Annotated in this window: 56 protein-coding genes and 1 pseudogene (1 of these 57 running past the window's edge); 17 read left to right on the top strand and 40 right to left on the bottom strand. The window is 55.0% G+C overall.

Going from position 1 to position 57671, the window contains the following annotated elements:
* The 3 genes and pseudogenes from fliQ to rcsA form a co-directional block, all read left to right on the top strand.
* Window positions 1-19, top strand: the final stretch of a protein-coding gene (gene fliQ / locus MX657_RS14155; protein WP_008500315.1) for a flagellar biosynthesis protein FliQ. Its footprint begins 251 nt before the window's first position; 19 of the gene's 270 nt are visible here — the last part of the coding sequence; the start codon falls outside the window, past its left edge; the stop codon is at window positions 17-19.
* A 7-nt stretch (window positions 20-26) separates the two neighbouring features.
* Window positions 27-828: pseudogene (gene fliR, locus MX657_RS14160) on the top strand (flagellar biosynthetic protein FliR).
* Between the two features lie 278 nt (window positions 829-1106).
* Entirely contained in the window at window positions 1107-1730 is a 624-nt protein-coding gene (gene rcsA / locus MX657_RS14165) for a transcriptional regulator RcsA (RefSeq protein WP_013097740.1), read from the top strand.
* Between the two features lie 101 nt (window positions 1731-1831).
* Here the strand turns inward: rcsA and dsrB are convergent, their stop codons facing one another.
* Window positions 1832-2020 (bottom strand): protein DsrB, encoded by a 189-nt coding sequence (dsrB, locus tag MX657_RS14170; RefSeq protein ID WP_013097741.1) that lies wholly within the window; start codon window positions 2018-2020, stop codon window positions 1832-1834.
* Window positions 2021-2156: 136 nt separating this feature from the next.
* On the opposite strand from dsrB, the gene yodD reads away from it, so the two are divergent.
* Both yodD and MX657_RS14180 read left to right on the top strand, forming a co-directional pair.
* Window positions 2157-2384 carry a YodD family peroxide/acid resistance protein gene (gene yodD / locus MX657_RS14175; protein ID WP_346805998.1) on the top strand — a complete coding sequence of 76 codons (228 nt, stop codon included), beginning with the start codon at window positions 2157-2159 and terminating at the stop codon, window positions 2382-2384.
* Window positions 2385-2684: 300 nt separating this feature from the next.
* Window positions 2685-3485 carry a mannosyl-3-phosphoglycerate phosphatase-related protein gene (locus MX657_RS14180; RefSeq protein WP_080329535.1) on the top strand — a complete coding sequence of 267 codons (801 nt, stop codon included), beginning with the start codon at window positions 2685-2687 and terminating at the stop codon, window positions 3483-3485.
* Here the strand turns inward: MX657_RS14180 and dgcQ are convergent.
* The 3 genes from dgcQ to MX657_RS14195 form a co-directional block, all read right to left on the bottom strand.
* Window positions 3470-5170: a cellulose biosynthesis regulator diguanylate cyclase DgcQ gene (gene dgcQ, locus MX657_RS14185; RefSeq protein ID WP_346805999.1), complete on the bottom strand. Its 1701-nt coding sequence runs from the start codon at window positions 5168-5170 to the stop codon at window positions 3470-3472. The genes MX657_RS14180 and dgcQ overlap by 16 nt on opposite strands.
* Window positions 5171-5243: 73 nt before the next feature.
* A complete protein-coding gene (locus MX657_RS14190) occupies window positions 5244-5426 on the bottom strand; it encodes a YodC family protein (RefSeq protein WP_061097751.1) in 183 nt (60 codons plus the stop codon).
* 78 nt (window positions 5427-5504) lie between these two features.
* On the bottom strand, window positions 5505-6419 hold the full coding sequence (locus tag MX657_RS14195; RefSeq protein WP_176212964.1) for a DUF808 domain-containing protein: 915 nt from the start codon (window positions 6417-6419) through the stop codon (window positions 5505-5507).
* Between the two features lie 175 nt (window positions 6420-6594).
* On the opposite strand from MX657_RS14195, the gene yedA reads away from it, so the two are divergent.
* Complete coding sequence (yedA, locus tag MX657_RS14200; protein ID WP_080329538.1) at window positions 6595-7509, top strand: drug/metabolite exporter YedA; 915 nt, start codon at window positions 6595-6597, stop codon at window positions 7507-7509.
* Here yedA and MX657_RS14205 read toward each other — a convergent pair.
* From MX657_RS14205 to MX657_RS14215, 3 genes are all read right to left on the bottom strand, one after another.
* Complete coding sequence (locus MX657_RS14205; RefSeq protein WP_346806000.1) at window positions 7481-7972, bottom strand: very short patch repair endonuclease; 492 nt, start codon at window positions 7970-7972, stop codon at window positions 7481-7483. The two genes, yedA and MX657_RS14205, sit on opposite strands and share 29 nt — an antisense overlap.
* Window positions 7953-9368 carry a DNA cytosine methyltransferase gene (locus MX657_RS14210; protein WP_346806001.1) on the bottom strand — a complete coding sequence of 472 codons (1416 nt, stop codon included), beginning with the start codon at window positions 9366-9368 and terminating at the stop codon, window positions 7953-7955. Before MX657_RS14210 ends, MX657_RS14205 begins: the two co-directional genes overlap by 20 nt.
* A 61-nt stretch (window positions 9369-9429) precedes the next feature.
* Window positions 9430-10131 carry a phosphohydrolase gene (locus tag MX657_RS14215; protein WP_080329541.1) on the bottom strand — a complete coding sequence of 234 codons (702 nt, stop codon included), beginning with the start codon at window positions 10129-10131 and terminating at the stop codon, window positions 9430-9432.
* A gap of 284 nt (window positions 10132-10415) precedes the next feature.
* On the opposite strand from MX657_RS14215, the gene ompC reads away from it, so the two are divergent.
* Window positions 10416-11579, top strand: a complete 1164-nt coding sequence (ompC, locus tag MX657_RS14220; protein ID WP_119915957.1) for a porin OmpC — start codon at window positions 10416-10418, stop codon at window positions 11577-11579.
* Between the two features lie 55 nt (window positions 11580-11634).
* On the opposite strand, the gene MX657_RS14225 is transcribed toward ompC, so the two are convergent.
* A complete protein-coding gene (locus MX657_RS14225) occupies window positions 11635-12498 on the bottom strand; it encodes an N-acetylmuramic acid 6-phosphate etherase (protein WP_346806002.1) in 864 nt (287 codons plus the stop codon).
* Window positions 12499-12663: 165 nt separating this feature from the next.
* Between MX657_RS14225 and MX657_RS14230 the strand changes: the two genes are divergently transcribed.
* Both MX657_RS14230 and dcuR read left to right on the top strand, forming a co-directional pair.
* Window positions 12664-14280 (top strand): sensor histidine kinase, encoded by a 1617-nt coding sequence (locus tag MX657_RS14230; protein WP_346806003.1) that lies wholly within the window; start codon window positions 12664-12666, stop codon window positions 14278-14280.
* Window positions 14277-14996 (top strand): two-component system response regulator DcuR, encoded by a 720-nt coding sequence (gene dcuR / locus MX657_RS14235; RefSeq protein WP_080329545.1) that lies wholly within the window; start codon window positions 14277-14279, stop codon window positions 14994-14996. The genes MX657_RS14230 and dcuR overlap by 4 nt, the downstream gene beginning before the upstream one ends.
* Here the strand turns inward: dcuR and MX657_RS14240 are convergent.
* A complete protein-coding gene (locus MX657_RS14240) occupies window positions 14977-15939 on the bottom strand; it encodes an FAD:protein FMN transferase (protein WP_346806004.1) in 963 nt (320 codons plus the stop codon). The two genes, dcuR and MX657_RS14240, sit on opposite strands and share 20 nt — an antisense overlap.
* A gap of 58 nt (window positions 15940-15997) precedes the next feature.
* A complete protein-coding gene (locus MX657_RS14245) occupies window positions 15998-18778 on the bottom strand; it encodes a flavocytochrome c (protein WP_346806005.1) in 2781 nt (926 codons plus the stop codon).
* Window positions 18779-19388: 610 nt separating this feature from the next.
* Between MX657_RS14245 and MX657_RS14250 the strand changes: the two genes are divergently transcribed.
* Together MX657_RS14250 and fumA are read left to right on the top strand one after the other, a co-directional pair.
* On the top strand, window positions 19389-20897 hold the full coding sequence (locus MX657_RS14250) for an anion permease (protein ID WP_014884418.1): 1509 nt from the start codon (window positions 19389-19391) through the stop codon (window positions 20895-20897).
* A gap of 52 nt (window positions 20898-20949) precedes the next feature.
* Window positions 20950-22599, top strand: a complete 1650-nt coding sequence (fumA, locus tag MX657_RS14255) for a class I fumarate hydratase FumA (protein ID WP_346806006.1) — start codon at window positions 20950-20952, stop codon at window positions 22597-22599.
* Between the two features lie 82 nt (window positions 22600-22681).
* On the opposite strand, the gene MX657_RS14260 is transcribed toward fumA, so the two are convergent.
* From MX657_RS14260 to MX657_RS14290, 7 genes are all read right to left on the bottom strand, one after another.
* Window positions 22682-23281: a LuxR C-terminal-related transcriptional regulator gene (locus MX657_RS14260; protein WP_346806007.1), complete on the bottom strand. Its 600-nt coding sequence runs from the start codon at window positions 23279-23281 to the stop codon at window positions 22682-22684.
* Window positions 23282-23299: 18 nt separating this feature from the next.
* Window positions 23300-23968: a fimbria/pilus periplasmic chaperone gene (locus MX657_RS14265; RefSeq protein ID WP_346806008.1), complete on the bottom strand. Its 669-nt coding sequence runs from the start codon at window positions 23966-23968 to the stop codon at window positions 23300-23302.
* Between the two features lie 22 nt (window positions 23969-23990).
* Window positions 23991-25322, bottom strand: coding sequence for a fimbrial usher protein StbD (stbD, locus tag MX657_RS14270; RefSeq protein ID WP_080329551.1), 1332 nt, complete (start codon window positions 25320-25322; stop codon window positions 23991-23993).
* 1 nt (window position 25323) lies between these two features.
* Window positions 25324-27879, bottom strand: a complete 2556-nt coding sequence (locus MX657_RS14275) for a fimbrial outer membrane usher protein (protein ID WP_429844938.1) — start codon at window positions 27877-27879, stop codon at window positions 25324-25326.
* Entirely contained in the window at window positions 27863-28624 is a 762-nt protein-coding gene (locus MX657_RS14280) for a fimbria/pilus periplasmic chaperone (RefSeq protein ID WP_346806010.1), read from the bottom strand. The genes MX657_RS14275 and MX657_RS14280 overlap by 17 nt, the downstream gene beginning before the upstream one ends.
* Before the next feature lie 120 nt (window positions 28625-28744).
* Complete coding sequence (locus tag MX657_RS14285) at window positions 28745-29281, bottom strand: fimbrial protein (RefSeq protein ID WP_025760222.1); 537 nt, start codon at window positions 29279-29281, stop codon at window positions 28745-28747.
* 418 nt (window positions 29282-29699) lie between these two features.
* Window positions 29700-30512 (bottom strand): winged helix-turn-helix domain-containing protein, encoded by an 813-nt coding sequence (locus tag MX657_RS14290; RefSeq protein ID WP_346806011.1) that lies wholly within the window; start codon window positions 30510-30512, stop codon window positions 29700-29702.
* A 987-nt stretch (window positions 30513-31499) separates the two neighbouring features.
* On the opposite strand from MX657_RS14290, the gene MX657_RS14295 reads away from it, so the two are divergent.
* From MX657_RS14295 to MX657_RS14305, 3 genes are all read left to right on the top strand, one after another.
* Window positions 31500-32147, top strand: coding sequence for an EAL domain-containing protein (locus tag MX657_RS14295; protein WP_346806012.1), 648 nt, complete (start codon window positions 31500-31502; stop codon window positions 32145-32147).
* 209 nt (window positions 32148-32356) lie between these two features.
* Window positions 32357-33652, top strand: coding sequence for an MFS transporter (locus tag MX657_RS14300; RefSeq protein ID WP_080329556.1), 1296 nt, complete (start codon window positions 32357-32359; stop codon window positions 33650-33652).
* Between the two features lie 15 nt (window positions 33653-33667).
* A complete protein-coding gene (locus tag MX657_RS14305; RefSeq protein ID WP_346806013.1) occupies window positions 33668-34459 on the top strand; it encodes a substrate-binding domain-containing protein in 792 nt (263 codons plus the stop codon).
* On the opposite strand, the gene MX657_RS14310 is transcribed toward MX657_RS14305, so the two are convergent.
* From MX657_RS14310 to flgB, 20 genes are all read right to left on the bottom strand, one after another.
* Window positions 34434-35333, bottom strand: a complete 900-nt coding sequence (locus MX657_RS14310; protein ID WP_346806014.1) for a LysR family transcriptional regulator — start codon at window positions 35331-35333, stop codon at window positions 34434-34436. The genes MX657_RS14305 and MX657_RS14310 overlap by 26 nt on opposite strands.
* A 101-nt stretch (window positions 35334-35434) precedes the next feature.
* Entirely contained in the window at window positions 35435-35956 is a 522-nt protein-coding gene (locus MX657_RS14315) for a chemotaxis protein CheW (protein WP_346806015.1), read from the bottom strand.
* Window positions 35953-37890 (bottom strand): chemotaxis protein CheA, encoded by a 1938-nt coding sequence (gene cheA / locus MX657_RS14320; RefSeq protein ID WP_346806016.1) that lies wholly within the window; start codon window positions 37888-37890, stop codon window positions 35953-35955. The genes MX657_RS14315 and cheA overlap by 4 nt, the downstream gene beginning before the upstream one ends.
* The gene (gene motB / locus MX657_RS14325) at window positions 37877-38767 is read right to left on the bottom strand and encodes a flagellar motor protein MotB (RefSeq protein ID WP_252002147.1); all 891 of its coding nucleotides are present in this window, start codon (window positions 38765-38767) and stop codon (window positions 37877-37879) included. Before motB ends, cheA begins: the two co-directional genes overlap by 14 nt.
* A complete protein-coding gene (gene motA, locus MX657_RS14330) occupies window positions 38764-39660 on the bottom strand; it encodes a flagellar motor stator protein MotA (RefSeq protein ID WP_346806017.1) in 897 nt (298 codons plus the stop codon). Before motA ends, motB begins: the two co-directional genes overlap by 4 nt.
* Window positions 39661-39740: 80 nt before the next feature.
* Window positions 39741-40316: a flagellar transcriptional regulator FlhC gene (flhC, locus tag MX657_RS14335; protein ID WP_217478899.1), complete on the bottom strand. Its 576-nt coding sequence runs from the start codon at window positions 40314-40316 to the stop codon at window positions 39741-39743.
* Between the two features lie 2 nt (window positions 40317-40318).
* Window positions 40319-40669, bottom strand: a complete 351-nt coding sequence (flhD, locus tag MX657_RS14340) for a flagellar transcriptional regulator FlhD (protein ID WP_047346019.1) — start codon at window positions 40667-40669, stop codon at window positions 40319-40321.
* 367 nt (window positions 40670-41036) lie between these two features.
* Entirely contained in the window at window positions 41037-41756 is a 720-nt protein-coding gene (fliA, locus tag MX657_RS14345; RefSeq protein WP_346806018.1) for an RNA polymerase sigma factor FliA, read from the bottom strand.
* A 158-nt stretch (window positions 41757-41914) separates the two neighbouring features.
* Window positions 41915-43540: a methyl-accepting chemotaxis protein gene (locus MX657_RS14350; protein ID WP_346806019.1), complete on the bottom strand. Its 1626-nt coding sequence runs from the start codon at window positions 43538-43540 to the stop codon at window positions 41915-41917.
* Window positions 43541-43615: 75 nt separating this feature from the next.
* The gene (gene flgL, locus MX657_RS14355; RefSeq protein WP_346806020.1) at window positions 43616-44509 is read right to left on the bottom strand and encodes a flagellar hook-associated protein FlgL; all 894 of its coding nucleotides are present in this window, start codon (window positions 44507-44509) and stop codon (window positions 43616-43618) included.
* 10 nt (window positions 44510-44519) lie between these two features.
* On the bottom strand, window positions 44520-46157 hold the full coding sequence (gene flgK, locus MX657_RS14360; protein WP_346806021.1) for a flagellar hook-associated protein FlgK: 1638 nt from the start codon (window positions 46155-46157) through the stop codon (window positions 44520-44522).
* Window positions 46158-46265: 108 nt separating this feature from the next.
* Window positions 46266-47186: a flagellar assembly peptidoglycan hydrolase FlgJ gene (flgJ, locus tag MX657_RS14365; protein WP_346806022.1), complete on the bottom strand. Its 921-nt coding sequence runs from the start codon at window positions 47184-47186 to the stop codon at window positions 46266-46268.
* The gene (locus tag MX657_RS14370; RefSeq protein ID WP_346806023.1) at window positions 47186-48313 is read right to left on the bottom strand and encodes a flagellar basal body P-ring protein FlgI; all 1128 of its coding nucleotides are present in this window, start codon (window positions 48311-48313) and stop codon (window positions 47186-47188) included. Before MX657_RS14370 ends, flgJ begins: the two co-directional genes overlap by 1 nt.
* Window position 48314: 1 nt before the next feature.
* Window positions 48315-49001, bottom strand: coding sequence for a flagellar basal body L-ring protein FlgH (locus MX657_RS14375; protein ID WP_320387233.1), 687 nt, complete (start codon window positions 48999-49001; stop codon window positions 48315-48317).
* Between the two features lie 60 nt (window positions 49002-49061).
* Window positions 49062-49844, bottom strand: a complete 783-nt coding sequence (gene flgG / locus MX657_RS14380) for a flagellar basal-body rod protein FlgG (protein ID WP_013097778.1) — start codon at window positions 49842-49844, stop codon at window positions 49062-49064.
* Between the two features lie 19 nt (window positions 49845-49863).
* Window positions 49864-50601: a flagellar basal body rod protein FlgF gene (locus MX657_RS14385; RefSeq protein ID WP_346806024.1), complete on the bottom strand. Its 738-nt coding sequence runs from the start codon at window positions 50599-50601 to the stop codon at window positions 49864-49866.
* A gap of 9 nt (window positions 50602-50610) precedes the next feature.
* Window positions 50611-51801, bottom strand: a complete 1191-nt coding sequence (gene flgE / locus MX657_RS14390; RefSeq protein WP_346806025.1) for a flagellar hook protein FlgE — start codon at window positions 51799-51801, stop codon at window positions 50611-50613.
* A gap of 23 nt (window positions 51802-51824) precedes the next feature.
* On the bottom strand, window positions 51825-52529 hold the full coding sequence (locus MX657_RS14395; RefSeq protein ID WP_346806026.1) for a flagellar hook assembly protein FlgD: 705 nt from the start codon (window positions 52527-52529) through the stop codon (window positions 51825-51827).
* Between the two features lie 8 nt (window positions 52530-52537).
* Window positions 52538-52942: a flagellar basal body rod protein FlgC gene (gene flgC / locus MX657_RS14400; RefSeq protein WP_346806027.1), complete on the bottom strand. Its 405-nt coding sequence runs from the start codon at window positions 52940-52942 to the stop codon at window positions 52538-52540.
* 6 nt (window positions 52943-52948) lie between these two features.
* Entirely contained in the window at window positions 52949-53359 is a 411-nt protein-coding gene (flgB, locus tag MX657_RS14405; RefSeq protein WP_346806028.1) for a flagellar basal body rod protein FlgB, read from the bottom strand.
* A 248-nt stretch (window positions 53360-53607) separates the two neighbouring features.
* Here flgB and flgA point away from each other — a divergent pair, with 248 nt between their 5' ends.
* The 3 genes from flgA (at window position 53608) to MX657_RS14420 (ending at window position 55133) form a co-directional block, all read left to right on the top strand.
* Entirely contained in the window at window positions 53608-54306 is a 699-nt protein-coding gene (gene flgA / locus MX657_RS14410) for a flagellar basal body P-ring formation chaperone FlgA (RefSeq protein ID WP_346806029.1), read from the top strand.
* Between the two features lie 72 nt (window positions 54307-54378).
* Entirely contained in the window at window positions 54379-54672 is a 294-nt protein-coding gene (gene flgM, locus MX657_RS14415; RefSeq protein WP_346806030.1) for a flagellar biosynthesis anti-sigma factor FlgM, read from the top strand.
* 17 nt (window positions 54673-54689) lie between these two features.
* Window positions 54690-55133, top strand: coding sequence for a flagella synthesis protein FlgN (locus tag MX657_RS14420; protein ID WP_013097786.1), 444 nt, complete (start codon window positions 54690-54692; stop codon window positions 55131-55133).
* Window positions 55134-55322: 189 nt separating this feature from the next.
* Here MX657_RS14420 and fliT read toward each other — a convergent pair whose 3' ends face one another.
* From fliT to fliD, 3 genes are read right to left on the bottom strand one after another with little or no spacing between them, the layout of a single operon-like run.
* Window positions 55323-55643, bottom strand: a complete 321-nt coding sequence (gene fliT, locus MX657_RS14425; protein ID WP_346806031.1) for a flagellar protein FliT — start codon at window positions 55641-55643, stop codon at window positions 55323-55325.
* Entirely contained in the window at window positions 55636-56043 is a 408-nt protein-coding gene (gene fliS / locus MX657_RS14430) for a flagellar export chaperone FliS (RefSeq protein WP_346806032.1), read from the bottom strand. The genes fliT and fliS overlap by 8 nt, the downstream gene beginning before the upstream one ends.
* Window positions 56044-56086: 43 nt before the next feature.
* Window positions 56087-57568 (bottom strand): flagellar filament capping protein FliD, encoded by a 1482-nt coding sequence (gene fliD / locus MX657_RS14435; RefSeq protein WP_346806033.1) that lies wholly within the window; start codon window positions 57566-57568, stop codon window positions 56087-56089.
* Between the last annotated feature and the right edge of the window lie 103 nt (window positions 57569-57671).

Raw genomic sequence — 57671 nt, forward strand, 5'->3', positions numbered from 1 at the left:
GCCGTACATTATCGGCTGACCTGACGATGCTGCACTTCACCAGCGACCAGTGGGTTCAGTGGCTCGGCGTCTATTTCTGGCCGATGTTGCGCATCCTGGCGCTGATCTCCACCGCCCCCATTCTCAGCGAGAAATCGATCCCCAAGCGTGTCAAAGTGGGGCTGGGCATTATCATCACCATTATCGTCGCCCCTTCCCTGCCTCCCGTGGATATTCCGATCTTCTCGGCGACTGCGGTGTGGGTGGCATTGCAGCAGGTACTGATCGGCATTGCCGTGGGCTTTACCATGCAGCTCGCCTTCGCTGCCGTGCGTACGGCCGGGGAGCTGATTGGCCTGCAGATGGGGCTATCGTTCGCCACGTTTGTCGATCCCGGCAGCCATCTCAACATGCCGGTGCTGGCGCGCATCATCGATCTGCTCGCCATGCTGCTGTTTCTGTCGCTTAACGGTCATCTGTGGCTCATCTCCATGCTGGTGGACACCTTCCATACGCTGCCGATTGGTGAGAACCCGGTCAACAGCAATGCCTTCCTCGCGCTGACCCGCGCGGCGGGGCTGATCTTCCTGAACGGCCTGATGCTGGCTCTGCCGATCATCACGCTGCTGCTCACCGTCAACCTGGCATTAGGTTTACTGAACAGAATGGCGCCGCAGCTCTCCGTGTTTGTGATTGGTTTTCCGCTGACATTGACGGTCGGAATTTTATTAATGTCATTACTGATGCCCCTTATCGCCCCCTTCTGTGAACATTTATTCGGCGAGATATTCAATCTGTTAGCGGATATTGTCAGCGAGTTACCCCGTAAATAATAGCCCTCACGGTTGATATTGTCTTTCTGAGGATATTCCTAAAATAAAACGTGAAAAACATCTTCCAGGATATATCTGACGCGGTTTAAATGTTTCTAACCACCTCACAATACTTAATATTTACTTTACTTTAAGAAGATTCCTGGCAAATTATACGTAACTTTACGGGATAGTGAGTCCGCCTGAAAGTCTTTGTCATGCTCACAGGTTTATTATTTTTTTCCATCCCGTATGGCTGTTTTGAGCTCTCAGGCAGATGGTGAATTATCGTTACGCATTGAGTGAGGGTATGCCATGTCAACGATCATTATGGATTTATGCAGCTACACCCGGCTAGGGTTAACCGGGTACCTGGCAAGCAGAGGGGTAAGAAAGAGAGACATCAACGATGCACACACCGTTGAAGAACTCGCAGCCGCTTGTGACGAACTAAAACCAGGCGTGGTGTTTATTAATGAGGACTGTTTCATTCACGATCCAGCCAACAGTCAGCACATTAAGCAAATCATTAATCAGCATCCAAAAACCCTGTTTATTGTTTTTATGGCGATCGCGAATATCCATTTCGATGAGTATTTGTTGGTCCGTAAAAATTTATTGATCAGTTCTAAGTCGATTAAACCTGAGTCACTGGATGACATCCTGGGTGATTATTTGAATAAAGAAGTTAAAAATGTAGGAGCGGTTAACTTACCCACCCTTTCATTAAGCAGGACTGAATCAAGTATGCTGCGAATGTGGATGGCGGGACAAGGAACTATTCAGATCTCTGATCAGATGAATATTAAAGCGAAAACCGTTTCGTCACACAAAGGAAATATTAAAAGGAAAATTAAAACGCATAATAAGCAAGTGATCTATCACGTGGTACGTCTGACCGATAATGTGACGAACGGGATTTTCGTCAACATGCGTTAGTGGCTTAACCCCTCTGCCCCCTACCTTTGATCTCTGGCCTGGCCAGAGATTTTTGCTTCTCACTGCGTTGTCGGGCATGCGCAACGCCACCCGACGCCGTGCTACTCCGCTTTCTCGACGAAAATACCGTCCGGATGCCCCAGTTCGTTAAAAAACCAGATGCCGAGCGGGTAATCCTCCAGTGATACCAGGTACATTGTGCCTTCGCTAAACTCTTCAATTGCCAGTACCACACCCGGGCGGCGCGGCCCGCCGTCCGTTTTAACGGTTACCCGATCGTTGACCTTCATACATTCCTCCTCTGGTTTTGAGCCAGTGTAGAACAAAACGCAAAAACACACATCGCCGCGCGGCGTGAATGGCGTTTTTATGCACAGGCTATACTTAGCCTTGAACACGTTTGTAGGTTGAATGAGGAACCCCGTAATGAAGACCGATAAAGAGTACAGCGACACCATCAAACGCGAGGTCGAGGTGGATGTCGATGCCCTGCTGGCCGCCATCAATGAGATCAGTGAGTCAGAAGTCCGCCGTTCGAACGATAATTCAGACCACGTCATTGTCAACGGAAGGGACTATCACACCTATCGCGAACTGGCGGAGGCCTTCGAGCTCGATATTCATGACTTTAGCGTGTCTGAAGCAAATCGTTAGCACGAAAAAAATCCCGGTCATGGGGATGACCGGGATCAAAACTTGCTTATGCAAGAAGCACTTGAAAATTCGTTACACCAGGAAATCTGATGTACAAGCAACACTATCCCCAACGATTTTGCATGACAAGCATATATTCTCATGGTGAATATAATATTTTTAACATAATCATTTTGGTTATGAGCAATAACACACGCCGAATGCGGGTTTGGCTGGATCGGTTCTCTGAAACGCGGTTTCACCCGTAGTGATTTTTTAAGATTATTCTTAGTCTGACACACCTTCGTTTTGGGAGTCATTATGCTTTCACTCCAGGGTTCCCTGCTGATTTTTTCCGATCTGGATGGTTCGTTGCTGGATATTCATACCTATGACTGGCAGCCAGCAATGCCGTGGCTGGACAAACTGCAGGATAACCAGGTGCCGGTTATTCTTTGCAGCAGCAAGAGCGCGGCGGAGATGCTGGATATCCAGCAGGATCTCGGTCTGGAAGGGTTACCGTTTATCGCTGAGAATGGCGCGGTGATTCAGCCGGACGTGCGCTGGGAGAGGGAACAACGCCACATCAGAGGCATGACGCACGAGCAGATTCGTCCGCGTATCGAGCGCCTCCGCCTGCAGGAGGGATTTAAATTTACCACCTTTGACGACGTGGACGAACGCATCATCAGCGAATGGACGGGACTGACGCGCTACCGTGCGGCACTTGCACGCAAGCATGAGGCTTCCGTCACGCTCATCTGGCGCGATACCGATGAAGCAATGGCCCGATTTGAAGAGGCACTGTCGCAAAGTGGCCTGAAATGCCTGCAGGGTGCCCGCTTCTGGCATATTCTCGATGCCCGCTGCGGCAAGGACGTGGCGGTTAACTGGCTGACTGAACAATACCGTGAGCAGGAAAATATCGAACCGACCACCCTGGGACTCGGCGACGGCCCGAACGATGCGCCGCTGCTGGACAGCGTGGACTTTGCGGTGGTGATCAAAGGGCTAAACCGCCAGGGCATCACATTACGGGACGATAACCCCGACCGGGTCTATCACACCCAACGGCCCGGACCGGTCGGCTGGCAGGAGGGTTTGGATCACTTTTTGTCCTGATCGTTCCAGACAACCCGGTTACGCCCGCCCTGCTTCGCTTTGTACAACCGGGCATCCGCAACAGACTGCTGCTGTTCAAAATCGTAGTTTTCTTTTTCCTGCGCGCTGCTGACGCCGAGTGACGCGCTGATGCGCAGGGTCGTGCTCTTCTTCACCAGTATTTCCTTACTGTTGATTCGGCATCGAATACTGTCCGCAATCACTCTTGCCTCCTCAAGACCGATTCCCGGCAGGACGACGCAAAACTCTTCGCCCCCCACGCGACCGGCCACGTCGTTTTTACGCAACGCGCTGGCAATCAGCCCTGCCGTGTGGGAAAGCACCTTATCACCGGCCTGATGGCCGTACTGGTCATTGACGCTTTTAAAATGGTCGAGGTCCAACTGAATGACCGAGAACGGCAGCGACTGCTGATGGCACTTCTCCGCCAGAATTTTCGCGCGTTCAAACAGCGCGCCGCGATTATTCAGGCGGGTTAGCGGGTCGTGCCAGGCCTGCCACTGGAGCGAATGCTGCAGCGTATACATATTGCTGACCATCCGGCGGATCACCAGCCACGAAATCAGCAGCATCGCGGTAAAGAGCGCCCACAGTAATGCCAGTACGATACTGATGCTGCCGAAGTCGCCCTGAACCCCTTCCTGCAGCGTATGGACACGCAAAACCAGGCCATCAAAATGATCGAGCCGCTGCCAGCTGATAAACCGGCTGCCGAGGCGGATGCCACCGCCGGTATCGTGCTCGATCGCCTGCGCAATCTGCGCGATTTCGCGTTCATCGAAATGGTTCACCTGTTTATCTGTCTTTTCAGAGGAGGCAATCATATTGAGCCGGGAGTCGTAAAGCTGATACTCGCCCTCCGTCCGGTCGTCCGTCGCCTCTGTCAGCAGGCGTTGCATCGTATTCAGCGAAAAGTCCATCGCCACCACGCCATACCAGTAGCGATTGAAATAAATAGGAACGCTGGCGGTGATCATCCGCTCGTCACCGGTCCAGGATGACGGCGTGGAGATAAACCAGCGCACCGCGCGGGCGCGATTGTTACGTTCCGACTGCTGGGTAAACCAGGACTGCGTGACCAGGTGATAATAGCGGGGGATAATATCGCTCGCCTCTGATAGCGTGTCCGTCGAAAGATAAAACCCGGCGCGTGAAACGTAGATCACCCGCGCTTCGCTATGCCTGTTCGATGCCGCCAGCCTGAGCAGATAGCCCACCTCAAGCGCGGCGGAAATTTCATTGCTGATGTGCTCAGTGTCCCGGTTCAGAAGCGAGGTTTTTTCGACAAACGCATCCGAGACACCGTTAATGGGAAGGGTTCGTTTTTTATCAACGAAAAGTTGCCAGGTGGGGCGCATGCGGACTGCGTTAAAGTGCGACACCGTATCGTGCATAACATCAAACGCCAGCGGCGTCTGTAGCGCATCACGCATGCTCTGGCGAAATAACAGCATTTTATCCACGCTGTACTGCAGCTGCCTGTCCAGCGAGCTGGCCACGGTTTCCAGGTGGTTGCGCTGGCTGGAGATATACGCCTCTTCGAGGACAACCACTTCACGCCAGGTCAGGAGGGTGGAAAACACCAGAACAACGATAAAACAGAGGTTAACAATCAAACCCGGATTGCTACGCTTATGCAGCCATTGCAGAAAAGATCGTCTTACAACAAAGGTATCGCGCTGCACACACACTCCCTGATTACTGCCTTACACCCGGTATTTCAGGTAAAAACGCCCGGCAAAGCCGGGCGTTATGTGATTAAGCCTGATCGTGCTTGCGCTGGCCGTCACCCGGCTGAAGCTCATCTTCACGAAAGGCTTCCCGCTTAATGCTATAACCGTCATGCCACCGACATTCCACCATTCCGCTGGAATACCCGGTGACAATCATCCGCGGGCCGCCCTTCTTAGGCTTAACTTCATCACTGACCAAAAAGACCATACCTGCATCCTGTATCAGGGTGAAACTGTTTCAATTTAGACGAGGAATGGTCTTTTTGCACCCTGAGACGGGTAACAATTAGTGCGCTGTGCCGCGCATTTTTTCGATCAGTTTCACCGCCGCCACCACGATAGCGCCAACGATAAAGCCCAGCACCAGATTAAGCAGCGTGGGCAGAATGGCTGCCACCACGCTCCCCTGCGCCGAGGCGAAATGTTCGATGGCATGATGCAGCGGAGCAATGCCGTGGACCACAATGCCGCCGCCCACGAGGAACATCGCCAGGGTACCCACCACGGACAAGCTCTTCATCAGCCACGGTGCCAGCGTCAGTAAGCCTTTGCCGATGCCTTTAGCCACCGCGCTGGATTTCTCCTCCAGCCAGTAGCCAATATCATCCAGCTTCACGATCAGCCCGACCAGGCCGTAAACGCCCACCGTGACCAGAATGGCGATCCCGGAGAGGATCAGCACCTGATTCAAAAGCGGCGCATCGGAAACAATGCCCAGCGTAATGGCGACGATTTCAGCCGACAGAATAAAGTCGGTGCGAATGGCGCCTTTGATTTTATCGCGCTCGACAACTTTCGGATCCTGCGCGGCCAGCGCTTCAAGGCGCTGCTGGCGCATCTCCGGCGTGTCCTTCTGCTTGCGCGAGCTCAAAGAGTGCAGCACCTTCTCAACGCCTTCGAAGCATAAAAATGCCCCGCCAATCATCAGCAGCGGCGTGATGGCCCAGGGAATAAATGCGCTGATCAGCAGCGCCAGCGGCACCAGGATCACCTTATTCAGGAACGAGCCTTTCGCCACGCCCCACACCACGGGCAGTTCACGGTTAGCCCTGACCCCACTCACCTGCTGCGCGTTAAGCGAGAGATCGTCCCCCAGCACGCCTGCGGTTTTCTTCGCCGCCAGTTTCCCCATCATGGAAATATCGTCCAGTAAGGTGGCAATATCATCCAGCAATGTTAATAAGCTACTTCCTGCCAAAATCGTGATCCTTCTTTTTTTGGTAATTAAGTGAATAGTATGGAGCAAAAGCGCAAACGCGGAAACAGGCACCTCGCGTCAACAAAAATTTCACATCACCGACACAACTAAAGGGCTCGCCAGCGCGATAGTTTTCGCGTTTACTATCAGCGACCTTTTTATTTCGTCGTGAGGGATTATGCGTTTCCGGCAATTGCTACCGCTTATTGGGGCACTTTTTTCGCTGTATATCATCTGGGGTTCAACCTACTTTGTCATTCGCATCGGCGTGGAAAGCTGGCCGCCGCTGCTGATGGCGGGCATTCGCTTCCTTTCGGCGGGCGTGCTGCTGCTGGCCTTCCTGCTGCTGCGCGGGCACAAGCTTCCTCCGCTTCGCCCAATGCTGAACGCCGCCCTGATCGGCCTGCTGCTGCTGGCGGTCGGGAATGGGTTTGTGACCATTGCTGAGCACCAGAACGTACCGTCTGGGATCGCCGCCGTGGTCGTTGCTACCGTACCGCTGTTTACCCTCTGCTTCAGCCGACTTTTCGGCATCCGTACCCGCAAGCTGGAGTGGCTGGGCATTGGCATTGGCCTTGCCGGCATTATCCTGCTCAACAGCGGCGGTAACCTGAGCGGGAATCCGTGGGGCGCAGTCATAATCCTGATTGGCTCGATGAGCTGGGCGTTTGGCTCCGTATACGGGTCACGCATCGAACTGCCGAGCGGCATGATGGCGGGGGCAATAGAGATGCTCGCCGCGGGAATAGTGCTGCTGCTGGCCTCCGCACTGACGGGAGAAAAGCTGACTACCCTGCCGCCGCTGTCGGGCTTCCTGGCGGTAGGCTACCTGGCGTTGTTTGGCTCAATCATCGCCATTAACGCCTACATGTTCCTGATCCGCAACGTTTCTCCGGCGGTCGCCACCAGCTACGCCTACGTTAACCCGGTCGTGGCCGTGCTGCTCGGCACCGGGCTTGGCGGTGAAACGCTCTCTCCGGTTGAGTGGTTAGCTTTGGGGGTGATTGTTTTTGCCGTCGTACTGGTGACCTTAGGCAAATATTTGCTGCCGGCAAAACCTGTTGTTACGCCTTGCGAGGTGGAGAAACCGTAAACGGGTGAATTCCCTCGGTGTCGATCTGCGCGGTTTCACCGCCGCCGCAGATCCACTCTTCCAGCCGTTCGCTCAGATCGGCATCGTTCAGCTTTAACCGCCCTTTCAGCGCGCACTCCCAGACGATCAACACTCGCCAGCCCTGCGCGACAAGCGTGGCGAGATCCCGCGCGTCGCGATCAACGTTCCTGCCAATCTTCTCCAGCCAGAAATCGGTGCGCGTCGCCGGGACTTTAAACAGGTAGCAGTCGTGATGATGCCAGAAACAGCCGTGGGTGAAGATAATGCACTGATACGCGTCGATGACGAAATCCGGGCGGCCCGCAAGCGCGGGATCCTGCACGCGAAAGTCAAAGCCCGTCTGCGTCAGAAGCCCGGCCAGACGCTTTTCAATGGCGGTATCACGCGTGCCGATGGCACGCATGTTTTTGCTGCGCGTGGCTTTATCGTGAACGTCCGTCATTGACGGCCTCACTCTGGCGTAGCGCCACCGCCTGTTTGATGCGCGGAGCCAGCAGTTTTGCCACCGCCGCAAACGCGGGCACCACCACCGAGTTACCAAACTGACGATAGGCCTGGGTGTCCGAAACCGGAATGCGGAAGCGGTAGCCCTGCGGCGTTTCAAAGCCCATCAGACGGGCGCACTCGCGCGGCGTCAGGCGTCGCGGACGGTGACGCTGATTGTGGGGATCGTCGAAATTCTTCTCGCCCAGCGCTTTATCCCAGCCTCTGTCGATCAGGATCTCTGCCCCGTCCTTATAGTAGCGAGCGGACAACGTACGGGCCACGCTGTGCGGATCGTTTGGGTTCACCATGCCAAACCCGAAGCCGTTGCCTTTCGCCTGATGCTTTTTGGCATAGCGATAGAGGTATTTCCACAGGATTGGGGTAAGGATAAATTTCGCGTCGACCACCGGCTCCAGCAGGTCGGCAATCGTGGGACGGCGCTCGGGGTATAAGGAGGGAATATCCCGCAGGGTGAAATCCCCCTTCAGATTGAGATCGCGGCGAAAACCGACCAGCACAATACGCTCACGATGCTGAGGCAGGAAATGTTTCCCGTCGATAATTTTCGGGTCATCCGCCCCCATAACCTCTGAATCGGCTACGTCATAGCCCAGCTCGTCCAGCGTTTGCATGATAATGCGGAAGGTTTTTCCACCGTCGTGGCTCTTTAAATTTTTGACGTTTTCCAGCACAAAGATCGCCGGACGGCGGGCGTCAATGATACGGGCGACGTCAAAAAACAGCGTTCCCTGCGTATCGCAGGCGAAACCGTGGGCGCGTCCAAGAGCATTCTTTTTGGAGACGCCGGCCAGCGAGAAAGGCTGGCACGGAAAGCCGGCCAGCAGCACGTCATGCGCCGGAATCGTCTGGCGAATGTGCTCCGCGGCCTGCTCATCCGTGACGCCGCTTTTATGGCTCAGGGTAACGTCGCGGATATCGGCGTTGAAATGATGCGCGTGCGGATCGCAGAACCAGTTTGCCTTATAGGTACGTACCGCATGCTTGTTCCACTCGCTGGTAAACACGCACTGGCCGCCGATGGCTTCAAAACCGTGGCGGATCCCCCCGATGCCGGCAAACAGATCGATAAAGCGGAAGGCATAGTTCGGGTGCGCGGCAGGCGGCGGCGGAAGCAGATTTTGCAGATAACGAAACTCGCCTTCGCTCAGGCGACGCCCTGCCCGCTCGCTGGTCAGCAGTCGCTTAAGGATGGCCGGGCTCCAGTGGCTCTCGCCGTGCGCCGCCAGCTGGTTTGCCAGCGTCTTAGCATCATAAATGTCCAGCAGCTGGCGCAGCAATGCCCGCACCGTTGCCGTTGACTTCTCAGCCTGCTCAGGCGCGGGCTCTGTCACTGATCGATTTTCCTGCATTCTTTTAACCGGGCTATAAAGACTGGAAACAGATTACCACAGTTCACTTGTGCAAACTGCGACGGAAGCGGTGTTGAATCTGGCTATCCAGCCCGATGCAGTCGCCCTGTAACTCGGCACTGAGTTTCGCCATAAACTGAATCAGAAAATCAGCGTTGTGCTGCGCGAGCTCGCGCCCGACGTCCGTTTGCATTGTATCAGGCAAGCGCAGCAGCTTAGTCTGAAAATGGTCGAGAGCGAACGCCCTGTCGTCAAGCGGGCGCGCATCGGCAAACGGATCTTCCGCGTCAAACAGCGGCACCCCCAGTGCACCTGAGACGGCAAACACGCGCGCCAGGCCGATCGCACCCAGCGCTTCCAGGCGGTCTGCATCCTGCACTATTTTGGCTTCCATGCTCTGCGGCGTAATTCCGGCGCTAAAGCTGTGCGCCTCAATAGCATGTTCTACGGCGGCATAGCTTTCTGACGGAAAGTCGGGGAAATCGCGGTGCAGAATGTCGCGCGTTCTGCGCGCCGCCAGACGGGATGACTGTCCGCGTTCAGGATGGTTTTTCGGCAGGCTGACGATGTCATGGAAGTAGCAGGCGGTGAGGATAATCAGTGGGTCGACCTGATGATGAACCATCATTTTCTGCGCCGTCATCCAGACGCGGCGGAAATGTGACACATCGTGTGCAGTGTCGTCGGTCGTGTGATGTTCTTTTAGCCAGGATTCAAAGCGCTGCTGCCACTGTGTGATATCCATCATATTTTCCTGTGGTGAAAATGGAGGGGAATTATAACATAGCCAAATTAAATAAATTTAAAAATAGAAATTCTAAATACTTAATAATAATTACCCACAATGCATTCAAGCAATTAATTCACATGAAAAATAAAGAGAGCAATAGAAATATTTTGCAATATTTTTACTGATTTAATTACATTTATTTTTGAACCAAAATAACAATCCGTAGAATAGTATCAATCGCGTAATTACGGAGGGTGATTACATATATTCATATTAATTATCTTTAAAGGGAATATATAATGAAAAGAAAAGTTCTGGCAATTCTTGTACCCGCGTTCTTAATGGCTGGCGCAGCACATGCGGCTGAAATGTACAACAAAAACGGCAACAAAGTTGACCTGTACGGCAAAGTTGACGCGCGTCATACCTTCTCTGACAACCCAGGCGACGACGGCGATGAAACCTATGTCCAGATTGGTTTCAAAGGCGAAACGCAGATCACTAACGAGCTGACCGGCTATGGTCAGTGGGAATATAAAACCTACGCTAACGATACCGAAGGCGCCGGTGATAAATCCTTTAACCGTCTGGCATACGCTGGCCTGAAATATGGCGAATACGGTTCATTCGACTACGGCCGTAATTACGGCGTCGTATATGACGTAGAAGCCTGGACCGATATGCTGCCTGTATTTGGCGGTGACTCTTACACCTGGACCGATAACTTTATGAACGGTCGTGCTAACGGTCTGGCAACCTACCGCAATGCCGATTTCTTCGGTCTGGTTGAAGGTCTGAACTTCGCGCTGCAGTATCAGGGTGCGAACGAGGGCCAGTATGCTCAGGAAGACCAGGAAGGCACTAAAAACGGTCATGATGACGTACGCTTCCAGAACGGCGACGGCTATGGCATGTCTACTTCCTATGACTTCTCCGGCGACCTGTCCGGCCTGAGCCTGGGTGCGGCATACTCTTCTTCTGACCGTACCAATGCACAAGAAGCTGCGGGCGTAAATAACGCGCGCTTTGCCAGCGGTAAAACCGCAGAAGCATGGACTCTTGGCGCGAAATATGATGCCAATAACATCTATCTGGCAATGATGTACGCTGAAACCCGCAACATGACTCCATATGGTGATTATGGAATCGCGGATCAGACCCAGAACTTTGAAGCAGTAGCACAGTACCAGTTCGACTTCGGCCTGCGTCCATCCCTGGCATGGGTTTACTCCAAGGGTAAAGACATGACTTACCCAGGCAACGCCAGCAATCCTCAGGGTCAGTCTGGTGACATGGACCTGGTTAACTACATCGACCTGGGTATGACCTACAGCTTTAACAAGAACTTCTCTACCTATGTTGACTACAAAATCAACATGCTGGACAACGATGAACGCTTCTATGAAGCAAACGGTATCTCTACCGATGACATCGTTGGCGTGGGTATGACCTACCAGTTCTAATCGCCATTAATACTAAAGCCCGCATTTGCGGGCTTTTTTCATTTCAAGGCCGAGTTTACGGCGCTTCCTGCAACGCCACGCGAATAAACCCGTTATTCTGCGCCAGCAGCTCATGAGCTTTCCACGCATCCAGGCCCGTCAGCACCATCAATACCGCCGTTTTACAGTTATGGTTACAGCTCTCCAGCGCGGCTTTTGCCTGCGCCCGGGTGCATCCCCCCGCCTCCATCACGATGGCGATCTGCCGTTCGGCCCATTTAGTGCTGCTTGCCTCAAGATCCACGCGCAAGTTGCTGTAAACGCGTCCGGTACGAACGGCCAGCCCGGTGGCGATCGTCGAGAGGATCATCTTCAGCGCAATCCCCGCTTTGGTATTGATATAACCAGCAACCACATCAGCCCCCAGTTCAGGGGCAATCACCATGCTGGCCAGCTGTGCCGCTTCACTTTGCGCATCGCTGGTAATGACGGCCACCGGCGCCCCCAGCGACCAGGCATGCCGCATCGCTCCCCAGACCCACGGCGTTTTTCCGCTGACGGTCACCGCCAGCATCATATCGTGTTCAGCAAATTTAACGGCCTGCAGGTCCGCGACCCCGCGCTCGTAACTCCCTTCCCCCTCTCCTGCCGTCACGGCAATCACCGGCGTTTTACCCGGCGCATAGTCATCCGCAGCCTGTTGGGCGACGCAGCCTGACGGGCCCGCGCCGACAATCACCAGACGGCCGCCGCGGTTAAGCGTCGCGGCGGCGTTATCCACCACGCGGGCGATCGTTGTTAAACAGGGGGTGATGGCATCAGAAATGCGGGCATCTTCCTGGTGAATAACCTTCAGCATGTCCAGCGTGGACAATCTATCAATGTTCATCGTGCTGGCGTGCCGTCTTTCCTTGACCGAACCGGTATGCGTAATGCTCATAAACAGCCTCCTTATTATGAGTACCCACACACTATAAAGTGTTTTATATGGATGACCTGCGAGTGGGGTCACGAAAAGAAGAGCAAATCGACGCTTTTACATGGCTTTAAGAAAAGCCCATCATCAGCGATAATCACCCCCTTTCTTAATCATCGCGGAGTGTTGATGAGCGATTTGCAGCCTTTCCCTCTGACGCGCAAGCGCCCCATGAAACTGAATACGCTGGTCACGTTGATGGTATGCGCGATTATCGCCTCTGTGCTGCTGGTGGTCTTTGCGCTCTACTCCGTGCAAATAACCCGCGCGACCCGCGATGATGTAAAAGATACCGCTCTGGGCATCGCCCGCACGCTGGCCGACAGCCCGGAGATCCAGCGCGGTCTGATGCAGTCCCCGCAGGCAGACATCATTCAGCCCATCGCCAAAGCCGTCACCCAGCGTAACGATCTGCTGCTCACCGTGGTGACCGACATGCGGGGCATTCGTTATTCGCACCCGAACGAAGCGCTCATCGGTCTGCATTTTATTGGCAACGATCTGGAGCCCGCGCTGGAAGGCAAAGAGAATGTCTCGGTTAACCGCGGTGCCCTCGCCGAAGCGCTTCGGGTTTTCACGCCCGTCTATGACAGCCAGCACGATCAGATCGGGGTCGTCGTCGTCGGTATCTCCCTGAAAAAGGTGGAAGACCAGATAGCCCGCGGGCGGCTTAACGCCGTCTGGACCATTTTATTCAGTATTTTTATGAGTTCGATGGCGATTTGGGGGCTGGTGCGGGTACTGAAACGCATCCTTTTCGGGCTTGAACCTTACGAAATTTCCGCCCTGTTCGAGCAGCGCCAGGCGATGCTGCAGTCGCTTCGCGAAGGGGTGCTGGCCGTAGATATTCACGGCCGCGTGACGATGATTAACCACACCGCCAGAGAAATTTTGCTTCTGCCCTCCGGCAAACATACGGAAAACGCCAGCGCGCCCCTGCTGGCCAGCCTGCGGGAAATTTCAAAGACGGGCATAGCGCGCCAGGATCAGGAGATCAGCTGTAACGGTCGGCTGCTGCTGTGCAACATGGTGCCCGTCAAAAGCCAGGAGCGGGTCATCGGCGCGATAGCCACCTTCCGCGATAAAACGGAAATCAGCCAGCTGATGCAGCGTATTGATGGCATGGTCAGCTACGTCGACGCCCTGCGCAGCCACACGCACGAGTTTATGAACAAACTGCACGTCATCCTCGGCCTGCTGCACATGAAGCGCTACGACAAGCTGGAGGAGTACATTATCCAGACGGCGCACAATTACCAGACGGACATTGGCACGATACAGAGCAAGGTAAAATCCCCGGTCATCGCCGGGTTCCTGCTGGGCAAAATCAACCGGGCGAAAGAGGTGGGCGTCAACCTGACGCTGGCCGACGAGTGTCAGATACCGGATACCGCCAGTGAAGAGCAGGTTGCGGTGCTGATCACCGCGCTGGGTAACTTAATCGAAAACGCGCTCGACGCGATGGAAGGACTGCAGGAAGGCGAGATTGGCCTGCTGCTGCATTATCAGAATGGCTGGCTCAGCTGTGAAGTCAGCGATGACGGCCCCGGCATTGATCCCACTCAGCTGGAGGCTATTTTTACTAAGGGGTTCTCAACAAAAGGTGAAAACCGCGGCGTTGGGCTGTTCCTTGCTCGCCAGCAGATCCAGAACCTGGGCGGCGATATCACCGTCGAGTCGGAGCCTGGCGTATTTACCCAATTTTTTGTTCATATCCCCTGGGATAGCGAGAGGAATATCGCGTGATAAATGTATTAATTGTCGATGATGACGCCATGGTGGCCGACCTCAACCGTCTGTACGTCAACCGTGTTGAAGGCTTCAGCTGCTGCGGCGTCGCCTCCACGCTCAGCCAGGCCAGGGCCATTATCAATAACCCCAGCCAGCCTGTCGATCTGGTGCTGCTGGACGTCTATATGCAGCAGGATAACGGGCTTGATCTGCTGCCCGATATTCGCGCGTCAGGTCGCCCGATTGATGTGATTATGATCTCCTCGGCCGCCGATGCCGCCACGATCCAGACCTCCATCCATTATGGCGTGGTGGATTATCTGATAAAGCCGTTCCAGTTCCCGCGCTTTGAAGAGGCGCTGAACGGCTGGAAGGCAAAGCACAGCCTGATGGGCTCGCACCAGTATTACGAGCAGGCGGACGTCGACCGGCTGATCCACGGCGGCGCGCCGGAGCTGGCGGACAGTAAAAAATTGCCGAAAGGGTTAACGCCGCAAACGCTGCGCACGATTTGCCAGTGGATTGACGCTCACCCGGAGACGGAGTTTTCTACCGATGACCTGGCAAACGCAGTCAATATCTCCCGCGTCTCCTGCCGCAAATACCTGATTTGGCTCGCGCAAATCAATATTCTGTTCACCAGCATTCACTACGGCGCTACCGGGCGTCCGGTGTATCGCTACCGCCTGCAGCCGGAGCAAATCGGATTGCTCAAACAGTACTGTCAGTAACGCGATAGCCGTTATCCAGAAGGGTAAAACGGAAGTGGTGCGCTGAAGAGAACACCACTTCTTTTGTTTTGGTCACAAAGATAGCTTCAATATCGGGGCGCGCGCGCAGGGCTGCACAGCCCTTTTCTACCCCCATGCCGTACATCAGCGTGGTCCAGATATCGCCGTCGATGGAGTCTTTTGAAATGATGGTGACGCTCTCCAGCTCGTTGTCCAGCGGATACCCGGTACGCGGGTCGAGAATATGGTGATAGCGCCTGCCGTTCAGCTCGAAGTAGCGCTCGTAGGTGCCCGAGGTCACCACGGAGAGGTTCTCCACCGTCATCGCGCCGATCAGCGCATCACCGGCGAACGGTTTTTTCAGCCCCACGCTCCAGCCGCCCTCTGGCGAACCTAACGTCTGGATGTTTCCGCCGAGGTTGATCAGCCCCAGCTCAGCGCCCTCTTTACGCAGGTAATCCCGCACCCTGTCGGCGATATAGCCTTTGGCGATGGCCCCCAGATCGATCTCCATGCCCGCTTTGGTCAGAAACACGCTGCTCTGCGCCTCATCAAGGATGACATCCTCGGGCCGGGTTATCGCCAGCAGGGACGCAATGTCATCGGCAGGCGGAACGCTGTCTCCGCGAAAGCCAATCTTCCAGCGCTTCACCAGCGGGCCGATCGCCAGGTTAAAGGCGCTGTCTTTAAGCAGGCTTGCCGCTTTCGCACAGCGGATCAGTTCAAACACAGGACGACTGACGGCAACCGGATGCAGTCCCGCCGCATGGTTGATGTCCATTACCTGGGAATGCGCCCGGTTAACGGTGAGGAGATCTTCGTACTGTTTAATCAGGCGAAACACGCGGGACGCGAGGGCTTCGTCATGGGAGAAGAGCTTCAGGAGAATGGGCGAGCCCATCAGAACGGCGGAGTAGCTGTAAACGCGATGGCTATCAGGCATAGCATGAGTCCTCAGATGTAGCCCCGGCAGGCACCCCGCCGCCGGGGAAACAGGAGCCTTACGTTCTTTTTGAGCGCATCGCCGCCTGATGTCCGGCAAGCGTACCAAAAATTATGATATCCGCCACCGCGTTACCGCCGATACGGTTGCCGCCATGGATCCCACCGACCACTTCGCCCGCCGCAAATGCCCCCGGCAGCACGTTATGGTTGCTGTCCAGCACGCAGGTTTCGGTGTTGATGGTCACACCGCCCATGGTGTGGTGTACGCCCGGCGCAATCTGAATGGCGTAGAACGGCCCTTCGTTGATGGGCGCACGCAGCGCGGTGGTGCGACCAAAATCATCGTCGTGCTGTTTTTCAACAAAGCCGTTGTAGCGCTCCAGCGTTGCCAGGAACTGGTGATAATCCATACCCAGCGCTTCCGCCAGAGCTTTCGGCGAGCTGGCGCTGGTCACGAAGCCTTTTGCGATGTACTCATCTGCGGCTTTGTTTTTAGCACGAACATGCTCGTCAAAGACGATGTACGCGTATTTTTCCGGCAGCGCGATGATTGACGCCGAGACTTTATCGCGGGTCGACATTTCGTTGTAGAAGCGGTTGCCCTGCTGATTGACCAGAATCGCCCCGCCTCCGCGGATGGATTCGGATATCAGGTACGAGGTTTTCTGCTCGACGGTTGGGTGGATCTGAATTTCGCCCATATCCACGGTGCCCGCCCCGATGCGCTCCAGCAGCGCGATACCGCCGCCGGTCGCCCCTTTGTGGTTAGTCGTGACGAATCCTGCCAGATCCGGGCGGTATTTCACCACCATCTGGCTGTTGGCGCTAAAGCCGCCGGTTGCCACGATCACGCTTTTGGCTGCCACAATAACGGTTTCGTTCTCTTCGGTAGTCAGACGCACGCCGGTCACTTCGCCGTTTTCGAAGATAATGTCGCTGACGGAGGTATCCAGCATCACCTCGATGTTGCGCTTGTTGACGTTACGCACCAGTCCGCTGATCAGATACCCCCCCACCGCAGAACCGTCTTTCGGACGGTGCGTACGGTCAATGCTCATCCCGCCGGTGGTGGTGATGTCGTTCAGCATAATGCCGCGCGTTGCCAGCCACTCAATTGCTTCCGGCGCATTCTCGACAAAGCGACGCAGCAGTTCCGGGTTGTTCTTGTTGCCGCCGCCTTTCAGGCTTTCCTGATAGAACAGCTCTTTGCTGTCCTGAATGCCCTTCACGCGCTGGAAGCGGGTTTCTGCGGCGTTCATACCGGCAGAGGCTTTAATCGTATTCCCGCCAATGGTTGGCATTTTCTCGACGATCAGCACGCTCGCACCTTCGTCGTGGGCCTGAATCGCCGCCGCCAGACCGGCGCCGCCGCTGCCGACCACCACTACGTCCACGCTTTTGGTCTCGTTCGGATCAGCGCCCTCTTCCGCTGCCAGCGCCTTGCTGGATTTCAGCATCGCTTTCGAGACGGCTTTCTTCACCGCTTCACTCTGGCTGGTTGCGCCGGTGATGGCATCCACGTGCGGGGTATTGGCATCCAGAATACGGGAGCGGATCTCTTCGAAGCTGGTGACAAACTCGACGTCTTCGCTCGGGCCGGAGGCCAGCTTAATGTCGGCAATGCGGTCGGTTTCGAGGCTGACGTTAATCACCAGTTCGTTCACGTCGTCCTGCACTTTCTCAATGAAGGTGCCGGGTTTGAATTTGGATTCGCCCATGCTCATGTCGCGGATCATCGCTTCCACCAGCGAGAAGCGCCACAGCGGCTCAGGGATGCTCAGTTCTTCGCGTTTGGTGCTGTCCATAAACAGCTCCAGGTTTTCACCGGCCTCAATGCGGTCTGTCCAGTCCGGGTAGGCAATAGTGGCGCGGCCAACGGCAATCAGGTCGTAACCGTGTTCCAGCGCTTCATTCACGTCTGAAGCATTTACCACGCCGCCCACGCCCATCACCGGAACCTGTGCCAGCGTTTCAGAACGCATCGCGCAGTATTTTTCGATAAGCGGCGTCGGATCCTGGGTGTCGACAATGGACGGACGCAGGGTGGCGCCCACGGAGAAGTGCAGATAGTCCACGCCGCGCGCCGCCAGTTTCTCCAGCAGGTACATGGTGTCGTCAAAACGAATGCCGGGGACTTCCATCTCTTCAGGTGAGAAGCGATAGCCAATGATGAAGGCGTCATCGGCGTACTGGCGCACCATTTTGTGGGTAATGTCCAGCACCGCCAGCGGGAACTTCGCGCGGTTATCGCGGCTGCCGCCCCACTCATCGTCGCGCTGGTTTGAATTTGGGGAGTAGAACTGCTGAATAAGATAGGTGTTTGCCCCGTGGATTTCCACGCCGTCGAAACCGGCCTGAATCGCACGGCGCACGGCTTCGCCAAACTTGCCGATCATGCCTTCCACTTCTTCCGTGGTCAGGGCGACCGGCGTCGCGGCACCGTCACGCGGCGCGGCAATGGCGCTTGGGCCAACAGGCGTGCGGCCACCGATCAGTTTCGGGTCAACCATGCGGCCGCCGTGGTAGATCTGCAGCAGGGCTTTAGAGCCTTTAGATTTAATGGCCTCAGCGATTTTCGCCAGCCCGGCAATTTTCTCGTCGTTATCAATCCCGATTGCGCCCGGGAAGGCGAGACCGAGATCGTCGACAAAGCAGCACTCCACGATGATGGTACCAATGCTGCCGGAACGGGCCCGATAGTACTCCACCAGCTCGCTGGTAACGGTGCCGTCATAGTAGCCGGTACAGGTGGTCATCGGAGCCATTAACAAACGGTTTTTCAGTTCGGTGCCATTCGGTAATGTGAAGGGGCTAAGAATGCGTTCGTTAGTGCTCATAATAGAAACTCCAAACTTTTAAAAATTGAGAATTCGTTATCGGATTGATTTTTTATTTCGTCGTTTTTTGCCGATGTCATGATATTAATATAATGATTTTTTTAGCTTCTAAAGCTATTACGTTAGTTAAAAAACTATTTAATCCCTGTGATAACACGAATAATACATTGGTGTTAGCGATTGTCATTCAGGCATTCACAATATCTTAAAATTCGTTAAATAAAGAATGGTAAAACCATTTCACCAAAAATCAAAAACATCGAAATAAATCAACCAGATAACTTGAACTTAAAATTTAGACTGTTACAAAAATGATAAAATAAACCCGAAAAAAAGATAATAACCACATACGCCAGAGTGGTTATTAATAAAAGCATAAAAATAACGCTGCAATTCTGTTTTTTTGATCTCGATCAATAGTTATGGCATTCAAAAGCGCAATATAAAAACACCATCATTTTTTAATTTAACGCAGACAAAAAAGCGTTAAATCGCTATTACTGAAAATACAAAAACGCACCTTTAATAACTAAAAAAAGAAAAGAAACTTAAGAAAGCAATTTTGACTTTTCAGTGCGACCGAATTTTTGACAACTTAAGACGTGAAACTATGAATACAAAAACTGCTGTAACGCCCCCGGTGGCGAACCAGGCATCAAATGGAAAAGCAAAACGACTGCTGATGATGGCATTGCCCGTCATCGTCGCCGTACTGCTGCTGTTTGTTCCCGTTCCTGAAGGCTTGCCGCCTTACGCATGGCATTACTTCGCCATCTTTGTCGGCGTGATCGTCGGGTTGATCTTCGAACCGCTGCCGGGCGCGGTGATTGGCCTGACAGGCGTCGTCGCCATTGCCCTGTGCAGCCAGTGGGTGTTGTTCAGCCCCGATCAGCTGGCTGACCCGAAATTCAAGCTGGCGGGCGCCTCCTTTAAGTGGGCGGTGAGCGGGTTTGGTAACTCCACCGTCTGGCTGATTTTCGGCGCCTTTATGTTCGCCGCAGGCTACGATAAAACCCGCTTCGGCCGCCGCCTGGCGCTGATTCTGGTGAAATATCTGGGTCGTCGCAGCCTGACGCTCGGCTACGCCATTACGTTTGCGGACCTGCTGCTGGCGCCGTTCACCCCGTCCAACACTGCGCGAAGCGGCGGGACCATCTACCCGATCATCGCTAACCTGCCGCCGCTGTACGGCTCAAAACCCAACGACCCAAGCGCGCGCAAAATCGGTTCGTATCTGATGTGGGTGGCAATCACCGCGGCCTGTATCACCAGTTCAATGTTCCTCTCCGCCCTTGCACCGAACCTGCTGGCGCTGGCGCTGGTGAAAAGCACGGTCGGGATTGATATCTCCTGGGGCACCTGGTTCCTCGCCTTCCTGCCGTTGGGTATCCTGCTGATCCTGACCATGCCGCTGCTGGCCTACTGGTTCTACCCGCCAGAAGTGAAAGTGAACAATGAAGTGCCGCTGTGGGCGACCCGTGAGCTGGAAAAACTGGGCAAGCTGTCCCGCAATGAAATCCTGCTGCTGGTGTTCGTGTGCTGTGCGCTGCTGATGTGGATCTTCGCTGCCGCGTGGATCGAGCCTGCGATGGCAGCCCTGCTTATCGTCGGCCTGATGCTGTGGACCGGCGTGCTGGAGTGGAACGATATCACCGGTAACAAAGCCGCATGGAACACCTTCGTCTGGTTCGCCACCCTGGTGGCGCTGGCGGATGGCCTCTCTTCCACCGGCTTTATCAGCTGGCTGGGTAAAGAAGGCGGTCTGTTAATGAGCGGTATCTCGCCGGGCGTGGCAACAATCGTCCTGCTGCTGGCGTTCTACCTGCTGCACTACCTGTTTGCCAGCACCACCGCGCACACTACCGCGCTGCTGCCCGCGATGCTGACCATCGCCTCCACCATTCCGGGCATGAATATGGAAGTGTTCGTTCTGCTGATGGTGACCTCGCTGGGCGTGATGGGGATCATCACCCCGTACGGTACTGGCCCAAGCCCGATTTACTACGGTAGCGGCTACCTGCCAACCAAAGACTACTGGCGCCTCGGCACCATCTTCGGTGCCATCTTCCTGGCGGCCCTGCTGCTGATTGGCTATCCGTGGATGTCCATGATGTTCTGATTCCTGACCGCCGGACTTCTCCTCCGGCGGTTTTATTTTTATGGAGCAAGCTATGTCAAACAAACCGTTTTTTTATCAAAACCCCTTCCCTCTCGCGCACGATGACACCGAATACTATCTGCTGACCAAAGAGCACGTTTCCGTTGCCGAATTCGACGGTCAGGAAGTCCTGAAAGTCGAGCCGGAAGCCCTGACCCTGCTGGCGCAGCAGGCCTTCCACGATGCTGCGTTTATGCTGCGCCCTTCCCACCAGAAGCAGGTCGCCGCCATTCTTAACGACCCGGAAGCCAGCCAGAACGATAAGTACGTTGCCCTGCAGTTCCTGCGTAACTCTGAAATTGCCGCAAAAGGCGTGCTGCCAACCTGCCAGGATACCGGCACGGCAATCATTATGGGTAAAAAAGGCCAACGCGTCTGGACCGGCGGCGGTGACGAAGCGGCCCTGAGCCAGGGCGTGTATAACACCTATATTGAAGACAACCTGCGCTACTCGCAGAATGCGGCGCTGGATATGTATAAAGAGGTGAATACCGGCACCAACCTGCCCGCGCAGATTGACCTCTACAGCGTGGACGGGGACGAATACACATTCCTGTGCATGGCAAAAGGCGGCGGCTCTGCCAACAAAACCTACCTCTATCAGGAAACCAAAGCGCTGATCACCCCGGCGAAGCTGAAAAATTACCTGGTTGAGAAGATGCGCACCCTGGGCACTGCGGCCTGCCCGCCGTACCACATTGCGTTTGTGATTGGCGGTACCTCAGCGGAAAGCACACTGAAAACCGTCAAGCTCGCTTCCACCCGCTACTACGACGCGCTGCCAACCGAAGGCAACGAGTACGGCCAGGCGTTCCGCGACGTCCGGCTCGAACAGGAACTGCTCCAGGAAGCCCAGAACCTCGGCCTCGGCGCGCAGTTTGGCGGTAAATACTTCGCCCACGATATCCGCGTGATCCGCCTGCCGCGCCACGGCGCCTCCTGTCCGATCGGCATGGGCGTCTCCTGCTCAGCAGACCGCAACATCAAAGCGAAGATCAACCGGGACGGGATCTGGATTGAGAAGCTGGAACACAACCCGGGCCAGTATATTCCTGAATCACTGCGCCAGCAGGGTGAAGGCGATGTGGTAAGCATCAACCTGAACATGCCGATGAACGAGATCCTGGCGCAGCTTTCCGCGCACCCGGTCTCTACCCGTCTCTCCCTGAACGGTACCATCATCGTGGCGCGCGATATCGCCCACGCGAAGCTGAAAGAGCTGCTCGACAACGGTGAAGAACTGCCGCAGTACGTCAAAGATCATCCGATTTACTACGCGGGCCCGGCCAAAACGCCGGAAGGTTACGCGTCTGGCTCACTCGGCCCGACCACGGCGGGACGTATGGACTCGTATGTCGACCTGCTGCAATCCCACGGTGCGAGCATGATCATGCTGGCAAAAGGCAACCGCAGCCAGCAGGTCACCGACGCCTGCCATAAGCACGGCGGCTTCTACCTCGGCAGCATTGGCGGCCCGGCGGCGGTGCTGGCGCAAAACAGCATTAAGAGCCTGGAGTGCGTGGCGTATCCGGAGCTGGGTATGGAAGCCATCTGGAAAATCGAAGTGGAGAATTTCCCGGCGTTTATCCTGGTGGATGACAAGGGCAATGATTTCTTCCAGCAGATCCAGAACAAACAGTGCCAGGGCTGTTCACAGCGCTGAGATTTTCCATAACGCCAGCAGCAGCGACAGCGAATCGTTGATTAACTCGCGCTGACGCTGCCCTGTATGGAGAATAGTTTTTCTATTCTCCATACACGCCATACAAACGCTTTTTCTTCATTTTAGCCAGCCCGCTACATTTATGGTGGCTGACGCGTTTTGGCGTGATGCGATATCTGTCAGCTACCTGACTGACGTTTTGTCCCTGAGACAACGCATTCAACACGAGATATTCCTGGCGCGTTAGCGCCGTTTTCCTCCCTGATTTCGTCACCGCTGCATCCTTCCTGTCGTGCCCGGAGAGGGACCGGACCTTCTGCTCCACGCTCTTTATACCGCGAGCCGCATTGACCATTGAAAAACAGGCATAACAGTCCAGCGAAGGCATGCAAATGTATCTGTTATAACAAAGCAAGACGCGCAGACGCCGGTTTAAGGTGGTTTTTATGTCCACCAGCGCGGTTAAAAGATCTAAAAACAGGAGTGTATTGTTGAAATAGTTATCGGCATCAACAATCCAGCAACTCCCCTCCTCAGCTCCTTCACGTTTATTAATATTCACGCCCACCTGCGCGGGCGTCCAGACAGTGCAGCGCTCTTGCTCGTCCTGAGTTAAAAGGGACATTATCCCCCAGGAAAAATAGCGGTTGTTTGTTACTACAACGATATTTGGTTTTTCCATATACGTTAACGCCGCATGCTATTGTCGAACAACGGCCTGATAGTTGAGATAATTACCGTCGTCGGTAATGACACGATAGGCTAATGTTTTTCCCGGCAAGAGTGGCTTATCAGGCGAAACTGCCTGTTCCACCCGTGGCGAAACCATAATATTGGTCAGCGGCCTTTGCCCGGGTATCTCCACGTTGAGGCTGATATTCCAGGGCGTCGGGTTAGTAATGATTAACCGAGTATCCTGAGCGTGGAACTGAAGCGTCTGATACTGAAGAGCATCAGGCTCGCCGATGCCAGCAGGACGTATAAAGACCTTCATCCTTAAGCGTAACGGCAGAATTAACTTATGCGCGTTCTGCCGGGTCCGCTCACTCTCAGGCTGGATCTGGAAAATATTCAGCCAAAAGACGCTTTCCCGATCGTTCGGCAGCCCCTGACGTGCCGTAAGCAGCAAACGCAACGAGCGAATTTCCTTCGGCAACATTTTGAAAACCGGAGGAGTAGCCACAATCGGCGTGCTGACTTTGTCCGGCGGCACCAGCGGATTACCCGTATCCGTCCAGACCTGAATCATGGCTGGCGTTTCGCCATCGTTAGAGAGATTCAGCGACTGGGCCATTTCGCCTGCGCTGAAAATCACGCGAGTCCGATCGACGTTAACCACGGCGTATGCCTCAGCGATGAGGCACGTCATCAGCAAGCCTGCCAAAGCAAGCCTACTGGAAATTAACAACGACTTGTAATTGCGCATTAACCGTACCTGGCGTCACAGTCTGCCCACTGAGGGCCTCTAATGATGCGGTAAAATCACCGGTATAGGTGTTTACCGCCCCCGTCGACGTCAGGCTGGTAAGATCCTGATACGCATACCAGCCGCGCGAGTTTCCCGTACCGGTTGTGCTTCTGTCGGGTAACAAATTGATTGCCGCCCCGCTCCGGTTAAGGATTTTTATACCCACGCCAGAAGCCACGCCGCTGTTACCGTAATGCGAATCCAGTAGCCAGGTTAGCCCCCCACCGCTGGTCACCAGCCCCAGCCCTTGCGCAGCACTGACAGCAACGGGCTGGTTGACCAAAAATCCCATGGCCACGTTTGCCTTGCTGGCCGTGGACGTGGCGGTACCGGAAACCGCGCCTGACTCGCACTCGAGGCTGACCGAGAACGGAGCCTGGCTGTTACCTCCGGCCTGCAACGCGGCGGAGCTGACAGTGGGTAAAAGCACAACGGCGGGATAGTCTTTAACCTGACATAGTGCGCCACGGACGTAGGTCACGGTATTGTAGGTACTCCATGCGCCGGGCCAGTTTGTATACCAGCCATAATAATAAATCGCGCTATCCTGGCCCACCACGATCGAATTGGATGCCAGCCCAGGGCCCTTAAAGGCAATATAGCCTCGCGGTTGGGTATAGGCATCTTTATAGTAATTGCTGGCGTTAAGATAATAGGTGGTGGATGAGATCTTATACATCTCATACAGCACATTGCTGAATGCGCTGGCTGGAATGTAAATATAGGTTCCATCCTGATACCAGTCTGCCGAGGTGATTTGTCTTTGCTTCCAGTAGCGGCTGTAGTATTCCCCGGTGCTGAGATTGGTCATTCTTACCGCAACGTTTTTTGCGACATCATAATACGCCCCCTCAATTTCAGCGGAGGCATACATGCCGGTATAGGCGTTATCGCCGTTGGTGGCATACATTTCATATAAACTTCCGGCGTCGGCCAGGGTACAGCGAAACAGAATTTGATTACTGGTATAGGTTTTATTCGTCGCTGCCGTTAAAAAATTGCCCACCGCACTGGCAAGCAACGTCCCCGACGGCTGAAAGTTAGTGCCGCTGTTGATGTTGATTACCGCCGGCAGCCCAATATTGCCGTGGCAGGTATCACAGGCACCCGACCAGTCGGCGGCAGTATACCCTGCCGCGATGGCCATGCTGGAGAGTGATGACGTGCTGGTCACCCTGATGCAGTTTGCCCACGCGGGCTGGCTTATCAGCAATAACAGCCCCAGCACCAGAAAATGTTTTAACCGGTCCTGCATGTTAATTCTCCTTTTCACATATCTGGCTCAGGTAAACCAACGGCTCTGCGTTTCGCCCGGTAATTTGATACGGCACACGGCAGCGCTGGTCGCGCGCTTTGCCCCATTTCACGCGCAACACGCCGGAGGCTTCCGGGACGCGGGCATAAATCTGGCCGCCCTGCCCCACCATGCCAATCAATGTTCCCTCGGCATCCCGCACCTCCGCCCCCATTGGCGGTCGTTCTCCGTCACGGGTATTGAGGGTGATGAGAACGGCTTTGCCTTTCAGCGTGGCAAAGTCCACCCGAACCACTGCCCCCGCATAGGGCACGACGCGCTGACTTCCACCTTTCAGTTCGGCATCTGCCATCATATTGCGCGAGTCCAGGCTGACGTTGTTGCTACGGTAAGGGGAAAGCGACGGTAGAATGGCGTAGCCAAACGCGTCAATAGTCGCCCCCTGCCCGTTCTGCACGCGCGCCCCCTGGGCACCATCGGCGTGTACCAGTGCGAACGTGTCGCTGGTATACGGCCCGAGCGTTAATCCTCCCGGATGTAGCACCAGTGTTCCGGATGCACCAAGCCCTGCCTGCCGGTAGTTATCCCCCTGGTCATAGCTGGCCTGCACGGACCCCACGCGGGTATTTTCCTGAACGTTTCCACCAAACGTCGTGGCGTTACCGCTGCTCCCATCCCGATAACGTTCATATCCGCCGTACAGGGAATACGATCTGTCACGACCGTCCCCTGCCGTGCCGGTTAACGATACGGTCGAGGAGCGGCTGGCGCGCGACTGGTTGTAGTTGTAAGCCGCCGACGCCAGGTTGCTGCCCCAGTCCAGAGGGACCGACACGTTGAAGGAGACGGTATTTTCGGTGTATTTCTCTTTTGAACTGTCATCAACCGGCTCGCGGGTGCTGGTATAAAAGCGCCCGTAGTCCCAGCGCGTCCGTTGTCTGGCTACGTTCATCCCATAGCTAATCCGTCGCCACTGATTGCTGTAGCCCAGCTGCAGCTGGGTCATACGCGACTGATTGCTATAGTAATCCGCCGTGCTGGCACTCAAATTAAGTACCCCCCAGCTTCCCATCGGCTGGCTGACCGTCGCTGTCAGTCGATTGCGCTGATGCAGGGTGTCTGAATAGTACTCCGTACCACTTTTCTGCTGGCGGCGAACGCCCAGCACATCCTCCAGATCGCGATAACCACTCGTCGAATAGCGGTATGCGGCAAGCACAAGGTTAGTGCCTGCCGTAAACGTCTTGCTGTAGCTGATTTCTGCACGCCATCCCTGCTGCCGCTCATCATTTTCAACCAGGGCATCAGACCAGGTGGCATTCAGACCAATTGCACCGATATCTGTCGCCAGCACGCCCCCTGCCAGCAAAGCCGTGTAATCCTTTGCCATGCGCAGGCCGAGGTTGCTGGTGACTTCATTGCTCAGCCCTCGCTGTAACACGCCTTCCATGAAGGTGTTTTCAATACTGTAGTACTGACGAACGCGTCCGAATGAGAGGCCGTATTGCCAGTTGCCCGGGCGTACGGAATCAGGCACAGCGGAATAAGGCACCGTAAACCGGGATGTTTTCCCGCTGGCCTCAATGACCTCAACCTCAAGATCCCCCTGGCTGCGGGTGTTATATAAGTCATTGATAACGAATGGTCCCGGCGGAACGTTGGTTTCATAAATGACGTTATTTAGCTGCTTTATCACCACGTGCGCGCTGCTGGATGCCACGCCCCTGACTTCCGGAGCATAGCCCCTCTTCCCCTGTGGCCACATGCGTTCATCGGTTGCCAGTTTCACCCCATTGAACGAGAGGCTGCCAAAGAGGCTGCTGTCGGTATAGTTATCACCCAACGCCAGCACGCTATCGATCGGTTCGATGGGACGCTGTACCCAGGTTCGAACGGCGTTATAACTCGAATCGCTTCCGCTTATGCTGCTGTCCGCATAGCGCAGGTTTCCCTGATGTCGAACCTGCCACAGCCCAAGGTTGGTTCCGGCATTGATGCCGCTCCACAAATAGTGATAGCGGTAGCGAGTGTCTGTATTTTCCGTGAACGTGTAACGGGTGTTGTGCCGCAAAAAGATCGCCGCCATACCCGCATCCCATTCACTCACCGGAATATAACCGCGAGGCGTGTGCTGGAGTTCCGTCATCGGAATAGCCAGCTGAAGGCGCAGTGAGGCCTGGTCAAACTGCCAGGTCGCATGTTCCGCCCACTCACTCAAAAGGCGGCACGCTGTCTCCTCACCGCGGTCTGCTGCTTTCAGTTTTGCGGCCTGCATGAGCGATTTGCCCAGACAGGGTTCAGGATCGCGACCATCCGCTTTAGCGCGAAAGATGATCTTTTCTTCGCTTTTCACCAGCGTATTGTTGACGTATACATCCACCAGATAACGTCCGGGTGCGACCTGATGCCGGTTAAACTGCTCCAGATCCATGCCCCAGGACGAGCCCTGCAGCAGTGAAGAGTCAAAAACATATTCTTTCGCCTGCACCAGCCCCGTGCAGCTCAATGAGATACACAGCGCCAGCAGATTGCGTCGAAACTCAGGGGTACGAGACAGGATAGTGCCCATTGATCCGTGCTCCCTGATCGTTGACAAGCCAAACCCTGACCGTACCGTTTCCCGCGGTTTTGGTTTTCCAGTTGTTAAACCAAAACGTCTGACGATCGAAAGGCGCTACCGTATCAGCTGTGAGGGTATGCTTTTTCTCACCCGCCTCAGCCTCAATGAGGGTTAATGACGCATACCACGGCTGCGGGTTCTCTATCGAAATGCCATACCCCTTTTGCGCATCGAAAGTGGCGTTGACCCGTAGCCCTTTCAGCTGATTTTTTGGGGTACCAATGCCCGCTGGCCGGTAAATCACTTTTACCCGTGTACGCAGCATGACCAGCATTTTGTTCTGCCCTTTTTCACTTTCGAGATTCGAGGGTGGAACCTGGAGCGCATTGAACCAGTACAGGGATTCCCGATCCTGGGGTAAATCGCGCGCGCCGGTATGGGTCACGCGGATAACTTGTCCCGCTTTCGCCTGAATTCGAAACACGGGAGGGGTCGTCAGAAAAGGGATTTTCGCGCCCTCAGCCGGAGTCGCGTTAACATCGCCTTCGTCAAACCAGGTTTGAATCACGTAAGGAATGTCATCATTATTCTTGAGCTGCACGTCAACGGATGAGGCCCCGGCAGGATAAATAATCCGGCTGCCCAGTATCGTGACGCTTGCGGAGGCGGTGTTTGCCAGCATCAGTACACATATCAAATAAGTCAGGTACTGAGCGATACGCTTAAGATGTGCGCTTATCATTATTAACAACTCCCGGGCCGAATAAACCTGGTGTGGCGAGACCCTGACGGCAATGAGCTGAGTGGAATGTGCACGTTTGCATCCTGCAAAACGTGCACACGTTAGTTCCAGTGCGGCCTGTTACTGATAGGAAACGGCGTATTGCAGCGTGGCCTCAACCGTACCCGCCGTCGCCGCTGCGTTGGCGTAATACTGTGCGGTATAGGTAGCGGAGGCGTCCGTCTGGTTCGCGGCCAGCTTGAGATCGCCATTACCGGTAAAGCCATTGCTCAGGTTCACAACGGCGTTGGCGGTATCCAGGATCTGGACTTCAACGTTCTTCGCGGTGCCGGTGTTGCCAAGGTTGCCGTTAGACGTCACCTGATTACCGACAAACACCGTCGAGATTTTCGTTTCCCCACTGGCGTTGCCCGTGCAGCCGCTTACCCCGATATCAAACGTGACCGGTCCCGCGGTATCACCGCTGGCGGCAAGATCGGAGGCGCTGACCGTTGGCAATAACACCACCGGAGAAGCGCTGTTACCGTTTACGGCAACTGAGCAGGTTTCATCCGTCACTTCCCCCTGGAATGTGATTGTGTTGTCTGACGCAGCAAAAGCCCCACCAGAGACCAGTGACGATCCCAGAACTAACGCAATAATATTTTTCTTGTTCATAACGCTTATTCCTGTTTTATCAATTGAACCGATAATGAAAACTTCCTTTTTTACAGACAAACCGGTCATATGAAATTGAACGCCAAATAAAGGCGAACGCGTAAACCCTGCCCGGTAAGTTGCAGGAATAAATCTATACGAAAATTCTTATAACAAAAATAATTAACTATTAAATCGCAAATCTTAAGCTTATAATCCTGCCAAATGGGGTAATTTAATGTCTCATTAAGCTTTTTATGCCAGCCACATCATAATTGCAGTGATTACTTATGCGCCAGCGCGTGAGAAAAAAAGAAATTATGTTTTTCACAAGATTATGAACGAGAAAAGGCTGTTGACTGCCTGGGGAAAATAAACCGGTATTCAGGAGAAAGGATAAATTCCCGGTGAATACCGGGAAAATAACAGGACAATGCGCTCAGCGTGGTGGCAATAAGCCCCAGCATATCTCCGCTTTGCCGTCACTCATCATGCCGCAGCGCATGAAATAGAGACGCGAGAGATTAGAAGAATACGTTTTGAACGAACTGCTTTTGATGATCAGGACATACTCATTACTCTTACAGACGGGGTTAAGCTGTATCGCAAAATCCATCACGACTTTCTTTATGTCAGGATTGTTTATACTGTCCAGCGCCTGTTCAGACATCATGACCTTACAGGAGCCTGCATTTCCCATATAAATCTCATTACGTTCAACGGGCTTACTGGCAACCCAGAATCCTGCTGCCCCGCCCAGCGCCACAACAGATAAAAAAAGCACCAGCTGATTGAATATTCCTGTTTTCATCGTGCGCCAGCGTGATACTTCACTCGTGCTGCTTTCGGCAGTTTGGCCTTTTAGTAAACGTCCGCTGGCATTATTAGCGGTTTCGGAAGGGGCCTCCATGATCACGTCAATCGGCTCTGAGCATTTTTCGATGTCAACGTGCTGATGCAGCATAAAGCCTATTTTGGGTACGGTGACAATCACCTCCTCATCCATGCCAAGATTCTTCATAATCTTACGTAACTTGCTTACGCACTGGTTAAGGTTATTGTTGCTGGAAACCATGCCATAGTCGTCCCAGACTTTCTTAAATATTACTTCCCTTTTTATTGCCTCGCCCTTATGGGCGATGAGCAACAATAAAAGTCTCTTCGTGGGATTCGAGATTTGAATCAACTCATCCTGAGAACCTTCGAGGCCCAGCGTACTCATATCTGAGTCAAAAATTATCTGCTTATTCATTATAAATTTCATATGCATAAACTCTTGTTAAGTAAGTTTTCCTCCGGGCATGCGCGAAATGGCACCTGGACGCGTTACCTCGCATGGGTACGTGACGCAGATCATTTTTAATATTTTAATTTTGTTAAGTTTATTTTTTTTGCGAAGTCCAGGATACATTACGCAATGCAGGCTCCATAGTCAGAATTTTGTACTGCATCACACGTAACTAATCGCATCATTTACTTAAAAAGACAAAAATTTAATATTTTAATCTTGAAAAATAAAAATAAATTTTAATCTTCTTACCCGGTTCTCTTTTAACAATCAGGAATAGTCAGGATTATTAAATTCAGAAAGGGGCCCGTCTGCAACGCTAAATGTAGACTCAACACCGTCCTCATGAAAATAAAAAACACAAATAATCAACAAGTTAAGTAAAGTGATAATTATTTTGATATGTGCCATGACTCACCATTGAGGTAAGAAAAAACTGAAAACGCCATTAAAAATTGATCTAAATCAAATTTTAATGAGATTTATGCTTAAAAAGCACATCATAAATACAATCCAGACATCAAATCGCTCATTCGCATCAACAAAGCTGTCGAAAAATCAGTCGGGTATAAATAAAGATCGCCTTTATACCCACAATATTACTCTGACTTTTAACGTTTTGGCTCTTGTGGGACCAGGTGATTAAAAATAGCGCACATACGCTTTCATGGCCGGTTAAATATTTACAATTCTTTCTGACTTTTTTAATTACACTAATTAGCAGACGGACTGCCTTAACCCAAAAACAACAAATGATGAACAAGGTATAAACAGTCGCAGAAAAACATTAAATGGGTCGATAAAAGGCATCCAGTCCAGTATAAAAAACTATTTTCACACTGTTTGCAAAGTTTAAGCCCATTAAATAAAGGCAGAGATATAGAATTAATCACCAATAAAACACTTATTCACGTCGTCATGAAACGTTTTACTATTCGACTGCAGCCCATAATGTCACTCACTACGGGACAACTCTGTGGATATGAGGTGCTATCTGAGCCTCCCGCTGAGGTCAATATTGCAGAGTGGTTTGAACAGTGTTCTTCCGCCCAACTCCTGCAGTTAAGAAAGTGGCAGCTCAGCACGCTTGAAAGCCAACAAATCACCGTAAAGCTCTTTGTTAACCTCACTACAGCTATTCTCGCCAGCGAAGCGGGGGCCGCGGCGCTTCTGCAAGGCCCTTTACCGGGGGTTGTTGAGCTTCAGGATCCAATGGCAATCGCCCGTCTTGACGCGTCGAGGCTCGCATTACTGGATGAAAATCTCCGGCGGCTTCGGCATGCCGGTATGGAGGTCTGGCTCGATGATTATCTCAGCGACTATGGCAGTACGCTTGCCGATAGCGGGTTGGTATTTGATGGGGTGAAACTCGACTGCGCTGCGTTTCAGCAGTATCGCAACGATAGCGCGGGTTTAGCGCACCTGATCGCTGAAGCACGTCGTTTCGGAACGTTCGTCCTTGCTGAAGGGGTTGAGAGCCAGGGTGACATCAGAACGGCTACGCTGGCGGGGGCCGATCTGGCGCAGGGTTTTTACTGGCCGGAGAAAAAAATCCATGCGGTTCAAGCCGTCAAGGGCCAAATGCGCAATGTCACATAACCGTAAGAGCAAAATGCCGCCCTCGTTTCGTAACCATCTCATCAAACAGTTGTTAACTTATTGTAAACGATAGCTATCCAGCTACGCCGTTCGGGATTGATGCATGTCACGCATCAGCTTATGTGCAATTTGCGCTTATAAAATGCTCCTCACTGATCCAGTTTTCAGAAACAGACGGACAACACGTCAATAATAAACTGGAGACTACGATGATTTCCTCACCCTCACCTGCAACCGTTCGCGCAAGAGCGGGCGCGATACTTCGCGTCACCTCCGGCAACTTCCTTGAGCAATTCGACTTCTTCCTGTTCGGGTTTTATGCCACCTACATTGCGCATACCTTCTTCCCGGCGAGCAGTGAATTTGCCTCGCTGATGATGACCTTCGCCGTCTTCGGTGCAGGTTTCCTGATGCGCCCTGTCGGCGCCATTGTTCTCGGGGCGTATATCGACAAGGTTGGCCGCCGCAAAGGGCTGATCGTCACGCTGTCGATAATGGCGGCGGGCACCTTCCTGATCGTGCTGATCCCTTCCTATGAAAGTATCGGTCTGTGGGCGCCGCTGCTGGTGCTGGTGGGACGGCTGCTGCAGGGCTTTTCCGCCGGGGCGGAGCTTGGCGGTGTGTCGGTCTATCTGGCTGAAATCGCCACGCCGGGCCGCAAAGGTTTTTATACCAGCTGGCAGTCCGGCAGCCAGCAGGTTGCCATTATGGTCGCCGCGGCGATGGGCTTTGCTCTGAACGCGCTGATGGAAGAGAGCGCCATTCGCGAATGGGGCTGGCGCATACCGTTCCTGTTTGGCTGTTTAATCGTGCCGTTTATCTTTTTCCTGCGCCGTAAGCTTGAAGAGACCGAAGCGTTCCGCGCGCGCCGCCACACGCTGGCGATGCGTCAGGTGTTTACCACCCTGCTGGCGAACTGGCCGGTTGTGGTTGCGGGCATGCTGATGGTGGCGATGACCACCACCGCGTTCTATCTGATTACCGTCTATGCGCCGACCTTCGGCAAAAAAGTGCTGATGTTGAGTGCCTCTGACAGCCTGCTGGTCACGCTGCTGGTAGCGATTTCTAACTTCATCTGGCTGCCGGTGGGCGGCGCGCTGTCGGATCGCTTCGGACGCAAACCGGTACTGATTGCCATGACCCTGCTGGCGCTGGCGACCAGCTATCCGGCCCTGACGCTGCTGGCGAGCGCCCCCAGCTTCTCCATGATGCTGAGCGTGCTGCTGTGGCTCTCCTTCCTTTATGGCCTGTATAACGGGGCGATGATCCCGGCCCTGACGGAGATCATGCCCGTCGAAGTGCGTGTGGCCGGTTTCTCGCTGGCATACAGTCTCGCTACCGCTGTCTTCGGCGGGTTTACGCCAGTCATTTCGACGGCCCTGATTGAGTACACCGGCGATAAAGCCTCGCCTGGGTACTGGATGAGCTTCGCAGCGGTCTGCGCCATGCTGGCAACGCTCTATCTCTACCGTCGCAGCGCGCTGCGTCTGCAAACTGCCCGTTAATTAATAGAGGATGATATGTACAAAATTATGCGTTCCGGACTGACCGGGCTGGTATTGCTGGCGACCAGCGCTGCAACGCTGGCCCAGGAGGTGACGGTGATGATCTCGGGCGGTTTTAAAGCCGCCCTCGAAAAGCTCGCGCCGGAGTATGAAGCCAAAAGCGGCGATCGCATCGTGTTAATCCCGGGTCCGTCGATGGGACAAACGCCGCAGGCGATCCCCAACCGCCTGGCGCGCGGCGAAAAAGCGGACGTGGTGATTATGGTCGGGGATGCGCTGGCACATCTGGCGAAGGACGGGAGGGTCCAGGACGGGTCGCGCGTTGAGCTGGCGGATTCCCCCGTCGGCGTGGTGGTCAAAGCCGGATCGCCGGTACCGGATATCGCCACGGATGCCACCCTGCGCCAGACCCTGCTCAGGGCACATTCCATCGCCTACTCCGACAGCGCCAGCGGCCGGTATGTGCAAACTCAGCTGTTCAAAAAGCTGGGGATTGAAGAGCAGATTGCGGGAAAAGCGCACAAGGTGGAGCGGATCCCAGTCGCGTCGGAGGTGGCAAAAGGGAAATATGACATCGGATTCCAGCAGGTGAGCGAGCTGCTGCCCGTTCCGGGCGTGACATTTGTCGGCAAGCTGCCGGATAATCTGCAGTATATTACCCGTTTTGCCGGTGCGGTGACGGCCCATGCGGACCACCCGACGGAGGCGAAAGCGCTGCTGGATTACCTCGCGTCAGACAGCGCGCAGCAGACCATCACCGCCACCGGGATGATCCCCTTCGTTACGCCGCGCGATAGCGCGCGGTAATCAGCGTTTCCAGCTCGGCGGCAATCCATGACTGAATGCGCCCGCTGCGCCGTATTAGCCCGACAGTGCGCTTCACTTCGGGCTCGATCAGCGGGATATGCGTCAGAATCGAATGTTCAGCATGCGGCATTGACATCGCGGGGACGGCAGCAATGCCAATCCCCGCCTCTACCATCCCCAGCATCGTGGTGACGTGGCGCGTTTCGCAGATCCCCGGGCGCGCAGGCTTAATGTGGCCAAGCATCTGGTCGAGCAGGTTGCGGTTCCCCGAGGTAATATCCAGGCTGATATAATCCTGCTGATAAAACGCCTCCCAGGTCAGACTCTTAGACCCCGCTAGCGGATGATCGCGACGGCACGCGGCGACGTACACATCCTCCACCAGCGGAATGAACGTGATATCCGGCTGCAGGCTTCTCGCGAAACAGATCCCAAAATCCGCCTGACCGCTGGCCACGGCCTCAATAACATTCCCCGCGCTGCTGTCGATAAGCTTAATGCGCACGCGCGGATAGCGGCTCTGGAACTGGCGGATGACCTCGGGCATAAAATGACAGGCGGCCGAAGGCACGGTAGCGACGGTAATCAGACCGGTACGTTCCTCGCTCACCCTGTCGATATCGGCCAGCATTGATTCCACGTTTTCCAGAAGCTGCCCGCAGCGCCCGGCAAAGGTTTGCCCGAACAGCGTCAGCGTTACGCGGCGGGTGGTTCTGTCGAACAGTTTAGCCCCCACCGCCGCCTCCAGCTTTTCGATGCGGCGGCTTAAGGCTGACTGCGAAATGCAGATAGATTCCGCCGCGATGCGGAAATTCCCGTATTCCACCAGGGCTCTGAAGGCATAAAGATCGTTGAGATCGAAATTGACGGGCATACGTTCTGGCAATCCTTAGCGCTTTCTGGAAAGTAGAACATTCATAATAGCGACTTATGAATCAGCGGCAACCTTCGCCGCTGATGGGGTTCCGGAAATCACTATGCGCCACAGTGCTCCTCAATGTATGACTCGGCCGCCGAATCCACCAGCGCCATCTCCTCGCGGCTCAGCAGCTTCTCAATATTCACCAGGATAATCATTCGACTGTCGAGTACCCCCAGCCCAAGCAGGTAACGGCCAGAAAGTACCGAGGCCACGTCCGGGGTCGGCTTGATGTTATCCACGTCAATCGACAGCACGTCCGCCACACCGTCAACCACAATGCCCACCACGCGGTCATTCAGATTGAGCACAATGACCACCGTTTTGTCATCCTGCGACGGGTCGGGCTGCTCAAAGCGAACGCGCAGATCCACAATCGGCACAATCACGCCGCGCAGATTAGTTACGCCGGTAATAAAGTTGGGCGCGTTCGGAATGCGCGTCAGGCGGTCGCAGCCGCGGATCTCCTGCACTTTGAGAATATCAATGCCGTACTCTTCGTCGCCCAGGCGGAATACCAGGTACTCCTGCGCGGCCGCGTCAGCGGCGGTGGGTTTACTGGCGGTTGCTACAGTCATGCTTTTACCCCCTCCCTCCGGGGTTGTGGAACGTTGAGCGTCGACAGCTCAACCACATCAAGGATCAGCGCCACGCTGCCATCGCCGAGGATGGTTGCTGCGGAGACGCCAGGAACTTTGCGGTAGTTATGTTCAAGATTCTTGACCACCACCTGCTGCTGGCCGATAAGCTGATCGACCCACAGCGCATAGCGGCAGCCCGCGCTTTGTACGATAACCACAATGCCGTCATCGGCAGGCGCGTCGCCCGCCACCGAGAGGCGCTGGCGCAGCAGCACCAGCGGCAGATATTCGCCTCGTACCTGCAGCAGCCGCTCTTCGCCCACGAAGCGGCACAGCATCTCGTCGGTTGGCCGCAGCGATTCCATCACCGCGCCCAGCGGCAGAACGTAAATCTCGTCCCCCACCTTCACCAGCATGCCGTCAAGGATCGCGAGCGTCAGCGGCAGAATAATGCGGATAGTCGTTCCGGCACCCGGCGTGGAGAGCACGTCCACGTGGCCACCCATCGCCAGAATATTGCGTCGGACCACGTCCATGCCGACGCCGCGCCCGGAGACGTCCGTCACGCTCTCGGCAGTGGAGAAACCGGCGGCGAAGATCAACATCCACACGTCCTCGTCGCTCATGGTGTCGCTAATGGCCATCCCCTGCGAACGGGCCTTGGCAAGGATTTTTTCCCGGTTGAGGCCCGCCCCATCGTCGCTGACTTCAATCACGATATTGCCACCGTGGTGTTCAGCGGAGAGCGTCAGGTTCCCGGTCACCGGTTTCCCTTTAGCGACGCGCACCTCTTTCTCTTCAATACCGTGGTCGAGGCTGTTGCGCACCAGGTGGGTAAGCGGATCGATAATGCGCTCGATCAGGCTCTTATCCAGCTCGGCGGCCCCGCCTTTGAGGGTCAGCTCGACCGCTTTGTTGAGGCGAGAGCCCAGGTCGTGCACCAGCCGCGGGAAGCGGCTGAAGACGTAATCCATCGGCATCATACGAATGGACATGACCGATTCCTGCAGCTCGCGGGTGTTGCGCTCCATCTGTGCCACGCAGCCGGAGAGCAGATCGTAGCTGGCGGGATCGAGGGTTTTAGACAGCTGGGAGAGCATCGCCTGAGTGATAATCAGCTCGCCGACCTGGTTGATGATCTGGTCAACTTTGCTCACCGCAACGCGAATGCTGCCGGACTCCTGACTGGTCGCCCGCGAAGCTGGCGGTGCTTTTTTGGTGACGGCCTCCGTTGCAGCAACCGGCTTTTGCTCCGGCTGTGGCACAGGTAGTGCGGGCTTCACCTCAATCTGCTTGCTGTCGAGCACGAAGCAGAGCACCGCGGTGATATCGTCCCCCGAGGCGGTAGTCAGCAGCGTGACCGTCATGCTATCCGGCGTCGTTTCAACGCCGGTAATCTCGCCCATGTTAGTTAACTCGTCGCGCAGCATCGTCTGCTCGCGCTCCCCGACGTTACGCAGGGTCACCACCAGCGCGGTTTCTTTCTCCTGCACCACGCTGGCGGGCTGCGGTTCAACTTCAGGGGTCGCCGCGGGTGCCGGCTGCTGTCCCTCAAGGGCAATCTCCCGCAGGGCTTCACAGATATAGCGATAACGGGCTTCATCAGGCTCCTGCGAAGACTGATAGGCTTCCAGCTGCGCTTGCATAATGTCCTTACATTCCAGAAAAAGGTTGATGATTGACCGACTGAGCGTCCTCTCCCCTGCCCGCGCCTGATCGAGGAGGTTCTCCAGCAGGTGGGTTGTCTCCTGTAGCGCAGTAAAGCCAAAGGTGGCCGCGCCGCCTTTCAGCGAATGCGCTGCACGAAAGATGGCGTTCAGCTGCTCCTGGTCCGGCGCCGCTACGTCAAGCTGCAGCAGAAGCTGCTCCATTTCGGCCAGCAGCTCTTCCGCCTCGGTAAAAAAAATCTGCGAAAAATCATTCATGTCCATCGGTATAACCCTGCACGTTTTGCAGATTGATATCGGCACGCTGAGCCTGGGTATCCTCCAGACGGATCTCCTGCTCTTTCGCGCGACTGAGCACCAGAATGCTGATGCGGCGGTTGACCGCACTGTCGGGCGACGTATTTTCCAGCGGCATCCGGCTGGCGGTACCAATCACGCGTAAAAAGCGCTCATCGCTCAGCCCGCTACGGACCAGCACCCGGCGCGCGGCGTTGGCGCGTCCGGCGGAGAGCTCCCAGTTGCTGTAGCCGCCGTCGCCCCCGGCATACGGCAGCGAGTCGGTATGCCCCGTCAGGCTCAGCGCGTTGGGCAGTTCCTGTAACAGCGGCACCAGCGCCTGCAGAATGCCGTTCATATAGGATTCCGGCAGTTCGCTGCCGACGCGGAACATAGGGCGGTCCTGCGAGTCGGTGATCTGGATCAGCAGGCCGTCGTTGGTCAGGTTCAGCAGGATGTTGGATTTAAAGTTGTTCAGCCGCGGATCGGTTTCGATCATCTTCTGCAGCTTCTCTTTCGCCTGCTTCAGGCTTTCGACGCGCTTGTGCTTATCAATCGCGTTGATTTGCCCTTTGAAGACTTCGCCCTGCCGCTTGAGAATGTCATCCCCACCGCCAGGAATGACGCTGTCGCTGAGGCTGGTTTTATCGCCGTTCGCCATGGAGGGCTTAAGCGGCATGCGGAAGTAATCCGCAATCAGCTCCCTCTCCATGTCAGTGGACTGTGACAGCAGCCACATTACGAGGAAGAACGCCATCATTGCGGTCATAAAATCGGCATAGGCAATCTTCCACGTCCCGCCGTGATGGGCATGTTTCTTCTTTTTGCGCTTACGTGAAATGATGACAGGCGTGACGTTCTTCATGCAGCGCTGTCCGAGGTTTTGGTTTTCAGCGTGGCGTTAGATTTAACCTCGCGCACGTGCTCTTCCAGCTCTTCAAACGACGGGCGTTCGCTGGTGAAGATGGTTTTACGCCCAAATTCCACCGCTATCTGCGGGGCATAGCCGTTCAGGCTGGAGAGCAGCGTCACCTTGATGCACTGCAAAATTTTGACCTGATCGGAGCTCTTCTGACGCAGCAGCGTTGCCAGCGGCAGCACGAAGCCATAGGCGATAAGAATGCCGAGGAAGGTGCCCACCAGCGCGTGACCAATCAGCATGCCCAGCTCCGCCGCCGGGCGATCCGCCGAGCCCAGGGCGTTCACCACCCCCATCACCGCCGCCACAATACCGAAAGCCGGAAACGCATCACCCACGGTATTCAGACTGTGGGCCGGCACTTCCAGCTCTTCTTCGCAGGTTTCGATCTCTTCATCCATCAGGGCTTCGATTTCATGGGAGTTCATGCTGCCGCCAATCATCAGGCGGAAGTAGTCGAGGATAAAGTTGGCGAGCATCGGGTCGCTCATCAGGCGAGGATAGGCGCTAAAAATATCGCTGTTTTGCGGGTCTTCGATATCCTTTTCCAGCGACATCAGCCCGTGAATCCGGCTTTGCGACAGCAGCAGAAACATCAGCGCCATCAGGTCCATATAAACCGCTTTGTTATAGCGCTTGCCCACGAACACTTTAACCAGCGCTTTCCCGGTCGCCTTCAGGGATTTAATGTTGTTACCAACAATAAACGCCCCAACGCCCGCCCCGCCGATAATCAGCAGCTCCAGCGGCTGAAACAGCGCCATCAGGTTACCGCCGGACAGAATAAAGCCACCAAAAACGGTCAGTATGACAACAAGATAGCCAACAATAACTAACACACTCTCTCCTTTTACTTTTTGACCGATGCCGGTTGCTCCGGCATCAGGTAAACGCCATCTTGCGCACAGCCCCGTCACGGTTACGCCGTCATGATTTCCGGCGCGGCGAACGAGCCCAGAAGCCCGGAATTGCTCACCTGGGATTTTTTAAGCGCACGCGACGGCGGGCTGCACAAGCTGCAGGTAAATGGGTTTTTAATAAATTCGGTGGTGACGACAAAACCTCCGCCACACACGTTGCAGGCTTTACGCGAAATAATGCCGCAGTCGATAAACCGTAATAATGTCCAGGCACGCGTCAGCCCCAGCACCGGCTTCTCATCCGCACAGGTACTGCACTGCTCAAGATAAAGACGGTAGGTCTTCATCAGCATTTCAATCGAGCGGCCCTGTTCGGTCTTTTTCAAATACAGATAAATGTTGTAGAACATGGAAGAGTGAATATTCTGCTCCCACGACATAAACCAGTCTTCAGAAAACGGCAGCATGCCTTTCGGCGGTGGGCAACCGCGTAACTCTTTATATAAACGAAGCAGACGACGACGGCTCAGCGACGTTTCCGATTCCAGTACCTGCATTCTCGCGCCGAGGGAAATTAAGCCCATGGCAATGTTCACTTCATCAATTTCCTGCAGCAGACTTTTTTCACCACACATATTTACGCCCCCTCTGCGGTAATGGCATCTTCTTCGCTTAAGGCGTTAAGAAGATTGGTCGACAAAATAATGCCGGTATGAATTTGCTGCAGTGCTTCAATACGTGAATCTTTCGTCAAATTTTCAATCACCACTTCATCATCAACGCGCAAACGACAAATAAGCTGATTAGTTGCCGCCAGCTTCATTAACTGCGGTAATGAAAGCTCTTTAAGGTTATCAATTGTCCCTTCAGACAATCCAAGGCGAAAACCCGCCGCAAATTTATCCTGACGGATCAGCTGCTGGGCCAGCAGAAGATAGGACAGATTAATATCATGAATATTTTGCAGGTACTCGTCGAAATTAGACACAGGCGAAAACTCCCAATGTTATTCAGCCATTAGCTGGCATGTCAGTTTAGTTAGATTACGTTTCCGAACTGATGCAGAGAGTCTTTTGGCATTGATATTCACAAAGGTAAGTTAATCTTCCTCAGTAAATGAATGACAATCACGTCAATGCCAAAGGAGGCTGCACCTCAAAACTGGCAAAATCATAAACATTAAGTATTTTCCGAACAAGCGACAGAAATTTCCCTAAATCTCCTTATTGACGCTAACCCATTGATTTAAAAAGTTAATAAAGCATTATTAAACCTTATTAATCCTTGATTTTAATGATTAACGCTGCATTAAAGCCTGTATTAACACTCAAAATGTTAATGCCCTGTTATTACTGCTATGCCGATTCCATTCGGCTTCTTAACCTTTTAACCGCCAGGCTATGCAGCTGGCTCACGCGTGTTTCGGTGATCCCTAAAATCAGCCCAATCTCTTTCATATTTAAATCCTGAAGATAATAAAGCTGCAGCAGCAGCTGTTCTCTTTCAGGGATGAACTGAATATGCTCAGCAATCCGTTCCATCAAATTTTGCTTGATGGTGTCATTCAGCGGATTAAGCTGTTCATTCTCATCATCGCTCGTTTCCCAGCTGTCGGCATAATTCTCCTGCAACTCGTCAACCGAGTACATCTGGCTGACGTTATTATCCGCCAGCATCTGCTGAAATTCCTGCAATGACACGCCCATGCGCCCGGCAATTTCAGACTCCGTGGCTTCACCGCCTTTTTCCTGCTCGATCTGCTGAATAAGCGCGACAATTTCACGCGTATGGGTGCGTACCCTTCGTGGAACCCAGTCGCTTTCTCTCAGCTCATCTAATAATGCCCATTTCACCCGCTGGGTGATCCACGCCGTGAGCGTCACCCCTTTCTTCGGGTCAAAACTTTCAACTGCGCTTAAAAAGCCTATCGATCCTGCCTGAATTAAATCATCCAGCTCGACGCTGGCAGGAAGCCGCTTATGTAAACGCAACGCTTCCTGCCGCACCAGATAGTGATATTTAGACCAGACTACCGATTTATCTTCCAGCCCTTCGGCCGTGTAAATACCATCCACGATTGCATTCCACCCGCTATTCTCTGTGAGAATTATCCGGTGAAATAGCGCATTCAAATAGTGCGATAAGCCTTTATAAAAATGCGCATTCTGTTACTTCACTTGTATTACCAGGCTATTTTATAAAACAGCGTTATTAATGGCGGTAATTAATAAGATTAAAAGGTTTCCCATTGGGCGAGGTCAGGTTCTTTCTGGCGCCGTGGCTTATCAGACTCCACGGCCACGTTCGCCACGCTGCTCTCCTGGTTCAGCCTGAACTGCGCCACCAGACGTTCCAGCGCATCGGACTGGGCTTCCAGATCGCCGGCTGCCATCGCTGCTTCTTCCACCATGGCCGCGTTCTGCTGGGTCACCAGGTCCATTTCGTTAACCGCCTGCGAAATCTGGTTGATGCCCGCGCTCTGCTCGTCCGAAGCCGATGTGATTTCGCCCATGATCTGCGTCACCTGCGACACGGAGGTGACAATTTCCTGCATCACGGTGCTGGCCTGTCCCACCTGACGCGAACCGATATCAATATTGTTCACGCTGGTGTTGATCAGCTGATTGATCTCTTTCGCCGCATCGGCGCTGCGTTTTGCCAGGTTGCGCACCTCTTCCGCCACGACCGCGAAGCCGCGCCCTTGCTCACCGGCGCGCGCCGCTTCCACCGCCGCGTTCAGGGCCAGGATGTTGGTCTGGTTAGCAATGCTGTCAATCACGCCGTTGATGTCGGCAATCTGACGCGAGCTGGTGGTGATCTGCGCCATAATCTGCTCCAGACTCTGCATCACTTCCCCACCGTTATGGGCATTGTGGCTGGCGCTTTCCGCCAGCTCGCGCGCCGCATGGGCGTTGTCGGCATTCTGACGCACGGTGGTTTTGATCTGCTCCATGCTGGCCGCCGTCTCCTGCAGCGCCGCTGCCTGCTCTTCAGTGCGGGAAGAGAGATCGTTATTACCGTGGGCAATTTCCTGGGCGTTGGTATGAATACGCTGCACGCTGTCGCGGATGCCCAGAATGGTGCTGGTCAGCGAGGTACGCATGGACTCCAGCTCAGTGAGCATATGACCGATTTCATTCTGGCTGCCGCTATCAATGGGCTGACTCAGATCGCCCGCCGCCACGCGACGCAGCATCTCCACCGTGGTCTCCATACGACGCACCAGCGTTTGGCGCAGCCAGAAACGAATGGCGAACAGCAGCGCAACCGCCAGAATCATCACCGCAATCCCGAGGCCCAGCATGATCTGATAGCCGCGCTCGGAGTCTTCAATGTAGCTCAGGCTCAGGCGAGCGCTGGCATCGCTGTACTGATCCACCTTATTACGCAGCGCGGTGCGCAGCTCCATATCGTGTTCCAGCGAACCGGAATACCCTGCCGGGTTTTGCAGGTAGCCCAGCTTAATTTCGGCAACCTTATAAACCTCGTTGAAAGCCGTATTTACTTCGGCGGCCAAACGACTCTCTTCCGGGGTATTAAACGGCGACGCCATAAATGCATCCATATTACGTCGTGCAATTTTCACCACGTTCAGCGTGTGTTTGGTGACATTTTCAGAGACAGGGTTACCCAGCGCCGCCTGCAGCATCAGGCCGTTGGTGTTCGCCATCACCGCGCTGATGTTATAGGCCGCATCGCGCATCTGATCGTTATTTTCAGAGGCCACGACAATACGTTTAAAATTGGTGTTATTGGAAACCGCATCATAAACAGAATAGGCGGTTACGCCGAACAGCATGATCGCAAACAGGCCAATAATAAGGCTGATTGCGCTATAAATTTTAAGTTTCGTTAACATAGTTTCTCACCCGCCGCGCACGGCTTAACCGTACGCGGTGGCGCCTGAAAAAAGGAAATTAAACGGTCTGGAACGTCACATATTAAACAGATTCATCTTCTGCATATTTTTGTAGACGTACATCGAGGCGTTGAACGCCAGCTCAGACATTTGCGACTCCGACACCAGCGTCACCAGCATGCTGGTATCGGCACCGATGGCATCCTGCACTTTGACAATGGTGTCGTTGATCAGCACGTCGCCGGTGAGATCGAGGGCGTCAAGCTGCTGCATGTTGGTGCCGAGCTCGGCCTGGGCTTTGCCGAGGCGGTCAATACCGGCGTCGATGCCTTTGCTGGCGGCTTCAAGCGCGGCCCGCATATCATCGTAATCAATGGGATCGCGGCTAAGTTCCGTAATGGCAGTGTCCAGAAGCGCGAAAATATCATCGAAGACCTCATCACCGAGATGACCGGTTTGCATATCGCTCCCGTCTGCCACCGTTTGCCTGCGCGCTTCATCTCCTCCCTGATATACGCCCTTCTCGTCAAACGCAGGGGTATCCGTTTTAAAGCCGCTAAAAATATAGCGACCGGACGCGTCACGGCTGTTGGCTAAATCCAGCAGATTCTCGCGGATCCCCTCAATCTCTTTACCCAACGCCCGGCGATCGTCGTCGGAATAGGCATCCGATCCCGCCGCCACCATTTTTTCCTTCAGGGTGGTGGTCATCAAATTCCCCACGCCGCTCAGAATATGGTCCTGAAACTCAAGCGCACTGCGCGCGCGGGAGCGCACGTTGCTGTACATCTCCAGCTTCGCCAGCGCGTCCTGATGTTTTACCGCATCGGTGGCGGCGGTCGGGTCGTCCGAGGCTTTGAGCAGGGTTTTACCCGCTGACATCCGCAGGTACGCCTCGTTACTCTGGCTCATGCGTTTTGTCATCGACTCAGAGCTTTGCTTATACATATAAAGCGTACTTAATCGCATCGTCTTTTCCTTATCGAATGGCCAGCAGGGCATCAAACATGGCGGTCGCCGTTTTCAGAAGCTGTGCGCTGCCGTTGTAGTACTGACGGAACATGTCGAGGTTGATGTATTCCTCGTCCATATTGACCCCGGAGAGCGCCTGTTTGGTGTCGAACTTGGTGCGTAAATCGCTTTCGGCACTGGTGGCATAGGATTTCACCTCGCGCGCGCTTTCACCGATTTTGCCCGCCAGGCTGGCGTAGGCCGCACTCAGCGTGTCGCCACCAATCAGTTTTTCATTCTGGATTTCCAGCATCTTTTCGAGGTTTTTGTTATTCCCCTCGCCGCCCGTCAGGTCAGCTGCCGCAAAGTCCTGCGCGCTGGTTATCTTACGGCTGATGCCTTCTGCTGCGCCCGCCATCGGGTTGAGTGTAAAAGTGTCACCTGGCTTGACGGCTCCGGCTAAGGGGACTTTGATTTCTATGCCATCAAACTTCAGCGTATCTCGCGGGCCAGGTTCAAGCGGTATCGTGCGCCCGTCGGCTCCTTTGACAACCCAGTCCGGGTCATTAAAAGTTATCTCGTAATTTTCAGATTTTACTTTTTCAAAATCGGTAACTCTTATCTGATCCAGGCTGCCTGTACCCTGATTTTTCGCGTTTGCGATGGCTTTGATATCCGGCAGAGAGAAGAGATCGCCACCAGGATTACCCTCTGCCGTAAGCCCTTCGCGATTCTGCTCGTTCATCCTGTGCGCCATCATAAAGGCGATCTGGTCCAGTTCCTGACGGGCGACAACGAGATCCTCGTTGCGGAATTTAAACAGCCCGCCCAGACGCCCTTTGGTAATGGCGTTTTCATCCAGCGGCGACGCTTTGCCGTTCGCATCCACGTAGGAAACAATCATCTTGTTGGGATCGGCATCCGACGGCGAGGTTTCCAGCTTGTAGGCGGTATCGCCAGAGACCAGCGGACGGCCATCAGACAGCGTGACGCTCACGCGCCCGGAAATCTGATCCTCGGTGACGGTAATCCCCAGCTGCTCGCTCAGCCCTTCCAGCAGCGCATCACGCTGGTCGAGCAGATCGGCAGGCGGTGCCCCATTCCCCTGCAGGCGCTCAAGCTGTTTGTTCAGCTGTGCCAGCTGTTCGGTGTAGCTGTTGATCTCTTTGGCGCTGCGCTCAATCTGGGTATTGGTGCTTTTTTCCAGGCCGGAAAGACGTTTGGCGCTGGCGTTATAGCGGTTCGCCAGCACGTCGAGCGAGGTAAACACCGCCGCGCGCGCCGGGCCATCCGCCGGGTCGCCGCTCAGCGTTGCCATATCCTTAAACAGCTTGCCCAGTGAAACCGAGACGTTATCCGCTTCGTCCGCCAGCATGTTGTCGATATCCGCCAGCTGCTCCATGCGTCCGGTGAGGGAAGCGTAGCCGGAGAGCGAGTCGCGCAGCTGGTTGTTGGCAAACGCGTCGTAGGCGCGCTCCACGCCGCTGGCGCGGGCACCATAGCCAAAAAACCCCTGCGCGGTCGACATGCCGCCAAGCTCTCCGATAATCAGGCTGCGGCGGCTGTAGTTGGCAGACATGCCGTTAGTCAGGTTATCGCCGGTCACTGCGATGGCGGCCTGCGCCACGCTGATGCCGTTTCTTGCTAAGTTAAAAAGGTTATTCATACGTTCTGGATATTCCCTGATTGCGGGCCCGGCGGTCGTGTCCAGGCCAGAAAGTTCATGGCTCTGTCTATTTCATCGGTGATGACAAAATTTTCTAAAACTTCTTTATCAAAAAATGTTGTCGATATCGTTTTTGTAGGCGTTCACGCCCTGCTGAATATCGCCTTTCACCTTCTGAATAATAGTGATGAGCTTTTTGGCGTAGGCCGGATCGGTGGCGTAGCCGCCCGCCTGCAGCGCCTTTGCCCCCTGCTCGGCTGAGTCTGACTGCACCACGCCGCGATAGCGCGGGTTTTTGGTCAGCAGCTTTGCGTAGTCCGCGAGCGCGTGTTCATAGGAGTCGTAGACGCGGAACGCCGCTTTCACCTTCTGCTTCACGCCGTTGATGTATTCGGTGGTGGTGATCTCGGTGGTTTTGCCGCGCCAGTCGCCGGTGGCCTTGATGCCAAACAGGTTGTGGCTCGGGCTGCCGTCCGCAGCAGGGATTTCGCGTTTCCCCCAGCCGGACTCCAGCGCCGCCTGAGCGAGGATCAGATGCGGATGCAGCCCGCTCTGCTGCGCAGCCGCCTGTGCCGGTCGCAGCAGGCGCGCAATAAACGGATGTGCCCCTTCTGCGGGTTTAGCAAATGACACCGGCGCAGGCAGGCGCAGCGGGCCGGTTGCCGGTGCGGCGGAGAGCCCTGGGCGAATAACATCGCGCCCCGGCGTGCTTACCGCAGGCGCATCGCTGTCGCCCCCCAGCTGGCGAACGATAAGATCGGCAAAGCCGAGCTGACCACTCCCGGCAATATTTTGCGCGATCTGCTGATCGTGCATGGCGGTGTACATTTCCGATGACTGGCTGCTCAGCAGATCGTTCTTAAAGCTGGCATCGCGCATGCTCTTCATCATCATCTGCACGAAAATGCCCTCCATCTGCTTCGCCGCCGCTTTCAGCGCGCCGGGCGACTGCCGCCCGGCCTCCCGTTTCAGCGTGTCCAGCGAGCGAACGTCAAACGCGGGCTGGTCAAACTTGTCGAAGGCGTTCATCAGTTCACCTCCAGCTTCGCCCGCAGACAACCAGCGTTTTTCATCGCCTGCAGAACCGACATCAGCTCGTTCGGCGTTGCGCCCAGGCTGTTCAGAGCGCGGATCACCGCGTTCAGATCGGTGCTGCTGCGCACGTGCTGCAGCGAGCCGCCGCTGTCGCGCACCGAGATATCCGTCTGGGGCACCACTACCGTCTCCCCGCCGCCAAACGGCGTGTCCGGCTGGCTGATAATGTTGTTCTGCATCACTTCCACCGTCAGCGAACCGTGCGCCACCGCGCAGGAATCAAGCGACACATAGCGGTTCATCACCACCGAGCCGGTGCGGGAGTTCACAATCACCTTCGCGTCCTGCACGTTCACCCGCAGCGGAATGTCCTGAATGTCGGCGAGGAAACGCACGCGGGACGGGCCGTCCGGCGGTGCGAAGAGCCGCACGGTGCGGGCATCTTCCGGCAACGCCGCCCCGCCGCTGTAGCGCTGGTTAATGGCGTCGCTGATCTGCTGTGCGAGCGAGAAATCGGTCTCGTTCAGCTGCAGGCGCACGATGTTCTGGGTGGCAAAATCATTCGGCACCTCCCGCTCAACGGTGGCACCATTGCTGATGCGCCCGCCGTTCAGCTGGTTCACCTGCACGCGGCTGCCGCCCGCCTGCGCGCCTGCGCCGGAGATCAAAATATTGCCCTGGGCGATGGCGTAGATCTGGTTATCCGCCCCTTTCAGCGGCGTCATCAGCAGCGTACCGCCGCGCAGGCTTTTGGCGTTACCGACCGAGGAGACCACGATGTCCAGCTTGTCGCCGGGGCGGGCAAACGGCGGCAGCTCGGCGGTCACGATCACCGCCGCGATATTTTTCAGCTGCATATTGGTGCCCGGCGGAACGGTGATCCCCAGCTGCGAGAGCATATTGTTCAGGCTCTGGCCGGTGAACGGCGCCTGCATGGTCTGATCCCCCGTACCGTCAAGACCGACAATCAGGCCGTAGCCCATCAGGGCGTTCGAACGCACGCCCTGCACCGTCGCCAGATCGCGAATACGTTCCGCGTGTACCGTTTTGGGTAGCGCCAGCGTCATGCCGTACAGCAGGATGCTGAGAAAAAACAGGATAGATTCTTTTTTCATGGTCATATCAGAATGGAGAGAGGTTCAGGAACAGGCGCTGCAGCCAGCCCATGTTCTGCGCTTCGTTGATGTAGCCGTTGCCGACGTACTCAATACGGGCATCCGCCACCTGGGTGGACGGCACGGTATTGCTGCCGCTGATGGTGCGCGGGTTCACCACGCCGGAGAAGCGGATAAATTCGGTGCCCTGGTTGATGGCAATCTGCTTCTCACCCACCACGCCGAGGTTGCCGTTCGGCAGCAGCTCTTTCACGGTGACGGTGATGGTCCCGGTGAAGGTATTGCGCGCCGCTGCGCCGCCCTTGCCGGCGAAATCATTTTTCCCTTCGGCTTCAAAATCCGCTTTGCCGTCGCCCAGCCAGCTGTTGAGTTTGGTCGGCACCGCAATCAGCCCCATCCCGGCCGATCCATTACGGTTGGCACTGGCGGAAGAGCTTTTACTGGCGCTCACGTTCTCCTGCAGCAGGATGGTCAGCGTGTCGCCCACGTTACGCGGACGGCGGTCTTCGAACATCGGCTGATAGCCGTAGTTCATGCCCTGCCCTGCCTGAAACAGTGAGCCGCCGGTGGCCGCCGGTGCCATCGGTAATGGTGTTGCCGTGGTAGGACCCTCAACGAGGGGCTTTTGCATAATGTGCGCGCAGCCGCTGAGCAGCAGCGTGCTTGCCAGCAGCGCAGCCGCCGGAATGTGCATAGACAATATTTTCATTTCAGTGTCGATAAAATGTCTGGCCGCGCAAGCGGCCAGAGAGGATTAAAGCTGGGAAAGACGTTGCAGCATCTGGTCCGATGCCGACACCGCCTTACTGTTGATTTCGTAGGCGCGCTGCACCTGAATCATGGTTACCAGCTCTTCCGCCACGTTGACGTTGGAGATTTCCACGTAGCTCTGCTTCAGCGTGCCCGCGCTCTCCATGCCGGGGTTCAGCTCGTTCGGCGCGCCGGACGACTGCGTCTCTTTGTAGAGATTGCCGCCGATGCTCTCGAGCCCCGCGTTGTTGACGAAGGTGGTCAGCGTCAGCTGGCCTATCTGCTGCTCTTCCGCCTGGCCGGGCACCTTCACGCTGACGATACCGTCGCTGCCTATGTTCAGTTTGGTGGCATCCTGCGGGATGACGATCCCCGGCTGGATCGGGTAGCCTTCGGCATTCACCAGCTGCCCGTCCGGGCTTTTTGAGAAATGGCCGTCGCGGGTGTAGGCAGTGCTGCCGTCCGGCATCTGCACCTGGAAGAACCCTTCCCCTTCGATAGCCACGTCGTACTCGTCGCCGGTCTGGTTCATGCCGCCCTGGGTATGCACCCGTTGAGTGGAAACCGGACGCACGCCGGTACCCAGCTGCAGGCCGCTTGGCAGCGTATTCTGCTCGGTCGACTGGGCGCCAGGCTGGCGCATGTTTTGGTAAAGCAGATCCTGAAACACGGCGCGCTGACGCTTAAAGCCGTTGGTGTTGACGTTCGCCAGGTTGTTGGAGATGACGTCCATATTGAGCTGCTGTGCTTCCAGCCCGGTTTTTGCGATCCATAAAGAACGAATCATAGTGACTCCTTGCGCGAATTTAGCTCACGCTTAATAGCTGGTTGGCCTTCTGGGCGTTATCGTCGGCGGTGCGGATCACCTTCATGTTCATGTCGAAGCCGCGGGAGTTGGCGATCATCTGAGTCATGGCCTGCACCGGGCTAACGTTGCTGCCTTCGAGAGCCTCCGGCGTCAGGCGCAGGGTTTCATCCTGGGCCAGCATCTCGCCGCCCGCCGTGCGGAACAGGCCGTCGTCACCGTGAACCAGGCTGTTCATGTCGGCGTTGACCAGCTTCAGACGGCCGACGGGCACCAGCATCGTCGGGTCATCGCCCATGCCGAGCGCCGACACGGTGCCGTCGCTGCCGATGGTGACGTGGGACTGCGGCGGCACTTCCAGCGGTCCGCCGTCGCCCATCAGCGGACGACCGTTGACGCTGAGCGCCCCGTCCTGATCGACCTCGATGGTACCGTTGCGGGTATAGCCTTCGCTGCCGTCGTCCATTGCTACCGCCAGCCAGCCGTTCTGCGGCAGCGCCACGTCCAGGCTACGCCCGGTATGGGTAATCGGCCCCATGGTGGTGTCGTGGAACGGGGTTGATTCCGCCACCAGCGCGCGGGTGCGCAGGGTTTCCCCTTCAATGGGCACCGAGCGGAAGGCCGCCAGCTGGGCGCGAAAGCCTGCGGTGGAGCTGTTCGCCAGATTGTTTGAGGTGACCGCCTGGCGGTTGAGCGCCGCGTTGGCGGCACTCATGGCGGTATAAATAGCGCGATCCATCACTCAGCCTTAACGCAGGTTAACCAGCGTCTGCAGCACTTCAGACTGGGTTTTGATGGTTTGCGAGTTGGACTGGTAGTTGCGCTGGTAGACGATCATGTTGACCATCTCGCTGCCCAAATCCACGTTAGAGCCTTCCAGCATGCCACCGGTAATATCGCCGAAACTGCCGGAGCCCGATGTTCCGAGGAACGGCTGACCGGACTGCGAGGTCTCCGCCCACAGGTTGTTGCCCTGCTGCTCCAGGCCGCCCGCGTTAGCAAAATCGGCCAGCACCACCTGCGCCACGGTCTGTCGTTTGCCGTTGCTGTAGATGGCGATCACTTCGCCGGTGTCACTGACCTGATAGTTGTTAAATTTACCGGGTGCCTGACCGTCAATCTCGTCAAGCATCACCTGCGTATCGCTGGCGTTTTGGGTGATGTTCAGATCCAGATTGATATCCAGTGCAGCAGAACCGTTGTAAGCCGCGCCTTTTACGTTCAATGTCACCGGAGCAGTCAGCTTGCCGTCGGTGCCAAACGTCAACGTCTGCTCACTCCGCGCACCAGGCGCAGTTGAGTCCTCAGCGTATGCCTTCCATTCACCTTCTGCGGTATGTACGTAATACACTTTAATGGCGTGCTTATTCCCCAGGCTGTCGGTGGCGGTCACTTCGCTGACGTAGTTGTAGGTGTCAGCATCGTCAGGATCAAAGGCTGGCGTCGCCGGAATAATTTTATCGTCCGACTTCAGGTTGCCGGTCACGGAACCTCTGGTCGACGCCGCTGGCGGCATATCGTCCTTAGGAATGCGAATCGGTCCTACCTGCGCGCCGGGGTTAATCACCCCATCCGTCGCCTGGTACCCGGTTAAAAACAGATTGTTGGTTTTATTAACGATATAGCCGTCTTCATCCGTGCCAAACTGGCCGTTTCGCCCGTAGAAAACGCTTCCCGCCTGATCGACCATGCGGAAAAAACCCTTACCTGAAATCATCATATCCAGCGCAGAGCTGCCGGTCGCTGGCGTACCCTGTTCAAAGTTCTGACTCACCCCTGCCACCTGCACCCCCATCCCGGTTGAACCGGCAAAGATATCGGCAAACGACACGGAGCCTGCTTTAAACCCTACCGTCTGGGAGTTGGCGATGTTGTTACCCACCACGTCCAGCGCTTTTGCAGCGGCACTCAGGCCGCTAAGACCTTGTGAAAAACCCATAATTAATTTCCAGAAAGTAATGACTATTTTTGAATGACAAAGACTTTGCCCATGCCGATCGGATCGTTGTTCAGCAGATGCAGAATCGGCCCGCTCGGATCCATCGTGACGCCCTGCACCTGATCCTGAACCAGACCAATCACTTCCGGGTTTTCACCCTCTGGATTGCTGGCTTCAAAGGAGAGGGTGTACTCCCTGTCGCGCGGCGGTCCCGGCTCCGGCTTGAAGTTTTCCAGATCGTCGAGGTTGTAGTTATTCATCCCCTGCTTCACGTTCTTCAGCTCTGCGGTATATGCCTTGTCGCCATCGTGCAGGGTGACGGTGACCGTTTCAGCGTCGCCCGCTAAGACGAAGTGGAAATCGTCCGAACCGCCAGGCTGCTCAACGCCTTCCTGATGAATGCCATTCCCCGGTTCGCCAAAGGAAACTTTTGCCTCGCCTTCAATCAGCACGCTGCGGCCCACCCAGGAGGAGGCGCTCATGCTGCCGAGCTGGATCATCATCGCCTGAACCCCCGCCACCGAGCTGTTGAGCTTCTCGACGCCCGCGGCCATGTTGAACTGCGCCAGCTGCGAGGTGAGCTGGTTGTTATCCATCGGGTTGGTGGGATCCTGGTTTTTCATCTGCGCGACCAGCAGGGTCATAAACTGATTCGACAGATCCGCCGCGCTGTTGCCGCTACCGGTGCCACCTGCGCCGCTGTTGTTGTTAATCGAAGAGACCGCCATATGCGTCCTTACTGACCAAGCGTTAATGTTTTCAGCATCAGGCTTTTGGCGGAGTTCATCACTTCCACGTTGGCCTGGTAGCTGCGGGAGGCTGAAATGGTGTTCACCATCTCGTTCATGACGTTGACGTTTGGCATCCGCACGTAGCCTTGTTCATCAGCCAGCGGGTTGCCCGGCTCGTAGACCAGGCGGTCCGGCGCGCTGCTTTCGACTACGTCGCTAACCTGCACGCCGCCGATCTCCTGGCCGACCGACGCGTCAACGGAAAATACCACCTGACGCGCGCGGTACGGTTGACCGTCCGGTCCCGCCACGCTGTCAGCATTCGCCATATTGCTGGCGCTGACGTTAATGCGTCGGGACTGGGCGGCCATCGCCGAGCCCGAAATATCAAATACGCTAAAGAGCGACATCGTTGATTACCCCTGACTGAGCACAGTCATCATTTTTTTAATATCCGCGCCAAGGAACGTCAGTCCCGACTGATATTTCACGGCGTTATCCGCAAAATTGACGCGCTCGCGATCCATATCCACGGTATTGCCGTCAGCACTCGGCTGATCCGGCACGCGATACAACACATCCGCATCGTCAAACGGCATTGCTTTACCTTCAATATGCTTCTGCGAGGTTAATGCCAGCGATACGGGAGATTTTGCCATGCTGTTATTTTCCATGGCGGCTTTAAGCTGCTGCGTAAAATCAATATCGCGCGCCTTGTAGCCCGGCGTGTCGGCATTCGCAATATTCGAAGCCAATATATCCTGACGGCGCGACAGCAAACCTAACGCCTGCTGTTGAAAGCGAAAGGCGTCATCAAGTTTATTCATGACAACAGGACTCCTGTCTTGCGTAAATTAAACTGCGATAGTGTAGTCAGCGCGGGTGAAATATCACACTGCGAAGACCCGACAGAAATAAGCCTATTTAAGGAAATAGAAATAACGAGAGAAAAGTTAAAACAATGATGAATTTAAATGCCGACAAAAATGTCATTATTTAGCGCAATAAAACCCCCGCCTCTGCGTATATAATTTCGCCACGTTTTAGCGAATAAAAACATGATTAAGGCAATAAAATGAGGTTCCGATTATTCAGCACGGCGGTTACCGTATGGCTCTGTTCTGCATCCGCCGCAGCCAGCGTACCGTCTGACCAGACGGCGAAGCAGCGCCTGATGCTCAAGCTGGATGCGCTGATCAAACAGCCGGAGAACGGTAGCGAAGTGGTGCGTACCGCCACCCTGCTCGCCACGCCTGCACAGCTGGCCGCCGTGTGCGATAACCCGGAGCTGAGCCTGGTGGGCCGCGACAGCCGTCTGACCGGCAAACGTACCGTGCTCGCACAGTGCGGCGCGCGCCGCCATTTCCTGCCGGTACGCATCAGCGCGCAGGGTACCTGGTGGGTGGCCAGCCAGAGCCTGCCCGGCGGGGCGATTGTTCAGCGCAGCGATATCGAGCCGGTCACCGGCAGTCTCGACCACCAGCCGGGGGGCTTAATCTTTAATGCCGATGAGATTATCGGCCAGCGTCTGACCCGCGCCGTCGATGCCGGCAAGCCGCTGCTGGAAAGCCAGCTGCGCCAGCAGTGGCGGCTGCGCGCCGGACAGACGGTTGACCTGGTGACCACCGGTTCCGGCTTTCGTATCCGCAGCCAGGGTAAAGCGCTGAACAACGCGGCGGTGGACGATCTGCTCAGGGTCAAAACCGCTGGCGGGCGCACCGTGAGCGGAAAAGTGGGGGCGGACGGACAGGTGACAATCATTGCTCAACAATAAATTTTAGGTTTTCTGTGAATCACCGATGAAAGAAATATTGAGTACAGAAAATGTTTCCCGGAGAGGACTACCATGAGCATCAACAGCAGCCAGACCACCGCCCCGATTGCAAAAATCGCCCCTACGCAGGATCTGCGCGCCCGTACGCAGCCGCAGGAAAGCGACGCGACGGCAAAGCGTTCTGACAAGCGTGACAATACCAACGTCACCCTGAGCGAAATAACCAAAAAGATCCAGACCGACGACAGCCGCGACGTGGACTACGCGCGGGTCGCCGAACTTCGCGCCGCGCTGTCGGCAGGTACCCTGCGCATTGAGCCTGAGAAAATCGCTCAGGCCATGGTGCAGGACATGTTTCAGTTTTAACCGTTTACAGGCCCCTTATGGACAAGCTTTACCCGATACTCGCGCAGATGAAAACGTCTCTGGATGAACTGGAGGCGATCATGATTGAAGAGGTCAATCAGCTCAACCGCACGCAGATCAACCCGGTGTCGCTGCAGGTGCTGGCGGATAACAAAAACCAGCTGCTGACCACACTTCAGTATTACGACGACATGCGCCGCCAGCAGGAGCAGAGCTGTGGCACAGAAGCCCCCTACCCGGGGCTCGGCAAGCTGTTTGCCAGCTGGCAACAGGTGCATGAGAAGGTGCGCAGCACCAAGGCGCTGAATCAAAAAGTGGAGTCGCTGCTGCAAAGTCATATGAAGAAAAATCAGCATATCCGCAAGGCCATCGACCATGTGGGCCACGCGAACGCGCTCTATGGCCCGGCGGGGGAATCCAGCCAGCTGCCTTCTGGCCGCAAGTACAACATCAGTATCTGATCGTTCCTGTCTGCGTTGTCCTCTTTTGCTCGCTTCGGCGAGCTTTTTTTTGGAATAAAAAACACCCCTCACTCTAACCCTCTCTCCTGAGGGGAGAGGGGACTATTCGGCGCGGTCTTTATTTCTGGTGCAGGTCTGCCCTTTTCCCTCTCCCCTTTGGGGAGAGGGCCAGGGTGAGGGGGAAAGAATTTAAACCGTCGTGTAAGCTTTTGCCACGCTGCTGGTTTTACGCATAGCGGAGAGTTCGGTGCTGATAGTGGTCAGACGCCCCTGAATAGCCTGCGTTAACAGGGCATCATTCTGCAGCAGCGTCGCCAGCCGGGCGCTGACGGACGCTTTGTTGTGCTGTGCCAGCTGGGTTAAATCAATGTCGCACAGCGTTCTCATCCCCATGGTGTACGCCACGGACTCGTCAAGAAACACATCCCACTCGCCGTTCCCGGCCTGCTGCCGCAGCTTCGCGTTGCTGATGAGCAACTCTTCAATCAGCGCAATGACGTCCTTATCCATGTTTCACCTGCTTGTTCTGTGGCGCAATGGCCTGCCAGGTTTCCAGCATCCCGGTCATCAGGGCGATGAGGTGCGGCAGCTTTTCGCCGGATTTGTTGAGATTCGCCTCCAGCAGCGTGCGGGAGATATATTCGTACAGGCTCTCCAGCTCTTCGGCGATTTTCCCGCCCTTCTCGTGATCGAGCCCGGCGCGCAGGCCGTTGTCGATAATATTGATGGCGCGGGAGATCATCTCGCCGCGACGGGCAATATTGCCCGACTGGAAGTAAATCTCCGCCCGCTTCATGGCGTTGATCGCCCCGTCATACAGCAGGACGATCAGCTGGTGCGGCGTGGCGCCGGTGATCTGGCTGTCGAGTGAGACAGCGGTGTAGGCACTGTTGCCCGTTTTGGTGTACATCGTCAAATCCTGCCGGGCAGCGCTCTGCCCGGGATAGTAATGATTAAACCAACCCAGCCAGCGACTGCTGCAGCCGGGTGCTCATGCTGTTCATATCGCTCATGGCTTTATCGAGGCGTTGATACTCTTTCTCCCGGCGCAGCATGGTTTCATCAATGCGTCGTTCCATCGCCGTGATCTGCTTGCCAACACGCTTTTCTTGCTCGCGCAGAGATTCCAGCATGTCTTCAATGACGCCGTCTTTGTTGTCTATGGACTCTTTATCGCCGAGGTAGGCATTAAAGATCCCGTCCATCCGATCCTTAATCCCCTCTTTCCCGCCTTTGCCAAGGAACAGCGCCTCAACCTCTTTCAGGTTGTCCTTCAGGGCGGCATCGAGCTTTTTGTTATCGATGGTCAGGGTGCCCAGCGCACCGGTACGGTCATCGCCGATCTTGCCGTCGAACGTGACGGTAATCCCTAATTTGCCCAGCGTCTGAATAACTTCCCCCGCATCGGGATAGCTGCCGCTTACGGTGGCTTTCAGCTGGTTGGTCAGGCGGCGTAAAGCTCCGTCGCTGAACAGCGCGCCGTTAGTTGGGTCAGGCATTGGAATTTCACCGTCCGCTAATTTGTCGCGATCGGGCGCCGTATATTTGGTCGCACCGGCGACGGTGGTGAGGTAGCTGTTGTAGTTCTTAACGAACTCTTCTATCAGCGTTTTCACCTTTGAGGTGTCTTCGGTGATGGTGAGGGATTCGGGTTTATAGCTCTTTGGGTCATCAAGATCGTCTGGGTCAATGATCTCCGACACTTCACGCAGCTCGAGCGTTACCCCACCAATGAGATCGCTGATGGTATTAGAGCTACGAGTGATCTCTTTTTCGTTCAGGAAAATGATGGCATTTTTCGGTTCCGTTTCTGGATTATCAGCGGCATCCTTCAGCTTATTCTTCAGAACATCGTTTCCTGTAACGTTAATCGCCATTTTCCCCGCATCACCGGTTTTTTTGGACGTCAGAACCAGCTTGTGCTCCCCATCCGCAATGGTCATCACCTCCGCCACCACATCCCCTTTCTGCTCATTGATCTTTTTCGCAATCTGATCGAGCGAGGTTTCATCTTTTGCTAAATCCAGCTCCAGCGGTTTTTCACCCTCCTTCAGGGTGATAGTCACCTTCGCCGAACTGCTGCCAATGGGTTTATCACGCGTATCGTTCACAACCGCCAGCTGATGCGCTTTCGCCAGCTGTTTAACAGCAATGGAGTAGCTGTTGGGGATCGCCCCCTGCCCCGCAGTGGCCTTGAATGTTTTGTTGTCGCTAACGCTGACGCCGTTAAACCCTTCATCTTCCAGCTTGCTGAGATTGTCTTTCAGGGTGCTGAGCGAGCTTGAAATAGATCCCCAGGCGGAAATCTTACCGTTGTAGCTCGACTGCTTTTGCAGGTACGGGTTCAGTTTTTGGGTGATCCCCTTGCGTTCGTCCGCCAGCCACTGGTCAAACGGCAGCCCGGAGCCCACGCCGAGAAAGTTAGTTGCAGCCATAATAATGTTCCTCCAGAAATGAAATAGCTTTCACTATTTTCATCGGGTAATAGAGAAGGAAGTTTAATTTTTCGCGAGGGTCACAACAATACGACGGAAGGGT

Origin of the sequence: Enterobacter chuandaensis (assembly GCF_039718975.1) — a bacterium.
Classification (GTDB): Bacteria; Pseudomonadota; Gammaproteobacteria; order Enterobacterales; family Enterobacteriaceae; genus Enterobacter; species Enterobacter chuandaensis.

Excerpts from the sequence above, each read along its gene's own strand:
- rcsA (WP_013097740.1), top strand. The coding sequence starts at position 1,107 with ATGTCAACGATCATTATGGATTTATGCAGCTACACCCGGCTAGGGTTA.
- dsrB (WP_013097741.1), bottom strand. The coding sequence starts at position 2,020 with ATGAAGGTCAACGATCGGGTAACCGTTAAAACGGACGGCGGGCCGCGC.
- yodD (WP_346805998.1), top strand. The coding sequence starts at position 2,157 with ATGAAGACCGATAAAGAGTACAGCGACACCATCAAACGCGAGGTCGAG.
- MX657_RS14180 (WP_080329535.1), top strand. The coding sequence starts at position 2,685 with ATGCTTTCACTCCAGGGTTCCCTGCTGATTTTTTCCGATCTGGATGGT.
- MX657_RS14190 (WP_061097751.1), bottom strand. The coding sequence starts at position 5,426 with ATGGTCTTTTTGGTCAGTGATGAAGTTAAGCCTAAGAAGGGCGGCCCG.
- yedA (WP_080329538.1), top strand. The coding sequence starts at position 6,595 with ATGCGTTTCCGGCAATTGCTACCGCTTATTGGGGCACTTTTTTCGCTG.
- MX657_RS14205 (WP_346806000.1), bottom strand. The coding sequence starts at position 7,972 with ATGACGGACGTTCACGATAAAGCCACGCGCAGCAAAAACATGCGTGCC.
- MX657_RS14215 (WP_080329541.1), bottom strand. The coding sequence starts at position 10,131 with ATGGATATCACACAGTGGCAGCAGCGCTTTGAATCCTGGCTAAAAGAA.
- ompC (WP_119915957.1), top strand. The coding sequence starts at position 10,416 with ATGAAAAGAAAAGTTCTGGCAATTCTTGTACCCGCGTTCTTAATGGCT.
- MX657_RS14225 (WP_346806002.1), bottom strand. The coding sequence starts at position 12,498 with ATGAGCATTACGCATACCGGTTCGGTCAAGGAAAGACGGCACGCCAGC.
- MX657_RS14230 (WP_346806003.1), top strand. The coding sequence starts at position 12,664 with ATGAGCGATTTGCAGCCTTTCCCTCTGACGCGCAAGCGCCCCATGAAA.
- MX657_RS14240 (WP_346806004.1), bottom strand. The coding sequence starts at position 15,939 with ATGCCTGATAGCCATCGCGTTTACAGCTACTCCGCCGTTCTGATGGGC.
- MX657_RS14245 (WP_346806005.1), bottom strand. The coding sequence starts at position 18,778 with ATGAGCACTAACGAACGCATTCTTAGCCCCTTCACATTACCGAATGGC.
- MX657_RS14250 (WP_014884418.1), top strand. The coding sequence starts at position 19,389 with ATGAATACAAAAACTGCTGTAACGCCCCCGGTGGCGAACCAGGCATCA.
- fumA (WP_346806006.1), top strand. The coding sequence starts at position 20,950 with ATGTCAAACAAACCGTTTTTTTATCAAAACCCCTTCCCTCTCGCGCAC.
- MX657_RS14260 (WP_346806007.1), bottom strand. The coding sequence starts at position 23,281 with ATGGAAAAACCAAATATCGTTGTAGTAACAAACAACCGCTATTTTTCC.
- MX657_RS14265 (WP_346806008.1), bottom strand. The coding sequence starts at position 23,968 with ATGACGTGCCTCATCGCTGAGGCATACGCCGTGGTTAACGTCGATCGG.
- stbD (WP_080329551.1), bottom strand. The coding sequence starts at position 25,322 with ATGCAGGACCGGTTAAAACATTTTCTGGTGCTGGGGCTGTTATTGCTG.
- MX657_RS14280 (WP_346806010.1), bottom strand. The coding sequence starts at position 28,624 with ATGATAAGCGCACATCTTAAGCGTATCGCTCAGTACCTGACTTATTTG.
- MX657_RS14285 (WP_025760222.1), bottom strand. The coding sequence starts at position 29,281 with ATGAACAAGAAAAATATTATTGCGTTAGTTCTGGGATCGTCACTGGTC.
- MX657_RS14290 (WP_346806011.1), bottom strand. The coding sequence starts at position 30,512 with ATGAATAAGCAGATAATTTTTGACTCAGATATGAGTACGCTGGGCCTC.
- MX657_RS14295 (WP_346806012.1), top strand. The coding sequence starts at position 31,500 with ATGTCACTCACTACGGGACAACTCTGTGGATATGAGGTGCTATCTGAG.
- MX657_RS14300 (WP_080329556.1), top strand. The coding sequence starts at position 32,357 with ATGATTTCCTCACCCTCACCTGCAACCGTTCGCGCAAGAGCGGGCGCG.
- MX657_RS14305 (WP_346806013.1), top strand. The coding sequence starts at position 33,668 with ATGTACAAAATTATGCGTTCCGGACTGACCGGGCTGGTATTGCTGGCG.
- MX657_RS14310 (WP_346806014.1), bottom strand. The coding sequence starts at position 35,333 with ATGCCCGTCAATTTCGATCTCAACGATCTTTATGCCTTCAGAGCCCTG.
- MX657_RS14315 (WP_346806015.1), bottom strand. The coding sequence starts at position 35,956 with ATGACTGTAGCAACCGCCAGTAAACCCACCGCCGCTGACGCGGCCGCG.
- cheA (WP_346806016.1), bottom strand. The coding sequence starts at position 37,890 with ATGGACATGAATGATTTTTCGCAGATTTTTTTTACCGAGGCGGAAGAG.
- motB (WP_252002147.1), bottom strand. The coding sequence starts at position 38,767 with ATGAAGAACGTCACGCCTGTCATCATTTCACGTAAGCGCAAAAAGAAG.
- flhC (WP_217478899.1), bottom strand. The coding sequence starts at position 40,316 with ATGTGTGGTGAAAAAAGTCTGCTGCAGGAAATTGATGAAGTGAACATT.
- MX657_RS14350 (WP_346806019.1), bottom strand. The coding sequence starts at position 43,540 with ATGTTAACGAAACTTAAAATTTATAGCGCAATCAGCCTTATTATTGGC.
- flgL (WP_346806020.1), bottom strand. The coding sequence starts at position 44,509 with ATGCGATTAAGTACGCTTTATATGTATAAGCAAAGCTCTGAGTCGATG.
- flgK (WP_346806021.1), bottom strand. The coding sequence starts at position 46,157 with ATGAATAACCTTTTTAACTTAGCAAGAAACGGCATCAGCGTGGCGCAG.
- flgJ (WP_346806022.1), bottom strand. The coding sequence starts at position 47,186 with ATGAACGCCTTCGACAAGTTTGACCAGCCCGCGTTTGACGTTCGCTCG.
- MX657_RS14370 (WP_346806023.1), bottom strand. The coding sequence starts at position 48,313 with ATGACCATGAAAAAAGAATCTATCCTGTTTTTTCTCAGCATCCTGCTG.
- MX657_RS14375 (WP_320387233.1), bottom strand. The coding sequence starts at position 49,001 with ATGCACATTCCGGCGGCTGCGCTGCTGGCAAGCACGCTGCTGCTCAGC.
- flgG (WP_013097778.1), bottom strand. The coding sequence starts at position 49,844 with ATGATTCGTTCTTTATGGATCGCAAAAACCGGGCTGGAAGCACAGCAG.
- MX657_RS14385 (WP_346806024.1), bottom strand. The coding sequence starts at position 50,601 with ATGGATCGCGCTATTTATACCGCCATGAGTGCCGCCAACGCGGCGCTC.
- flgE (WP_346806025.1), bottom strand. The coding sequence starts at position 51,801 with ATGGGTTTTTCACAAGGTCTTAGCGGCCTGAGTGCCGCTGCAAAAGCG.
- MX657_RS14395 (WP_346806026.1), bottom strand. The coding sequence starts at position 52,529 with ATGGCGGTCTCTTCGATTAACAACAACAGCGGCGCAGGTGGCACCGGT.
- flgC (WP_346806027.1), bottom strand. The coding sequence starts at position 52,942 with ATGTCGCTCTTTAGCGTATTTGATATTTCGGGCTCGGCGATGGCCGCC.
- flgB (WP_346806028.1), bottom strand. The coding sequence starts at position 53,359 with ATGAATAAACTTGATGACGCCTTTCGCTTTCAACAGCAGGCGTTAGGT.
- flgA (WP_346806029.1), top strand. The coding sequence starts at position 53,608 with ATGAGGTTCCGATTATTCAGCACGGCGGTTACCGTATGGCTCTGTTCT.
- flgM (WP_346806030.1), top strand. The coding sequence starts at position 54,379 with ATGAGCATCAACAGCAGCCAGACCACCGCCCCGATTGCAAAAATCGCC.
- MX657_RS14420 (WP_013097786.1), top strand. The coding sequence starts at position 54,690 with ATGGACAAGCTTTACCCGATACTCGCGCAGATGAAAACGTCTCTGGAT.
- fliT (WP_346806031.1), bottom strand. The coding sequence starts at position 55,643 with ATGGATAAGGACGTCATTGCGCTGATTGAAGAGTTGCTCATCAGCAAC.
- fliS (WP_346806032.1), bottom strand. The coding sequence starts at position 56,043 with ATGTACACCAAAACGGGCAACAGTGCCTACACCGCTGTCTCACTCGAC.
- fliD (WP_346806033.1), bottom strand. The coding sequence starts at position 57,568 with ATGGCTGCAACTAACTTTCTCGGCGTGGGCTCCGGGCTGCCGTTTGAC.